47 protein-coding genes, 1 tRNA gene, 1 other RNA gene, 2 pseudogenes and 1 riboswitch (1 of these 52 cut by a window edge) are annotated in these 56,009 nt (G+C 36.4%); of the genes and pseudogenes, 45 read left to right on the forward strand and 6 right to left on the reverse strand.

The features are described 5' to 3' along the window. The 7 genes and pseudogenes from ppaX to ACEN4L_RS03120 all read left to right on the forward strand — a co-directional run. A protein-coding gene (gene ppaX / locus ACEN4L_RS03090; RefSeq protein ID WP_407095885.1) for a pyrophosphatase PpaX crosses the window boundary here: on the forward strand, positions 1–317 show its 3' end. Its footprint begins 358 nt before the window's first position; 317 of the gene's 675 nt are visible here — the last part of the coding sequence; its start codon lies beyond the left edge, outside the window; its stop codon occupies positions 315–317. Continuing rightward, positions 317–1,330, forward strand: a complete 1,014-nt coding sequence (locus ACEN4L_RS03095) for an NAD(P)H-dependent glycerol-3-phosphate dehydrogenase (RefSeq protein WP_407095886.1) — start codon at positions 317–319, stop codon at positions 1,328–1,330. Before ppaX ends, ACEN4L_RS03095 begins: the two co-directional genes overlap by 1 nt. 22 nt (positions 1,331–1,352) lie before the next feature. Further along, positions 1,353–2,324, forward strand: a complete 972-nt coding sequence (gene galU, locus ACEN4L_RS03100) for a UTP--glucose-1-phosphate uridylyltransferase GalU (protein ID WP_407095887.1) — start codon at positions 1,353–1,355, stop codon at positions 2,322–2,324. Positions 2,325–2,556: 232 nt separating this feature from the next. Beyond that, positions 2,557–2,982 carry a tetratricopeptide repeat protein gene (locus ACEN4L_RS03105; protein WP_407095888.1) on the forward strand — a complete coding sequence of 142 codons (426 nt, stop codon included), beginning with the start codon at positions 2,557–2,559 and terminating at the stop codon, positions 2,980–2,982. 107 nt (positions 2,983–3,089) lie between these two features. Further along, positions 3,090–4,058 (forward strand): thioredoxin-disulfide reductase, encoded by a 969-nt coding sequence (trxB, locus tag ACEN4L_RS03110; protein WP_407095889.1) that lies wholly within the window; start codon positions 3,090–3,092, stop codon positions 4,056–4,058. A 231-nt stretch (positions 4,059–4,289) separates the two neighbouring features. Next, positions 4,290–5,420 (forward strand): annotated as a pseudogene (locus ACEN4L_RS03115) (ArgE/DapE family deacylase); the annotation flags it as partial. A 155-nt stretch (positions 5,421–5,575) separates the two neighbouring features. Further along, positions 5,576–7,303, forward strand: coding sequence for a phospho-sugar mutase (locus ACEN4L_RS03120; protein WP_407095890.1), 1,728 nt, complete (start codon positions 5,576–5,578; stop codon positions 7,301–7,303). Between the two features lie 341 nt (positions 7,304–7,644). On the opposite strand, the gene lpdA is transcribed toward ACEN4L_RS03120, so the two are convergent. Beyond that, positions 7,645–9,036, reverse strand: a complete 1,392-nt coding sequence (gene lpdA, locus ACEN4L_RS03125; RefSeq protein WP_407095891.1) for a dihydrolipoyl dehydrogenase — start codon at positions 9,034–9,036, stop codon at positions 7,645–7,647. Positions 9,037–9,235: 199 nt separating this feature from the next. On the opposite strand from lpdA, the gene rapZ reads away from it, so the two are divergent. From rapZ to whiA, 3 genes are read left to right on the forward strand one after another with little or no spacing between them, the layout of a single operon-like run. Further along, positions 9,236–10,123, forward strand: a complete 888-nt coding sequence (gene rapZ, locus ACEN4L_RS03130; RefSeq protein ID WP_407095892.1) for an RNase adapter RapZ — start codon at positions 9,236–9,238, stop codon at positions 10,121–10,123. After that, positions 10,123–11,163 (forward strand): uridine diphosphate-N-acetylglucosamine-binding protein YvcK, encoded by a 1,041-nt coding sequence (gene yvcK, locus ACEN4L_RS03135; RefSeq protein ID WP_407095944.1) that lies wholly within the window; start codon positions 10,123–10,125, stop codon positions 11,161–11,163. Before rapZ ends, yvcK begins: the two co-directional genes overlap by 1 nt. A 29-nt stretch (positions 11,164–11,192) precedes the next feature. Then, the gene (gene whiA, locus ACEN4L_RS03140; protein WP_407095893.1) at positions 11,193–12,143 is read left to right on the forward strand and encodes a DNA-binding protein WhiA; all 951 of its coding nucleotides are present in this window, start codon (positions 11,193–11,195) and stop codon (positions 12,141–12,143) included. A 99-nt stretch (positions 12,144–12,242) separates the two neighbouring features. Here whiA and rpoN read toward each other — a convergent pair whose 3' ends face one another. Then, positions 12,243–13,595, reverse strand: coding sequence for an RNA polymerase factor sigma-54 (gene rpoN / locus ACEN4L_RS03145; protein WP_407095894.1), 1,353 nt, complete (start codon positions 13,593–13,595; stop codon positions 12,243–12,245). Positions 13,596–13,949: 354 nt separating this feature from the next. Between rpoN and ACEN4L_RS03150 the strand changes: the two genes are divergently transcribed. From ACEN4L_RS03150 to ACEN4L_RS03285, 28 genes are all read left to right on the forward strand, one after another. Beyond that, positions 13,950–15,704 carry an ABC transporter ATP-binding protein gene (locus ACEN4L_RS03150; protein ID WP_407095895.1) on the forward strand — a complete coding sequence of 585 codons (1,755 nt, stop codon included), beginning with the start codon at positions 13,950–13,952 and terminating at the stop codon, positions 15,702–15,704. Beyond that, positions 15,658–17,481, forward strand: a complete 1,824-nt coding sequence (locus ACEN4L_RS03155) for an ABC transporter ATP-binding protein (RefSeq protein ID WP_407095896.1) — start codon at positions 15,658–15,660, stop codon at positions 17,479–17,481. Before ACEN4L_RS03150 ends, ACEN4L_RS03155 begins: the two co-directional genes overlap by 47 nt. Positions 17,482–17,655: 174 nt before the next feature. Continuing rightward, positions 17,656–17,727: transfer RNA gene (locus ACEN4L_RS03160), tRNA-Arg, on the forward strand. 270 nt (positions 17,728–17,997) lie between these two features. Continuing rightward, positions 17,998–18,597 carry an ATP-dependent Clp endopeptidase proteolytic subunit ClpP gene (clpP, locus tag ACEN4L_RS03165; protein WP_407095897.1) on the forward strand — a complete coding sequence of 200 codons (600 nt, stop codon included), beginning with the start codon at positions 17,998–18,000 and terminating at the stop codon, positions 18,595–18,597. A gap of 128 nt (positions 18,598–18,725) precedes the next feature. Then, positions 18,726–19,268, forward strand: a complete 543-nt coding sequence (locus ACEN4L_RS03170; RefSeq protein ID WP_407095898.1) for a DsbA family protein — start codon at positions 18,726–18,728, stop codon at positions 19,266–19,268. Between the two features lie 374 nt (positions 19,269–19,642). Next, complete coding sequence (locus ACEN4L_RS03175) at positions 19,643–20,680, forward strand: sugar-binding transcriptional regulator (protein ID WP_407095899.1); 1,038 nt, start codon at positions 19,643–19,645, stop codon at positions 20,678–20,680. Between the two features lie 41 nt (positions 20,681–20,721). Continuing rightward, complete coding sequence (gap, locus tag ACEN4L_RS03180) at positions 20,722–21,723, forward strand: type I glyceraldehyde-3-phosphate dehydrogenase (RefSeq protein ID WP_407095900.1); 1,002 nt, start codon at positions 20,722–20,724, stop codon at positions 21,721–21,723. Between the two features lie 123 nt (positions 21,724–21,846). Then, positions 21,847–23,034, forward strand: coding sequence for a phosphoglycerate kinase (locus ACEN4L_RS03185; RefSeq protein WP_407095901.1), 1,188 nt, complete (start codon positions 21,847–21,849; stop codon positions 23,032–23,034). Positions 23,035–23,086: 52 nt separating this feature from the next. Then, positions 23,087–23,842 carry a triose-phosphate isomerase gene (gene tpiA / locus ACEN4L_RS03190; RefSeq protein ID WP_407095902.1) on the forward strand — a complete coding sequence of 252 codons (756 nt, stop codon included), beginning with the start codon at positions 23,087–23,089 and terminating at the stop codon, positions 23,840–23,842. After that, positions 23,842–25,374, forward strand: coding sequence for a 2,3-bisphosphoglycerate-independent phosphoglycerate mutase (gpmI, locus tag ACEN4L_RS03195; RefSeq protein WP_407095903.1), 1,533 nt, complete (start codon positions 23,842–23,844; stop codon positions 25,372–25,374). Before tpiA ends, gpmI begins: the two co-directional genes overlap by 1 nt. Before the next feature lie 117 nt (positions 25,375–25,491). After that, positions 25,492–26,793 carry a phosphopyruvate hydratase gene (gene eno / locus ACEN4L_RS03200; protein ID WP_407095904.1) on the forward strand — a complete coding sequence of 434 codons (1,302 nt, stop codon included), beginning with the start codon at positions 25,492–25,494 and terminating at the stop codon, positions 26,791–26,793. A 435-nt stretch (positions 26,794–27,228) separates the two neighbouring features. Then, a complete protein-coding gene (gene secG / locus ACEN4L_RS03205; protein ID WP_407095905.1) occupies positions 27,229–27,465 on the forward strand; it encodes a preprotein translocase subunit SecG in 237 nt (78 codons plus the stop codon). 157 nt (positions 27,466–27,622) lie between these two features. After that, positions 27,623–28,366 carry an alpha/beta hydrolase gene (locus tag ACEN4L_RS03210; RefSeq protein WP_407095906.1) on the forward strand — a complete coding sequence of 248 codons (744 nt, stop codon included), beginning with the start codon at positions 27,623–27,625 and terminating at the stop codon, positions 28,364–28,366. Positions 28,367–28,369: 3 nt separating this feature from the next. Next, positions 28,370–30,748, forward strand: coding sequence for a ribonuclease R (rnr, locus tag ACEN4L_RS03215; protein WP_407095907.1), 2,379 nt, complete (start codon positions 28,370–28,372; stop codon positions 30,746–30,748). 19 nt (positions 30,749–30,767) lie between these two features. Further along, positions 30,768–31,226: an SsrA-binding protein SmpB gene (gene smpB, locus ACEN4L_RS03220; RefSeq protein ID WP_407095908.1), complete on the forward strand. Its 459-nt coding sequence runs from the start codon at positions 30,768–30,770 to the stop codon at positions 31,224–31,226. Positions 31,227–31,303: 77 nt separating this feature from the next. Then, positions 31,304–32,050: a MurR/RpiR family transcriptional regulator gene (locus ACEN4L_RS03225; protein WP_407095909.1), complete on the forward strand. Its 747-nt coding sequence runs from the start codon at positions 31,304–31,306 to the stop codon at positions 32,048–32,050. A gap of 145 nt (positions 32,051–32,195) precedes the next feature. Beyond that, the gene (locus ACEN4L_RS03230) at positions 32,196–33,632 is read left to right on the forward strand and encodes a 6-phospho-beta-glucosidase (protein ID WP_407095910.1); all 1,437 of its coding nucleotides are present in this window, start codon (positions 32,196–32,198) and stop codon (positions 33,630–33,632) included. A gap of 58 nt (positions 33,633–33,690) precedes the next feature. Further along, the gene (locus ACEN4L_RS03235; protein ID WP_407095911.1) at positions 33,691–34,686 is read left to right on the forward strand and encodes a LacI family DNA-binding transcriptional regulator; all 996 of its coding nucleotides are present in this window, start codon (positions 33,691–33,693) and stop codon (positions 34,684–34,686) included. 187 nt (positions 34,687–34,873) lie between these two features. Further along, positions 34,874–35,734, forward strand: a complete 861-nt coding sequence (locus ACEN4L_RS03240; RefSeq protein WP_407095945.1) for an ABC transporter permease — start codon at positions 34,874–34,876, stop codon at positions 35,732–35,734. A 14-nt stretch (positions 35,735–35,748) separates the two neighbouring features. Then, the gene (locus ACEN4L_RS03245; protein ID WP_407095912.1) at positions 35,749–36,675 is read left to right on the forward strand and encodes a carbohydrate ABC transporter permease; all 927 of its coding nucleotides are present in this window, start codon (positions 35,749–35,751) and stop codon (positions 36,673–36,675) included. Positions 36,676–36,709: 34 nt separating this feature from the next. Continuing rightward, on the forward strand, positions 36,710–38,353 hold the full coding sequence (locus ACEN4L_RS03250) for a sugar ABC transporter substrate-binding protein (RefSeq protein WP_407095913.1): 1,644 nt from the start codon (positions 36,710–36,712) through the stop codon (positions 38,351–38,353). 86 nt (positions 38,354–38,439) lie between these two features. After that, complete coding sequence (locus ACEN4L_RS03255) at positions 38,440–39,066, forward strand: YesL family protein (RefSeq protein ID WP_407095914.1); 627 nt, start codon at positions 38,440–38,442, stop codon at positions 39,064–39,066. A 29-nt stretch (positions 39,067–39,095) separates the two neighbouring features. Then, positions 39,096–40,040 (forward strand): ROK family protein, encoded by a 945-nt coding sequence (locus ACEN4L_RS03260; protein WP_407095915.1) that lies wholly within the window; start codon positions 39,096–39,098, stop codon positions 40,038–40,040. Between the two features lie 212 nt (positions 40,041–40,252). Further along, entirely contained in the window at positions 40,253–41,518 is a 1,266-nt protein-coding gene (locus ACEN4L_RS03265; protein ID WP_407095916.1) for an extracellular solute-binding protein, read from the forward strand. A 295-nt stretch (positions 41,519–41,813) separates the two neighbouring features. Next, positions 41,814–42,290 (forward strand): glutathione peroxidase, encoded by a 477-nt coding sequence (locus tag ACEN4L_RS03270; RefSeq protein WP_407095917.1) that lies wholly within the window; start codon positions 41,814–41,816, stop codon positions 42,288–42,290. A gap of 120 nt (positions 42,291–42,410) precedes the next feature. Beyond that, complete coding sequence (locus ACEN4L_RS03275; RefSeq protein WP_407095918.1) at positions 42,411–44,378, forward strand: fructose-1,6-bisphosphatase; 1,968 nt, start codon at positions 42,411–42,413, stop codon at positions 44,376–44,378. A gap of 268 nt (positions 44,379–44,646) precedes the next feature. Beyond that, positions 44,647–45,327 (forward strand): histidine phosphatase family protein, encoded by a 681-nt coding sequence (locus ACEN4L_RS03280; protein ID WP_407095919.1) that lies wholly within the window; start codon positions 44,647–44,649, stop codon positions 45,325–45,327. A 42-nt stretch (positions 45,328–45,369) separates the two neighbouring features. Continuing rightward, on the forward strand, positions 45,370–46,179 hold the full coding sequence (locus ACEN4L_RS03285) for a Cof-type HAD-IIB family hydrolase (protein ID WP_407095920.1): 810 nt from the start codon (positions 45,370–45,372) through the stop codon (positions 46,177–46,179). Positions 46,180–46,519: 340 nt separating this feature from the next. Here the strand turns inward: ACEN4L_RS03285 and ssrA are convergent. From ssrA to ACEN4L_RS03300, 3 genes are all read right to left on the reverse strand, one after another. Then, positions 46,520–46,887, reverse strand: a transfer-messenger RNA (tmRNA) gene (ssrA, locus tag ACEN4L_RS03290). 183 nt (positions 46,888–47,070) lie between these two features. Further along, on the reverse strand, positions 47,071–47,268 hold the full coding sequence (locus tag ACEN4L_RS03295; RefSeq protein ID WP_407095929.1) for a hypothetical protein: 198 nt from the start codon (positions 47,266–47,268) through the stop codon (positions 47,071–47,073). Next, entirely contained in the window at positions 47,265–47,624 is a 360-nt protein-coding gene (locus ACEN4L_RS03300; RefSeq protein WP_407095930.1) for a cation transporting ATPase C-terminal domain-containing protein, read from the reverse strand. The genes ACEN4L_RS03295 and ACEN4L_RS03300 overlap by 4 nt, the downstream gene beginning before the upstream one ends. A 417-nt stretch (positions 47,625–48,041) precedes the next feature. Further along, positions 48,042–48,207, reverse strand: a riboswitch (M-box (ykoK) riboswitch). A 295-nt stretch (positions 48,208–48,502) separates the two neighbouring features. Here ACEN4L_RS03300 and ACEN4L_RS03305 point away from each other — a divergent pair. The 7 genes and pseudogenes from ACEN4L_RS03305 (at position 48,503) to ACEN4L_RS03335 (ending at position 55,417) form a co-directional block, all read left to right on the forward strand. Beyond that, positions 48,503–49,981 (forward strand): annotated as a pseudogene (locus ACEN4L_RS03305) (MFS transporter). A gap of 168 nt (positions 49,982–50,149) precedes the next feature. Further along, positions 50,150–50,791, forward strand: a complete 642-nt coding sequence (locus ACEN4L_RS03310; protein ID WP_407095931.1) for an AraC family ligand binding domain-containing protein — start codon at positions 50,150–50,152, stop codon at positions 50,789–50,791. A gap of 15 nt (positions 50,792–50,806) precedes the next feature. Beyond that, the gene (locus tag ACEN4L_RS03315) at positions 50,807–51,022 is read left to right on the forward strand and encodes a helix-turn-helix domain-containing protein (RefSeq protein WP_407095932.1); all 216 of its coding nucleotides are present in this window, start codon (positions 50,807–50,809) and stop codon (positions 51,020–51,022) included. A 22-nt stretch (positions 51,023–51,044) separates the two neighbouring features. After that, positions 51,045–52,853 carry a beta-glucuronidase gene (gene uidA / locus ACEN4L_RS03320; RefSeq protein WP_407095933.1) on the forward strand — a complete coding sequence of 603 codons (1,809 nt, stop codon included), beginning with the start codon at positions 51,045–51,047 and terminating at the stop codon, positions 52,851–52,853. A gap of 335 nt (positions 52,854–53,188) precedes the next feature. After that, positions 53,189–53,755: a polymer-forming cytoskeletal protein gene (locus tag ACEN4L_RS03325; RefSeq protein WP_407095934.1), complete on the forward strand. Its 567-nt coding sequence runs from the start codon at positions 53,189–53,191 to the stop codon at positions 53,753–53,755. A gap of 176 nt (positions 53,756–53,931) precedes the next feature. Continuing rightward, positions 53,932–54,528 carry a type 1 glutamine amidotransferase family protein gene (locus ACEN4L_RS03330; protein WP_407095935.1) on the forward strand — a complete coding sequence of 199 codons (597 nt, stop codon included), beginning with the start codon at positions 53,932–53,934 and terminating at the stop codon, positions 54,526–54,528. 79 nt (positions 54,529–54,607) lie between these two features. Next, complete coding sequence (locus ACEN4L_RS03335) at positions 54,608–55,417, forward strand: aldo/keto reductase family protein (protein WP_407095936.1); 810 nt, start codon at positions 54,608–54,610, stop codon at positions 55,415–55,417. A 63-nt stretch (positions 55,418–55,480) separates the two neighbouring features. On the opposite strand, the gene ACEN4L_RS03340 is transcribed toward ACEN4L_RS03335, so the two are convergent. Then, positions 55,481–55,813, reverse strand: coding sequence for an MGMT family protein (locus ACEN4L_RS03340; RefSeq protein WP_407095937.1), 333 nt, complete (start codon positions 55,811–55,813; stop codon positions 55,481–55,483). Positions 55,814–56,009 lie beyond the last annotated feature (196 nt).

The raw sequence follows: 56,009 nt of genomic DNA on the forward strand, positions 1-56,009 counted from the left end.
ATCTAGAAGGCTTATTTGAAGTAGTGATCGGGGCAGAGGATTATACACATTTCAAACCGAATCCCGAACCTATTTATACGGCTATGGCGCAAATGAATTGCCTGCATCGGACCACAATGATGGTAGGGGATAACGGACACGATATTATGGCAGCTAAAAATGCGGGTATCTTTTCCGTTTTTGTGGGCTGGTCACAAAAGACAGCAGAAGAAATCGCCCCTTTTGAGCCGGATCTAACCGTTCAGTCAATGGAAGAATTAGCAGATTTTATACTAAAAGATGGGGTTTCAACACTGGTAAAGGAAGAGATTAATTAATGAGTAAAAAACAAATCATCACCGTATTGGGAGCTGGTTCTTGGGGAACTGCTTTAGCAATGGTTTTATCAGATAATGGACACGAGACTCGTTTATGGAGCCACAAAAAAGAACAAGCAGATGAAATCAATCAGTACCATACCAATCACCATTATCTACCAGGAAAAAGTCTGCCCGAAAATTTAATAGGGTACTACGACCTAGAGGCAGCTGTAAAGAATGCTGATGGTATAGTCTTTGTGGTCCCAACAAAAGCCATGCGACAAGTTGCTCAAGATGCGGCGCCTTTTTTAAAAGAAAATACGATTATTATTCACGCTAGTAAAGGTCTGGAACAAGAAACACATAAACGGATTTCTGAAATACTGGCTGAAGAAATTCCTGAAGCCAAAAGAAAAGGTATCGTGGCATTGTCTGGACCAAGCCATGCAGAAGAAGTAGCAGTTAAAGATCTAACAACTATTACCGCTGCATCTAATCCAGTGACTGGTGCCGAATATGTGCAAAAGCTATTCATGAATGAGTATTTCCGAGTTTATTCGAACCCCGATATCATAGGAGTAGAACTTGGTGGAGCATTGAAGAACATTATTGCTGTAGGAGCAGGAGCTTTAGTGGGAATCGGTTATGGAGACAATGCTAAAGCAGCTCTCATGACGAGAGGCTTAGCTGAAATTACACGTCTAGGGGTTTCTTTTGGTGCAGATCCGTTAACTTTCTTAGGATTGAGCGGAGTGGGCGATTTGATTGTAACGTGTACCAGTATCCATTCTCGTAACTGGCGTGCTGGAAAGTTATTGGGCGAAGGAAAAGACGTAGACGATATATTGGAAAATATGGGAATGATCGTTGAAGGAGTATCCACGACAAAAGCAGCGTACGAATTAGCTGCACAAAAAAATGTCGAACTGCCGATCACGACAGCCATCTATGAAGTGTTGTATAATAATGCTGATGTAAAAGAAGTTATCAAAGAGTTGATGAACCGTGTTGGAAAAAACGAAACAGATTAAGTAAATGGAGGAGGAAAACAGCATGCAGAAAGTGAGAAAAGCCGTTATCCCAGCTGCTGGGTTAGGGACAAGGTTTTTACCTGCAACAAAAGCAATGGCAAAAGAAATGTTGCCGATTGTAGATAAACCAACGATTCAATTTATTGTTGAAGAAGCGATCAATTCAGGTATTGAAGATATCTTGATTATTACGGGCAAAAGCAAACGTCCTATTGAAGATCATTTCGACTCTAATATTGAGTTGGAAGAAAATTTGCGGGAAAAAGAAAAATTTGAATTGTTGAAAATAGTTGAAGAAACTATCGGGTTAAACTTGTTTTTCGTCCGACAATCTTATCCTAAGGGTTTAGGAGACGCTGTGCTTCATGCTAAAGCCTTTGTTGGAAACGAACCTTTTGTAGTGATGTTAGGTGATGATATCATGGAAGATGAAGTTCCATTAACTAAACAATTGATTGATCAATATGAAAAAACACATGCGTCTAATATAGCTGTGATGAAAGTTCCTCATGAAGATACGTCGAAATATGGAATTATTGATCCAGAAGCACAAATTGAAGAAGGTTTGTACAATGTTAAACGATTTGTGGAGAAACCAGATCCTAAAGATGCACCAAGCGATTTAGCGATTATTGGACGTTACTTATTGACACCAGAGATTTTTGAGCTATTGGAAAATCAAAAACCTGGAGCTGGTAATGAGATCCAATTGACAGATGCAATCGATAATTTAAACAAAACGCAACGCGTTTTTGCTCATGAGTTTAAAGGTGAGCGTTATGACGTTGGAGATAAATTTGGTTTTATGAAAACCAGTATTCAATATGGGCTAAGACATGAACAAATCAAAGATGATTTGCGAGCTTATATTAAAGATTTGGCTACAGAATTAGAGGCTGAAGACAATGAAAAAGCCATTGAAGAAATTGAAGAAGTGGTGAAAGAAAAAGTCGAAGAGAAGAAAGAAGAACTAAAAGAAAACAAAGAAAATTAAATAAGTTTACTGTAAAAGAGATGAGTTTTCCGCTCATCTCTTTTGCGTGAACAAAAGCTGTGTAGCAGATTGAACTTGTGTTGAAAAGCAAGGACATCTATCAAATATAGTGGGATTGTGCTATAATAGATGTTAATATAAAAATGATTCGAGTGTAAAAATACTCTAAATTGACAAGGATAGCGTTCTTTTTTAAGGATGTATAAACGGAGCAACAGAGAGGAGTAGAACGATGTCTAATAAAAATGGTCAAGCAGAAATCATTAAAATAAATCCCAATGCTGATTTTTATTTCAATAGAGCTTGGGAAGCGTTTGATAAAAATAACTTAGAACATTCATTAAAATATTTTCAACGAGCTACTTCTCTTGCGGATAATGATGTAGATAGAGAGTTCGGACAATGCCAAACAGCATTGATTTATCAACATCTTGGACATTTTCAAAAATCCTGTGATCTGATCGATGAATTGATCCAAAAAGGCAGTGAAAATTATCCAGAAGTTCATTATTTTCAAGCCAATAATTATGCTTTTTTAGGAGATTATGGCAAAGCTTTAAAGTGTACGCAAATGTATTTGTATTTGGTGCCTACAGGTGAATATAAAGAAGAGGCTGAAGAATTTCAAAAGGATTTGGAAGAAGAATTGAACATTTAATGACGACACAATCAATTGACTTCTAAAAAGTAAGCAAAATTCTAGTGTTTTCTGGTTATTTTAGTTACAGTAAAAAAAGAGAATTTGATAAATAGGGAGAATGAGCTATGGAATTAACAAAGATTGAAAAGATTTATGATGTCATCATTATTGGAGCTGGTCCAGGAGGGATGACAGCTGCGCTATATGCGTCTCGTTCCAATTTAGATACATTGATATTAGAACGTGGAATTCCTGGTGGACAATTGAACAATACAGCAGAAATTGAAAACTACCCTGGTTTCAATAGTATTTTAGGACCTGATTTGTCCAATAAAATGTTTGAAAGTGCTAAACAATTTGGTGCTGAATATGCTTATGGTGATGTAAAAGAAGTGACGAACGGAAAAGAATACAAAACAATCGTTGCTGGTAAGAAAGAGTACAAAACTCGTGCAATTATCATTGCTACAGGAGCAGAACATCGTAAACTGGGTGTAGACGGCGAAACAGAATACAATGGTCGTGGAGTGTCTTATTGTGCTGTGTGTGATGGAGCATTTTTCCGAAACAAACATTTAGTAGTGGTTGGTGGAGGAGATTCAGCAGTTGAGGAAGGAACGTATTTAACTCAATTCGCAGATAAAGTAACGATTATTCACCGTCGTAATGAATTGCGTGCGCAAAAGATTTTACAAGATCGTGCTTTTAAAAATGATAAAGTTGAGTTTATCTGGGATTCTACCGTAGAAGAAGTCTATGGGGATGATATGAAAGTTACAGGTGTAAAAATAAAAAATGTTCATACCGGAGAAGTGATGGACTTCATGGCAGATGGTACATTTGTCTATGTTGGCTTGATTCCAAACTCTGAAAAGTTCCGTGCATTAGGTATCACGGATGAAGAAGGTTGGATCGAAACAGATGAAAGAATGGAAACAAGAGTTCCAGGTATTTTCGCTGTTGGGGATGTTCGTAAAACGCCATTGCGTCAAGTGGCAACAGCTGTTGGTGATGGAAGTTTGGCAGGTCAACAAGCCTTCAATTATGTGGAAGAATTAAAAGATTCAGTTGAATCTGAAAAAGTAAGAGGCTAATAAAAAAGGATGTCAGCTTGAGAAATCGAGCTGGCATCCTTTTTTATGGATCACTAGAATAATAGTTGCAAAATCCGCTGTATTAGCATTTGGTTCATTAGAGGAGTACAATAATTGTAGAGATTTCTTTAGTAGAAGTTTTTTGATAACGTACAAGAGTAGGACTTAATGATAAGGTCTAACAAACAAAATATTGGAGGGACATAAATGAAATAGTTTACAGAAGAAGAAAAAATCAAGATTCTCTCTGACATTGTAGCAATCAAATCGGTCAACCAAAATGAAATCGAAGTGGCCAATTACTTAAAAGATTTATTTGCTGAACACGGGATTAAAACTAAAATTGTTCCAGTTACTGAGACTCGTGTGAATTTAGTAGCGGAAATAGGAAGCGGAAAACCAGTCATTGGTGTATCTGGACATATGGATGTTGTCTCTCCTGGTGATGAAAGTGAATGGTCTTCAGATCCATTTACTTTGACAGAACGAGACGGAAACTTATATGGACGCGGATCAAATGACATGAAGTCAGGTTTAGTAAATCTTGCTTTAGTGTTGATCGAGCTCAAAGAAAGTGACGAGTTAACAAATGGAACCGTACGTCTTATGGCAACAACAGGTGAAGAAGTTGGCGGAGCAGGTTCTAAGAAATTGTATGAAGAAGGCTATATGAATGATGTAGATTATCTATGGGTAGCTGAACCATCTCAAGATACGATTATTTACTCACATAAAGGGTCATTAAACTTACGCGTCACTTCAATTGGTGAAGCGGCACATAGTTCTATGCCTGACCAAGGTTACAATGCGATTAATGCATTGATGGAATACTTGTTAGATATGGATAACAAGCTTAACAATGATGAACGGACAAATGAAGTGCTGAATAAATTAGTGAGCAGCACAACCATTTTCAATGGTGGGAATCAAGTAAACTCCATTCCGGACAAAGCTGTAGCAGAAATCAACGTACGTACGATTCCTGAATTTAACAATGATGAAGTTATTGAATTATTCAATACAACAGCTGATAAATACAATAAAGAAGGTTCGGAAATTGAAGTTGAAGTCTCTATGTCATTGCCTAGTGTTCTTACTTCAGGACAATCTAAAATGATTGATCTTTCTAAAGAACTTGGGAAAAAATATTTAGATTTAGATCTTTCTATTAAAGCTTCAACTGGTGTTACTGATGGTTCAAACTTATTACGTGGTAAAGATAAAGACTTTCCGTTTATGATGTTCGGCCCTGGTGAAACAAAAATGGCTCATAAAGTAGATGAATATGTTGCTAAAGACGTTTATCTTGCCTTTTTTGATATCTATAAAGAGTTGATTTTAGGATTGACGAACGAAAAATAACTAATCTCTTTGATAAAGAGGAAGAGGAGTCTACTTTTTTGGTAGTCTCCTCTTTTTATTTTTCAATACGAAAAAAGAGGATTTATGACTAAATAATGGTATACTTTTATTATAAGCCTTTACATAAGGAAAAAATCAGAAAGAAGGTTATGTAGATGAGTTGGAAAGAAACTTACACTATTTGGAACGAATTTAAAAATTTAGAGCCTACTTTAAAAGAAAAATTGGAATCTTTAAAAGATGACAATGCTGCTTTAGAAGATGCGTTTTATGCGCCATTAGAATTTGGAACTGCTGGGATGCGCGGTGTCATCGGTGTGGGAATCAACCGTATGAACCAATACACCATTCGTCAAGCTACAGAAGGTTTAGCCTTATTTATCGAACAGAACGGTGAAGAAGCTGTTAGACGCGGAGTAGCCATTGCCTACGACTCTAGACACCAATCACCAGAATTTGCTATGGAAGCTGCTAAAACCTTGGGAGTCCATGGGATTCCAAGTTATGTATTTGAAAGCTTGCGACCAACTCCAGAGCTGTCTTTTGCAGTGCGTCATTTGAATGCATTTGCTGGTATCATGATTACTGCTAGCCACAACCCACCCGAATACAACGGCTACAAAGTGTATGGCGAAGATGGAGGCCAAATGCCACCTAAAGATGCAGATGCATTGACTACCCTTGTCCGCAGTGTAGAAAACAGCTTAGGATTAGAAGTACTTTCACAAGAGGCATTGAAAGAAAAAGGTCTTTTGACAATGATTGGCGAAGATGTAGATAAAGTTTATTTAGATCATGTGAAAGGAGTTACTGTAAACTCAGAAATGATTCAAAAAATCGGCAGCGACATGAAATTGGTCTATACGCCATTACACGGTACTGGAAAAATGTTGGGTGAACGTGCGTTAGCTGATGCTGGGTTTACAGGAATCACTTTAGTGCCTGAGCAAGCAGAAGCTGATCCTGACTTCACGACGGTTAAATCTCCTAATCCAGAGGAACCGGGAGCTTTTGAATATGCCATCAAATTAGGAAAAGAGATTGAAGCAGATGTTTTAGTAGCAACTGATCCCGACGCTGACCGTTTAGGAATTGCGGTAAAAACTGCTGAAGGCGATTATGAAGTATTGACTGGGAACCAGATTGCCAGTTTGATGCTGCATTATTTGCTGACTGCTCAAAAAAATAATGGAACATTGCCTTCAAATGGGGCTGTTTTAAAATCCATTGTTTCCAGCGAACTGCCAACTGTGATTGCAGAAAGTTTTGGCGTAGAAATGGTCGATGTATTGACTGGCTTTAAGTTTATCGCTGAAAAAATCGAGCAATACGAAGCGGATAACAGTCATACATTTTTGTTTGGATTTGAAGAGAGCTATGGCTACCTTGTTAAATCTTTTGTTCGTGATAAAGATGCTATTCAAGCGCTGGTGTTGATTGCTGAAGTAGCTGCTTATTATAAAGAAAAAGGACAAACCCTTTACGATGGGTTGCAAGAATTATATGCGACTTATGGTTACTTCAATGAAAAAACCATTTCTGTAAAAATGGCTGGTATTGAAGGTTCTGAAAAAATCAAAGCTTTGATGTCTAAATTTAGAGAGCAAGCTCCTACTGAGTTTAATGCAATCAAAGTGGCTACTGTCGAAGATTTTAAAACCAGCACCAAAACAATGGAAGATGGATCCAACGAAACAATTGAAATGCCGCCAGCAGATGTATTGAAATACACTATGGAAGATGGTAGTTGGATTGCCATTCGTCCATCAGGGACCGAGCCGAAAATCAAATTTTATATTGGAGCAAAAGCTGATTCTAATGCTCAGGCAGCTGAAAAAGTAGCTGGATTTGAAAAAGCTATCAATGAATTAGTGGAAGATTGATTTATTGATCTATAAACAAACAGGAGTGAGGGTATCTTTATCCTCACTCCTGTTTGTTTATAGATTTTTATGCAATTGTTATTAGGGACAACCCGTAGGAGTAAACACTTTAATAAAAGTACCATGAATAAATATGAGCAATTAGAATTCTAATTCAGATTCAAGCAGTTGATTTGAAATAAAATAGATCTTAAAAAGACTTGAAGTAAAGGAAAGCGGGTTAAAAAGAGCATCACTAGACCTGTTAAAAATAACACTTAACAAGATTAGCGATGCTATCCATTCAAGTTTTAAAAACTGGTATGGTTAAAAAAGGATGACCCAAGTCCTTTCTTTAGAAATTACATATGGATAGGCATACCTAAAGCTAACTCAGATGCATCCATAATAGACTCGGCAAGTGAAGGGTGAGCATGAATCGTCAACGAGATATCATCAGCATTCATGCCGTTTTTAATTGCAAAGCCTACTTCACTGATAATGTCGGGAGCCCCAACACCAACAATCTGTGCTCCCACAAGAGTATGATCGTTATCTTCATCAGTAATTAAACGAACAAAACCTTCTGTTTGGTTCAAAGATAATGCACGGCCATTTCCTGCAAGAGGAAATTTGCTGATTTTTAAGTTTCGATCAGATTTTTTAGCTTCAGTAGCTGACATCCCTACAGTGGCCATCTCAGGTTCTGTATAAACCGCGATAGGAAGAACTTCTTCTTCTAAAGCAGGATTTTGACCTGAAATTACTTCTGCAACAACTTTTCCTTCATAACTTGCTTTGTGAGCAAATGCAGGACCAGGAGCTACGTCTCCGATAGCATAAATTCCGCTAACTGAAGTTTGTAACGTTTCGCTGACTTTGATACGACCGTTTTCGTGCATTTCAACGCTGACACTTTCTAAGTTCAAACCTTTCGTATAAGGTTTTCTTCCAGCAGATACAAGCGCAACACTTGCTGTAACAGATTCTTCTTTACCATTTTTTTCATAAGTGATCGTCACATCATCAGCTGATTCGGTAGTTCTTTTGATGTTTGCGTTTGTAATGATTTCAATACCTTTACTAGCATAATTTTTTTCAACCATTTTAGACATGTCTTCATCAAAGAAATGTACAACGTGAGACTCTTTTTCTAAAATGGTTACTTTTACACCTAAGTTGCTGAAAGCTCCAGCTAATTGTGTTCCAACATAACCGCCACCAATAATCACAAGTGATTCAGGTGCTTTTCTCAGAGCCATTCCTCCAGTTGTATCTACGACTTTATCGCCAAAAGGAACTTCATCTAATGCGATGGCAGTTGTACCTGTAGAAATAACAGCGTTTGTGAATTCAATTTCTTCTGTACCGTCTGCTTTTTCAACAATCAAATGATTGCTGTCTTTAAAACTTGCAGTACCTCTGATGATTTCCACCTTGTTTTTTCTTAATAAAGCTTCTACTCCACCAGTCAAACGTTTTACAACTGTATTTTCTTTCCAGTCTTGTGTTTTTTCTAAATCAATCTGAGCACTTTCTGTTTGTACACCAAATATCTCAGAATTTGTTGCATTGTGAAATGCATGCGCAGCGGTAATGAGTGCTTTTGAAGGAATACACCCTACATTCAAACAAGTTCCACCAATGTATTGTTTTTCAATAATGGTGACTTTTTGCCCCAACTGTGCCGCTCGTATCGCGGATACGTATCCTCCTGGACCGGAGCCAATAATGACAGTTTCCTTTTTGCTCATAATAAATCACTCTTTTCTTATTGTTTTATATTTCACACAACTATTCTCCCATATAGTAATTTACTCTAAATTTGACTAAAAAACAAAGGATAGTTCTTATTTCTTAAAAATAGATGAGGGACGCTATACATGACACGCCCGGAATGTTATAATATAGTGATGGATATTAGGGGACGAAAAAGAGAAAGAGGCGAATAATATGGTTGAAAGTTTGAACATAGTGATCATCACTGGTATGAGCGGAGCGGGGAAAACCGTAGCTATGCAAAGTTTTGAAGATATGGGTTATTTTTGTGTGGACAACATGCCACCCAGTCTACTGCCAAAATTTTGGGAGTTAGTGAAGGAATCAGGCAAACTAAACAAAATTGCACTTGTTATTGATTTAAGATCGAGTGCTTTTTTCGACGAATTAGTTCCAGCTCTAGAAAGTTTAGACAATACTTCTTTTATCACCACAAAAGTGTTGTACTTAGATGCTAATGATACTCAGTTAGTGTCTAGATACAAAGAAACTCGGAGAACTCACCCATTAGCTAATGGCGGACGAGTAATGGATGGTATAAAAAGAGAAAGAGACATGCTTGAAGCTATAAAAGGAAGAGCACAGTTAGTGATTGATACATCCGAGTTGACACCACGTCAACTCAGAACTAAGATCCTAAACGAATTTCACACAGCAGAAACAACAACTTTTCGTGTAGAGATGGTTTCTTTTGGATTCAAGTACGGTTTACCAATTGATGCAGATGTCGTGATGGATGTTCGATTCTTACCGAACCCTCATTATATCAATGATTTGCGTCCACTGACCGGAAAAGATAAAGCAGTATATGATTATGTAATGCAACAACCGGAAACTGAAGTCTTTTACCGTAAATTTACAGATTTACTAGAATATGTATTGCCAGGTTATAAAAAAGAAGGTAAAAGCAGCGTGACGATCGCGATTGGCTGTACAGGCGGAAAACACCGTTCTGTGGCCTTGACAGAACGTATAGCAGCAAAAATACAGTCAGATGGGTACCCAGTTCATATTACACATCGCGATTATGAAAAGACCAAGGAGTCAGTGAATCGATCATGATGAATGAAAAAACAAACAAGAAGAAAAATAGAAAGCCGAAAATAGTCGTTATCGGTGGTGGAACTGGACTTCCGGTTGTACTGGCAGGGCTTAGGGCAAAAAATTCAGACGTAACTGCAATCGTTACAGTGGCAGATGATGGAGGGAGCAGCGGCGACTTGCGCCGACAAGTAAATGCTGTTCCTCCTGGAGACATTCGAAACGTATTAGTGTCTCTTTCAGATATCCCAGTGATGCAAAAAGAAATTTTTCAATACCGTTTTGCTGTGAATGACCAATCGCTAGCTGGACATTCTATCGGGAATCTCATCATTTCAGCTATGGCTGAAATGAAAGGCAATATTTATGAAGCCATTCAAGTATTAGGAAAAATGATGATGATTGATGGGCATGTTTATCCAGCAGCTGAAGAGCCTTTAGAATTGCATGCTGTATTTGAAGATGGAACTCAAGAGAGTGGCGAATCTTCAATTGCAAAGCACCGCAAACTCATTGATCATGTGTATGTGACAAAGCTGGACGGGTCGAGAGAAGTAAAAGCAGCTCGCAAAGTAGTTTCAGCTATCATGGACGCAGATATGGTTGTTTTAGGACCAGGAAGTTTGTACACCAGTATTTTACCGAATCTGATGATTCCTGAGATAGGAAAAGCAGTGGTCGAAACACAAGCAAATGTGGTTTACATTTGCAATATCATGACTCAGCTTGGTGAAACAGAAAATTTTTCGGATGCCAATCATATTGAAGTGTTGCATCGTCATATGAACCAAAAATTTATTGATACAGTTTTAGTCAATATTGGAGAAGTGCCTGAAAATTATATCGATACTGAAAAATATGATGAGTATTTAGTGCAGGTAGATCATAATTTTAATGGTTTGAAAAAAGAAGTACCCATGATTATTTCAAATAACTTTTTAGAACTGAGAGACAATGGAGTGTTTCACGATAAAGATAAAGTTGTGGAAGAACTCTTTAAAATATCCTTTGACATCCAATATTACGGAAAAAAATACGAAACTAATTTAGATACGTTATAAAAAGATAACAGCGAAAGGAGGGGAAGGGTTTGTCATTTGCCTCAGAGGTAAAAAAGGAACTCACGCAGTTGGAAGTTCACAGAGAGCATGCAAAAGCTGAGTTGGCAGCATTGATTCGGATGAATGGGAGCATCAGTTTAGTTGAAAAGAAGTTTATTTTAAATGTTCAATCTGAAAACGCAGCTATTGCGAGACGGATTTATGTTCTGTTGAAAGATCATTTTGAAGTCGAGAGTGAACTATTAGTGAGACGTAAAATGAAACTGAAAAAAAACAATGTTTATATTGTGCGTTTAAAACAAGGGACCAAAAAGGTTTTAGCAGATTTATCGATCATGGATGGGATGTTGTATCAAGGACATGTCAGTAAAGAGATTTCAGAGAACAATCAAAAAACGAAATCTTATTTAAGAGGAGCCTTTTTAGCAGGCGGTTCAGTGAATAATCCCGAAACTAGTCGGTATCATTTAGAGATTTATTCGAATTATGAAGAACACAATGATGATATTTGTTCGATGATGAATAAATTCGGGCTGAATGCTCGGACGATTAGTAGAAGAAACGGTTATATCACGTACTTAAAAGAAGCTGAAAAAATCGCTGATTTCTTGGCACTGATTGGTGCTACGAATGCCATGCTGAAGTTTGAAGATATTCGTATTGTTCGAGATATGCGTAATTCTGTGAATCGTTTAGTCAATTGCGAAAATGCCAATATGAATAAAACGATTGATGCTGCCAGCAAACAAATAGAAAACATTCGTTTCTTGGAAGAAGTGGTAGGCTTGGAAAGTCTTCCGGAAAAGTTAAAAGAGATTGCGATCGTGCGTGTGGAAAATCCAGATGTGACTCTAAAAGAACTGGGTGATTTAGTACCTAGTGGAAAAATCAGCAAATCGGGTATCAACCATCGTTTACGAAAGCTAAATGAAATGGCCGAAAGTTATCGAAGCAAAAGCCAGATAGGTGTAAGCAACTAAAGAAAAGAGCTAGTAGAAGAAATCAGTCCTTCTGCTAGCTTTTTAAATTTTTTCATTTTGTGTAGAGACGGCTGTTTTTTAAACGCCCTGCTCCACGCTCTATGCGTATCTTTTTCTGTTTGTGGAGGATGGTATGGAGAGGGACTCTCGATATTTGGTTACCGTTCTTCTGGAGATGGTAATTCCTTCTTCAGCTAGTGCACTGGAAATCTTTTGATCAGACAAGGGTTTTAATTTATTTTCTTCCGCAATCATGTTTTTGATTTTAGATTTTACTTCTTCAGAAGAAATAGCTTGTTCTGTCAGGTCGTTATTTAGTGAAGATGAAGATTGCTTTAATCCTGTAGTAAAGAAGGACCTCATTTCATAAACGCCGAAATCCGTCTGAAAATATTTGTCATTTATGGAGCGGCTTACTGTTGACTCATGGATATCCAACACTTGAGCGATCTCTTTCAGGGTCATTGGAGTTAAAGGATGAGACTCTTTAAAAAAGAACTCTTTTTGTTTTTCAACTATGGCTGCACCCACGCGCACAATGGTCTCTTCTCTTTGTTGCAGACTACGTTGTATCCACTCGTATTCTGCATATTTTTCATTAATAAACTTCCTAACATCGTTGTCTTCAACCAGCAACATGTCTTGGTAATATTCTTTCTGGAATTTGATGATGGGTAAGCCAGTTTTAGCAGAAACAACAGAGAGTTGGTCATCTAATTGTCTTACGATAACATCGGGACGAATAAATTGATTTTCTTGGTTGCTGTAAGAAGAACCAGGATGTGCGGTTAAGGTTTGAACATAATCGGATATTTCTTGAATAGTCAACAAAGGCACAGTATATTGTTTAGCCAATTTTCCCCATTTATGAGAACTGAATAAATCAAAAGATTCTTCCAATATAAGGTAAGCCATATTTGGAGCTTCATTATCACGTTCGGTTTGCAGCATCAAACATTCTTGTAGAGATCTAGCTCCGACACCAGCTGGCTCGAGTTGCTGCAACAATGTCAGAGCATCAATCAGTTGAATTTCTTCAGCACCAGTTTTTTCTATAGCGTCATCTAGCGAAATAGTCAGATAGCCATTTTCATCTAGGTAGCTCGCCAGCCACAATACAAGTTCTCTTAGATATGTATCTCTCATAGTCAAGTTGATTTGGTCAATGACAGAAGTAAATAAAGAGGTTTGTCTGTCTGCTGCTTGATCAATTGGATTATAGTTCGTAGGAGCTGATGAAGTATTGTAGGAAAGACTATGCTGTCTTTCAGTTGGGGAAGATTGTTTTACTTTGACTTCAATCAAAGGATTCCCCAAAGCTTTTTGCTTTAAGAATAAAACCAACTCTTCTTGATTCATGTTCAGCATTTGAATAGATTGTTGCAATTGTTGAGTCATAGCTAACTTTTGGCTTTGTTTTTGCTGTTGTGTATAAGTTTGTTCAAAACTCATGGTTATCCTCCTTGAAACGGTTTCATCTATTTATTAATGATACCATATTCTGCAAAGAGCATTAATGACTGTAAAAAATTTAATCTTTCTTTGTGACGAATATTTGAAAAGAGAGTCTTTTACAGAAACGGAAGAAGGAGAGAAAGCTGCTTGTTAGAATAAAGATTTTATAACAGACGCTGATTATAAGATATGGTAAAATAACTATGCTATTGTTTTCAGGAAGAAACATGTAAGGGAACGAAACTGCCATGTAATGGAGTTTTTGACGAAAGACATTTTACTCAGCATTGAAAAGTGTCTTTTGCCTTATCTTGTGAAACGTTACAAAATTATTTATTAAGGGGAGATACAGTGTTTGAAATATTAAAAAAATTATCGTGGTTTTTTAAACTGAGGTGGAAAAGTTATACATTTGGCATCATTGCTTTGATGATTTGTGCGCTTTTATCGGCTATCACACCATTGATTATCGGAAACATCATTGATCAAATGATCGCCAATACATTGACTTGGGAAAATCTAGCTATTCAATCTGGACTAATTCTTATTTTTGCGATTACCATGTATGTTTTGCGGTATGGATGGAGGACAGCTCTTTTTGGAAATTCAACTTTGCTGGAATCCATTATGCGTAATCGCTTGTTTTCTCATTTTACTAAGATGGACAGCCAGTTCTTCAATGAATACCGTACTGGAGATTTAATGGCTCATGCGACTAATGACTTAGCAGCTCTTCGCTTTGTTGCTGGTGGAGGAATCTTATCGATTACAGACTCCATTTCCGTAGGGAGTGTCACGTTGTTCAGTATGTTCTTTTTAGTCGACTGGCAATTGACGTTGACCACTATCTTACCGTTCCCTTTATTGATCTTTGCTGCTCGTCACCTTGGGAAAGCTATCAATAAGCGTTACCGAAAATCATTGGAATCTTTTTCTCAAATGAACAACCAAGTACAAGAAAGTGTTGGCGGTATGAAAGTCATCAAGACATTTGGTGAAGAAGAACATCATTACGCTGATTTTATAAAAGATACGGATAATGTGGTAGCGAAAAACAAAGAGGTTTATAAAGTGGATTCTGCGTATACTCCGGTAATCGAAGGTATCACTGGGTTAACCTATGTGTTGACGTTATTTTTTGGAACTTATTTTATTTCTATCGGCAGAATCACTATTGGAGAACTGATCGCTTATTTTAGTTATTTATCTATGATGGCGTGGCCTTTGCTGGCCGTTGGTCGTGTAGCCAACACTTTAGAACGTGGGGACGCTAGCTATAATCGTGTAACAACCTTGCTTTCTTACGCTTCTCATTTGGAAAAAACGAAAGATCCGATCCCATCTCCTGTAACGGGAGACATCGATTTTGATATACAAGAGTTTACCTATCCGGAAGGGAAAAGTCCCGTTTTAAAAGGAACGAAATTTCATTTGGATAGTGGAAATACATTAGGGGTTGTAGGCCATACGGGTGCAGGAAAAAGTACGTTGTTCAAATTACTGATGCGAGACTATGATCAGTATCAAGGTCAAATCACGTACAATCAGGCGGATTTAAAAAAATATCGTTTAGATGCTGTTGCAAACGGAATTGGTTATGTACCTCAAGATACGTTCTTATTTTCAACCACTATTCGAGAAAATATTCGCTTTGTAAATCCTGGTCTGTCTCAAGAAGAGGTGGAGTATTTTGCTCAACTGGCAGATATCCATGAAGATATCACTCAATTTCCAGAAGGATACGATACAAAAGTTGGAGAACGCGGAGTTTCTCTATCTGGTGGACAAAAGCAACGGATAGCTATCGCACGCGCTTTAGCTACAAAGGCTGAATTTTTGATTTTGGACGATGCTTTATCGGCAGTAGATGCACAAACCGAATCACAAATTTTAGCCAATTTACGTGCGATCCGAAAAAATGAATCGACTATTATTGCTACCCACCGAATCAGTTCTATTATGCACGCGGATGAAATCATTGTTTTGGATAAAGGACAAATCGTAGAACGCGGTAAACATGCCGAATTATTACAAAATGAGGGTTGGTACCGCAGAATGTATGAAGAACAACAACTGCAACAAAAAGTGGAAGAAGGAGGGGAATAAACTAGTGGAACAAAAGAAAAATTTTACGATACGAGAACAAATCCATATTTTAGCTGGTTTATTCTCATTTACAAAACCTTTTTGGCTGCCGTTCTTAGCTGCTATCATTGGAATGGTCATTGTTTCCAGTATAAATGCTTACTTGCCTGTAGTGATTCAACGCTACATTGATGAATACTTAGCTGTAGATCAAGTAGCTCTTGATGCGACTATTCGTATTACGCTATTTTACTTTAGTTTTGTAATAGTGAAAATGATTGTGGTATATGCAAAAGATTATTGTTTTAAGATAGCATCCGAGAAAACAGTTGCGAGTATGCGAAACCAAATTTATCATAAAGTGGTTCATTTAGGGATGCGTTATTTTGACCAAATTCCGAATGGTTCAGTAGTTTCGCGAGTCACCAATGATACAGAGACCATTAAAGAATTTTGGAATGTATTCTTGACTTTTTTAGACGGCTTTTTAAATGCCATAACCATTGGTGTAGCGATGTTTAGTCTAAATGCTCGTTTAGCATGGGTATTTATGGCCTTTGTACCGATCGTGATTGTATTGATTTATATTTACCAAAAATACAGTACATTGATCTATGGCCGAATGCGAGAAGCTTTGAGTCGATTGAACGCCAAATTGAGTGAATCCATTATGGGAATGACTATTATTCAGCATTTTAATCAAGAAGAACGAGTAAAAAATGAATTTGATGATGTAAATCAACAATATGTAGCCGCGAGAAACAATATGTTTAAAATGAATGCTTTGTTATTGATGCCGGCCATTAATTTGATTGAAGCTATTGCATTGTTTGTTGTATTGTGGATCTTTGGATTGCGTCATTTGCAAGGTATAGCAGTAGATATTGGGATTGTTTATGCATTTACGTCATATGCTAAATCGTTCTTCCATCCTATTGGAAATATGCTGGATAGTTTAAGTATTTTTCAAGATGGATTAGTTTCAGGAGCACGGGTAGTCAGTTTATTAGATCGTGATGATATGGCCCCCAGTGCAGAAGAGGACGCAACTGGCAGGGTTACCGAAGGGAAAATTGCTATTCAGGGTCTATCCTTTTCTTATGACCAAGAAAAAGAAGTTCTCCAAGATATCTCAATTTCGGCAGAACCTGGTCAAACTATTGCTTTAGTCGGACAAACTGGTTCAGGAAAGAGTTCTATCATTAATGTGCTGATGCGTTTTTATGAATACGCTAAAGGTGATGTGCTGATAGATGGACAATCCATCCGGGATATTCCGATTGAAAAATTACGTGAACAAATGGGATTGGTTTTACAAGATAGTTTTATGTTTTATGGCGATATTGCTGACAATATCCGGCTGCATGGGAATTATTCTGATGAAGAGATCCGTCAAGCCGCTGAGTTTGTAAATGCAGACAGCTTTATTGAAGAACTCGATGGTGGTTACCACGCAAAAGTTATTGAAGGTGGAGCTACATTCTCAACAGGTGAAAAACAATTGATCAGTTTTGCCCGTACCATTTTGCGAAACCCTAAAATATTGATTTTAGATGAAGCTACCGCAAATATCGATACCGAAACAGAAAAGAAAATCCAAAAAGGGTTAGAAAATATGCGTCGCGGCCGTACAACCATTATTATTGCCCATCGCTTATCGACAATTCGAGATGCAGATAAAATCTATGTGTTACGACATGGAGAAATTATTGAAGAAGGAAATCATGAATCATTGATTGATCAACAAGGGGTTTATCATGATATGTACCAACTTCAAACTTTCCAAGAAAATAATTAGACTGTTTAATCTACTTTGAGTCGCTTTCTATTTATAGAGAGCGGCTTTTTCTCTATGGTACTCAGAGTTGAAATTAGAATTAAAGAAACTTGTTTGAGCGAAATATGAGCCTATTTGCAAATTTTGGCTTGTGTTTTAGGCTGATATTAGATAATATTAAGTAGTTGTCATCCTGTCTCCTTAGTGTAATGGATATCACGTAAGATTCCGGTTCTTGAGATGGGGGTTCGATTCCCTCAGGAGACATTAAAAAGAGCGTGGAGCAACACGTCTAGAGAGTACGAATTAATCCGCTCTAATATACATTGATAAAGGGGTCAGGGTTTTATCCTGGCTCCTTTTACCTGTATAATCAAAAACAGATATAAAAAAAGTGAGAAATAAAACAAAAAGACAATAAAAAGTTTGACCTTTATTGACCAAAAGAGTAAAATAAGGGTAGAAACTCATTGAAACTGATTCTTTAGAATGAGTATGATACAATCATTAGGAAACAAATTAGAGGAGGAATACTTCATGAACTTAGTACCTACAGTTATTGAACAATCATCAAGAGGTGAACGCGCCTACGATATTTACTCACGTTTATTAAAAGACCGTATTATCATGTTAAGCGGACAAATTGATGACGATGTAGCTAATTCAGTTATTGCACAATTGCTCTTTTTAGATGCACAAGACCCAGAGAAAGATATCTATATTTACATCAACTCTCCTGGTGGTAGTGTGACAGCCGGCTTTGCTATTTATGACACGATGAACTTTATTAAATCTGATGTTCAAACGATTGCAATGGGAATGGCTGCTTCAATGGGAAGTTTCCTATTAACAGCTGGAGCAAAAGGCAAACGTTTTGCATTGCCGAATGCAGAAATTATGATTCACCAACCATTAGGCGGAGCACAAGGACAAGCAACTGAAATTGAAATTGCTGCTCGCCACATCTTAAAAACACGTGAACGTTTAAATAAAATTTTATCTGACAGAACTGGACAACCCATTGAAGTTATTGAACGTGATACAGATCGTGATAACTATATGTCTGCAGAAGATGCAAAAGCATATGGTCTGATCGATGAAGTAATGGAAAATAACGCAGAACTACCAGGTAAATAGATTAGTGAACAAAGGAGACCTTTTCCATTAAATTGGAGAGTGGTCTCCTTTTCCATTGTAAAAAGAATGTTTTTCATTTGCGCGGATTCCAAGTATACTATTAAGTATCACTAATAGGAGGTAATATGATGGATATTAGCAAGATCAAAGCAGATAAAGTCAATACAACTTATGGATTTAAAATTGGTAAAGAAAGTGCACCAGTTAAAGTGATCGAATTTATTAATTTGCGTTGCCCGTACTGCAAAAAATGGTATGTTGATTCTAAAGATGTATTGACTGACTATGTGCACGAAGGAAAAGTCCAACGCATCATTAAATTATTTGATAAAGAAAAACCCAGTTTGAAAAAAGGGAATGTCGTTCATCATTATCTGGACTACAAAAATCCGGAAGATGCATTGATTGAAATAGATTACTTTCTTGCTCATCAAGATGAATGGGGAAATCTAGCCGATTTAGATCAAGTGGCAGAATATGTGGTTGAAAAACGCGGATTGACTCACCAACCTAATGAAATTGAAATCAATGGCATCATTCAGGAAGCTGACGATGCTAATGTAGTATTTGTTCCATCCGTATTCATTGGAGACCATGTCTTCGATGAGCATATCACTCCTGTGGAATTAAAAGAGTTGATTGATTTAGAATACGCCAAAAAGAACTCTTGAAACTCAGCCGTAAATAAGTAACACATTTGTCAAAAAGGACTGAGAAACGGTTCTTTTTACACTCCTGGACATAAAGAATGAAGTGGTAAAAACCGCTTCTTTATGTCTAAGGTTTTTCAAAAGGACTACCCATATCGAATTAACTCAGTAATGAGAGATTCTTGAATTAATAGGTTGCATGTTGTCCCAAGAATTGGTAGAATACAACTGTAAGAGATAAAACAGACGAGGGAAGTTCTGTAAAATGTAGAATGAAGAGCATGATTTAAAATCAAATGTCTTTATGCATTTTAATCTCTTTGTTTTTTTTGATATAGAGGGTCGCTAAACGGCTGACGTGGACGAAAAACGACCCGCTTAGAAAGAGGTGGCTCATGGAAGAGGTTTTGTCTGTTATAGAAAAAGTAGCTCCTGACGTAATAGACACTCTAAAAGAGAGACACCGAATTTTGAGGAATATCTATTTGTTAGGACCAATCGGAAGACGAGTGCTCGCTGACAAAATAAGTATATCTGAAAGAAGTTTACGTACGGAAGTGGAAGTGTTGAAAAAACAACGTCTTTTACTTTCTACAAAATCAGGAATGTTGCTTACTCCTTATGGAGAAGAAACGTATCGATCACTAGATCACTTAATGGGACAAAAATTAGGCATGCGCGATAAGGAAAAAAATCTAGCGATTTACTTCCAAATTGAGCAATGCGTTATTGTGTCAGGTGACCTTGACAGTCAGTCAAAGGTTATTGCTGATTTGAGTAGAGCGACTTTTGAAACATTGGATTTTCTATTACCAGAAGGCAAAAATATTATTGCCGTGATGGGTGGAACAACAATGGCGGCAGTAGCCAACCGCATTGATGAAAGTCTTTCTAAAAATCGAGAATTGTTTTTTGTGCCTGCGAGAGGCGGGCTGGGAGAGTCTGTAGATATACAAGCAAACTCAATCAGTGCAAGACTTGCTGAAGTCACAGGAGGCAAAAATCAAGCTCTGTATGTACCAGAACAAGTCGGCAAAGAAACGTATGAGTTTTTATTGCAAGAACCCAGCGTGAAGAAGACGTTAGATTTGATAAAACTGGCAAATTGTGTAATCTATAGTATAGGAGACGCAGGACATATGGCAAAGCGACGAGGACTTGATGATGAGACACTCGCGCTTCTTAAAGAAAAAGCAGCAGTTGCTGAATCTTTCGGAGAATTTTACAATGCTGAAGGTGAAGTGGTGTATAAAATCCCACGCATCGGTATGCAATCCAGCAAGTTAACGACCGTACCTAGTGCGATTATTGTGGCGGCTGGAGAATCGAAAGCTGAAGCGATCAAAGCTTATATGAAAAACGCACCCTCGCAAACTTGGCTAATCACTGATGAAGGTGCTGCAAACCAGATTTTAAAAGGGATTACCCTTTAAAATAAATAAATTTTCGATTTTCTAAAGGAGGAAATCTTGTTATGTCAGTAAAAGTAGGTATTAATGGTTTCGGACGTATTGGTCGTCTAGCATTCCGTCGTATTCAAGAATTAGAAGGTATTGAAGTAGTTGCGGTAAACGACTTAACAGATCCAAAAATGTTAGCTCACTTATTAAAATATGATACAACTCAAGGACGTTTCAATGGAGACGTTGAAGTTAAAGATGGCGCGTTTACAGTAAATGGTAAAGACGTTAAAGTATTAAGCAACCGTAACCCAGAAGAACTTCCATGGGGCGAACTTGGAGTAGAAATCGTATTAGAATGTACTGGTTTCTTCACTACTCAAGAAAAAGCTGAATTACACATCAAAGCAGGAGCTAAAAAAGTTGTTATCTCTGCACCAGCAACTGGTGACATGAAAACAATCGTTTACAATGTAAACCACGAAACTCTTGACGGTTCTGAAACAGTTATTTCAGGTGCTTCTTGTACTACTAACTGTTTAGCTCCTATGGCTCAAGTACTAAATGACAAATTTGGTATTGAATTAGGATTAATGACAACTATCCACGCTTACACAGGTGACCAAAATACATTAGATGCTCCACATCCAAAAGGCGACTTCCGTCGTGCTCGTGCTGCAGCAGCTAACATTATCCCTAATACAACTGGTGCTGCTAAAGCAATTGGTGAAGTATTACCAGAATTAAAAGGTAAATTAGATGGAGCTGCACAACGTGTTCCAGTTGCAGCAGGTTCATTAACTGAATTACAAACTGTATTGAAAAAATCAGTTACTGCTGAAGAAGTAGACGCAGCAATGAAAGCAGCAGCTAACGAATCTTACGGATATACTGAAGATGCAATTGTTTCTTCTGATATCTTAGGAATGTCATTTGGTTCATTATACGATGCAACTCAAACGAAAGTTATCACTGTTGGTGACAAACAAATCGTTAAAACTGTTGCTTGGTATGACAATGAAATGTCATACACTTCACAATTGATTCGTACTTTAGAATACTTTGCAAAACTGTAATTTAACGAATAGCAATTTCTTGTTAGGAGTATAAATTTACAATGATAAGCGGGGAAGCGACGCGCTTCTCCGCTTTTTTAATTGTTAAAGCATTTAGTAAGGGATACTAAGGAGGATTTTAACATGGCAAAAAAAGCTGTTACAGATTTAGATTTAAAAGATAAAGTTGTTTTAGAACGTGCTGATTTTAACGTTCCTATGAAAGATGGTAAAATCACGAATGACAACCGTATCCAAGCTGCTCTTCCAACAATCAACTACATTTTGGAACAAGGCGGAAAATTGGTTCTTTTCTCTCATTTAGGAAAAATCAAAACTGAAGAAGACAAAGCAGACAAAACTTTAAAACCTGTTGCAGAACGATTGAGTGAACTTCTTGGGAAAGAAGTGAAATTCGTTCCTGAAACACGTGGAAAAGAATTAGAAGATGCCATTGCTGCACTAAAATCAGGCGAAGTTTTGATGTTTGAAAACACTCGTTTTGAAGATTTAGACGGTAAAAAAGAAAGCAAAAACGATCCTGAACTTGGAAAATATTGGGCAAGCTTAGGCGATGTATTCGTAAACGATGCATTCGGAACAGCTCACCGCGCTCATGCTTCTAACGTAGGAATCGCAACTCACTTAGAAACAGCAGCTGGTTATTTGATGGACAACGAAATCAAATTTATCGGTGGCGCTGTAGACGCACCAAAACGTCCATTCGTAGCTATCTTAGGTGGAGCGAAAGTAAGCGATAAAATCGGTGTTATCGAAAACTTATTAGATAAAGCGGATAAAGTCTTGATTGGTGGAGGTATGGCTTATACTTTCTACGCAGCACAAGGAATTGAAATTGGTAAATCATTAGTCGAAGAAGACAAAATTGAATTGGCCAAAGAATTACTTGCAAAAGCTGGCGATAAGTTAGTATTGCCTATCGACAATGTTACAGCTGCAGAATTCAGCAATGATGTAGCAACTGAAGTTCATGAAGGACCAGTTCCTGAAGGACAAATGGGATTAGACATTGGACCTAAAACAATTGAACTATTCAAAGAAGCATTAGAAGGCGCTCAAACGGTTGTATGGAATGGACCAATGGGAGTATTCGAAATGTCGAACTTTGCTAATGGGACGATTGGTGTATGTAAAGCATTAGCTGAATTAGAAGATGCTATTACAATCATCGGTGGTGGAGATTCTGCCGCAGCAGCTCAACAATTAGGCTACGCAGATGAATTTACACACATTTCAACTGGTGGCGGAGCTTCATTAGAGTATTTAGAAGGAAAAGAATTGCCAGGATTGGCAGCTATTTCGGATAAATAAGATTCGTCTTTAAGCTGATTGAGATCCAAAATTTATGAAAGAAGGTTTTAGAATGCGTAAACCAATTATTGCAGGAAACTGGAAAATGAACAAAACTGCTGCAGAAGCACGTGAATTTGTTGAAGAAGTAAAAGGAAAAATTCCTTCTGCTGATGTAGTAGATTCAGTAGTAGGAGCTCCTACATTATTCTTACACGATTTAGTAAAAGCTGCAGAAGGAACTGATTTGAAGATTGCTGCTCAAAACTGCTACTTTGAAGAAGAAGGAGCATTCACTGGTGAAGTGAGCCCTAAAGCTTTAAGTGATATCGGTGTTAGCTACGTTATTATCGGACACTCTGAACGTCGTGAGTACTTCCACGAAACAGATGAAGATATCAACAAAAAAGCACACGCTATTTTCAAAAATGGTATGACACCTATCTTCTGTTGTGGAGAAACTCTTGAGCAATATGAAGCAGGAGAAACAAACGATTTAGTTGCTAACCAAGTAAAAGCTGGACTAAAAGGCTTAACTGAAGGTCAAGTAAGTGAAATCGTGATTGCTTATGAACCAATCTGGGCAATCGGAACTGGTAAAACAGCTACATCTGAACAAGCAAATGCCACTATTTCTGTTATTCGTGAAACAGTAGCAAAAGAATTTTCTCGTGAAGCAGCTGACGCTGTACGTATTCAATATGGTGGTAGTGTTAAGCCTGCAAACATTGCAGAATTAATGGACCAACCTGATGTTGATGGAGCATTAGTCGGTGGAGCAAGTTTAGAAACAGATTCTTTCTTAGCGTTATTGGAGGCTAATAAATAATGAGTAAATCACCAGTAGCTATCATTATTCTAGATGGTTTCGGTTGTCGTACAGAGACTATGGGTAATGCAGTAGCTCAAGCAAATAAACCAAACTTTGATCGCTATATGGAAACTTATCCTCATGCCACTTTAAAAGCATCTGGTTTGGATGTTGGATTACCAGAAGGACAAATGGGAAACTCTGAAGTTGGTCATACCAACATTGGAGCTGGACGTATTGTGTATCAAAGTTTGACGCGTATCGATAAAGCTATAGAAGATGGCGATTTTCAAACGAATCCAGTATTGAACAGTACAATGAATCAAGCGATTGAAATGAACTCAAGTCTTCATTTATTTGGTTTATTATCAGATGGTGGAGTTCACAGTCACATCAATCATTTGATCGCTTTGTTGAAAACCGCTAAAGAAAAAGGCGTTCCAAATGTGTACGTACATGCTTTCTTAGATGGTCGCGATGTAGCTCCTGACTCTGGTTTAGGCTATGTGGAACAATTGGAAAAAGCAATGAAAGAGATTGGTATCGGAGAAATCGCTACTGTTTCTGGACGCTTTTATGCAATGGACCGTGACAAACGTTGGGAACGTGTAGAAAAAGCCTACAACGCTATTTTCCATGGCAAAGGAAACTTTGCTGATTCTGCTGTAGATGCAGTGAAAAACAGCTATGAATTAGGTAAAATGGATGAATTTGTAATGCCTACAGTTATCCAAAAAAATGGAAAACCTGTAGCAACAGTTGAAGATAACGATGCAATTCTATTCTTTAACTTCCGTCCAGACCGTGCGATCCAATTGTCAAATGCGGTAACAGACGAAGAATGGGATCATTTTGATCGTGGAAATCGTCCGAGCAACGTTCTTTTAGTAACGATGACTCTTTACAATGCCAGCATCAAAGCTGAAGTTGCCTTCCCGCCAATCGCATTGAAAAATGTTTTGGGAGAAGTATTATCTAGTCATGGATTACAACAATTGCGTATTGCCGAAACTGAAAAATATCCTCACGTTACTTTCTTTATGAATGGTGGACGTAATGAGGAATTTGAAGGAGAAAGCCGAATCTTGATTCCTTCTCCTAAAGTAGAAACGTACGATTTAAAACCTGAAATGAGTGCATATGAAGTAACCGATGCATTGGTTGCAGATATTGAAGCAGATAAACAAGATGCAATCATCTTGAACTTTGCTAATCCAGACATGGTTGGTCATTCTGGAATGTTAGAACCAACTATCAAGGCTATTGAAGCAGTTGATGAGAATTTGGGACGTGTCGTTGACGCTATTATTGAAAAAGGCGGTTATGCTGTTATTTTCGCTGATCACGGAAATGCAGATACAATGATCACACCAACTGGGGAACCACATACAGCACATACAACAGTGCCAGTACCAGTAATCGTCACTAAAAAGGGTGCAGAATTACGCAAGGACGGCCGTCTTGCAGATGTTGCTCCTACTATGTTAGATTTACTGAATATTGAAAAACCAGCAGAAATGACTGGAGAATCTTTAATCGTTAAAGATTAAAGAAAACCTGCGTAATCGTGGGATACTAGTTGCAAACCACATTAAAATTAACTAAACTGAACTTGAACGAGAAAGTTGTTCATGGTTCTATTTGATAACTCAAAGGAGAGAAAAAAAATGCCATTTATTACAGATATTTTAGCAAGAGAAGTTTTAGACTCACGCGGTAACCCTACAATTGAAGTTGAAGTTTACACAGAAAGCGGTGCTTTTGGTCGCGGAATGGTACCTTCAGGAGCTTCAACAGGAGAACACGAAGCACATGAATTACGTGATGGAGACAAAGACCGTTATTTAGGTAAAGGTGTTCAAAAAGCTGTAGATAACGTAAACAACATTATCTCAGAAGCAATCATCGGTTTCGATGTTCGTGATCAAATGGCTATCGATAAAGCTATGATCGACTTAGACGGAACTCCAAACAAAGCTAAATTAGGAGCTAACGCTATTTTAGGTGTTTCTATTGCTGTTGCTCGTGCAGCTGCTGACTACCTAGATGTTCCTTTATACCAATATTTAGGTGGATTCAATACTAAAGTATTGCCAACACCAATGATGAACATCATTAATGGTGGATCTCACTCTGATGCTCCAATCGCATTCCAAGAGTTCATGATCTTACCAGTTGGAGCTCCAACTTTCAAAGAAGCTTTACGTTGGGGAGCAGAAATCTTCCACGCATTGAAATCAATCTTAAGCGGACGTGGTTTAGAAACTTCAGTTGGAGATGAAGGTGGATTCGCACCTCGTTTCGAAGGAACTGAAGACGGAGTAGAAACTATCCTTGAAGCTATCAAAAAAGTAGGTCTAGAACCAGGTAAAGACGTTTACCTTGGATTTGACTGTGCTTCTTCTGAATTCTACGAAGACGGTGTTTACAACTACGCTAAATTTGAAGGCGAAAACGGTGCTAAACGTACTGCTGCTGAACAAGTTGACTACTTGGAAGAATTAGTAAATAAATACCCAATCATTTCTATTGAAGACGGTATGGATGAAAACGACTGGGAAGGTTGGAAACTATTGACTGAACGCTTAGGCGATAAAGTTCAATTAGTTGGTGATGACCTATTCGTTACAAACACTGAAATCTTAGCTAAAGGTATTTCACAAGATATCGGTAACTCAATTCTAATCAAAGTTAACCAAATCGGTTCTTTAACTGAAACATTTGATGCAATTGAAATGGCTAAAAAAGCTGGTTACACTGCTGTAATCTCTCACCGTTCTGGTGAAACTGAAGATTCAACAATTGCTGATATCTCAGTAGCTACAAACGCTGGTCAAATCAAAACTGGTTCATTAAGCCGTACTGACCGTATCGCTAAATACAACCAATTGTTACGTATTGAAGACCAATTAGGCGAATTAGCTGAATACCAAGGTTTACAAGCTTTCTACAACCTAAAAAACAAATAATTTAACCGTGTTTTCTGTTTAAGTTAGTTAGACTTTTGAGAAAATTTTATAGTCATCTCATTCTACAATTGGTAGAGTGAGATGGCTTTTTTTGTTCTTAAGAGAGGAGCAAAAGAACACAGACCGATTTGGCTCTGCGTTCTTTTACTTTTATTGTAGTGCACGACCGACTATTATATTTAGGCGGATGCACCTGAAGGGAAAGAGTATCCTTCGAATTGGACAGTAGAATTAGGCGAAACGGTTTGGACAAAAGAAGACAATGGCGAGCAGTGAATGCGCAGCAGCGGAAGTTATTTTAGTGATAAAGGCAATTAAGCTGATGACAGAAGTGTGACCGTACAGCTATAAAAAACTCGAAACTCTGCTAGTAATTTTGAACGAGTTATGTTAAAGTGAATGATAGAAGAAAAGCTAGACGGGAGGGCAATGAAGTTGTACAATACACTTTTAATTGCTGAATTAATCGTATCTGTGTTACTGATTATTATTGTTGCCATGCAGCCAAGCAAAACAAACAGTGCTTCCAGTGCCTTAAGTGGAGGAGCAGAACAATTATTTGGAAAACAAAAATCACGTGGATTTGAAGCTGTGTTAAAACGGATCACAATAGTTCTAGGAACGTTGTTTATCGTGTTAGCTCTTGCTTTAGCATACTTATCCGCAAATTAAATACTTAAAAAGCTGCCTATATGTTAAGGCAGCTTTTTTTATATTCGTACTATCAACATCACCAATCAATCGCAGCAAACCTTTTTAGTGTATTGATAGGAATATGGTGCAATTTCAAGTAAAATAAAAGTATCAGAAAGAAAGCAGGAGACATTACATGAGAGATAGATCGTTTTATTTTAAAGGTGGAGAAAAGGCTGTACTGTTGTTTCATGCATACAGCAGTACGCCAAATGACGTTCGTATGTTAGGGCGCGCTTTAGAGAAAGAACATTATACGGTTTACAGTCCCACATTCAGTGGTCATGGGACGGATGATCTAGAAACGGTATTAGATCATTCACCCCAAGAGTGGGTAAAGGATGCTAAAAAAGCCTTGCAATTTTTAAGAGATGAAGGACATCAAGAAGTTGTGGCATTCGGTTTGTCGTTAGGCGGCATTATAGCCACTAAATTGATGCTGGAGGAAGATTTACTGGCTAGTGGTACATTTAGTTCACCTGCTATCCATAATGAAACCTCGAACGTTAGAAAAGAGTTTTTGAACTTAATGAAGATTTTAAAGCAAAAAAAAGGGAAATCAACAGAAGCCATCCAAGAACGACTTCCTGAATTAGAAGATAAGCTGGACAAACAATTGGCGGGTATTCGTGATATGGTAGATGAAATGGCTTCTCATTACGGAAATGTGGAGAAAAATATCTTTATCGGTCAAGCGGGAAAAGACGAATTGATCGATAGCAACATTGCGTATGAATTGAGAGATGCATTTACTAATGCTGATGTTGATTTTTACTGGTACGAAAATAGTCCGCATGCAGTAACAGTAGGGCCAGAACGTAAGGAATTAGAACAAGACGTACTTAACTTCCTAACTGCATTGCAGTGGAACGGGGGATAATCAATGACAAGTAAAGAAGTCTTAAAACAAGCAATTTTAGTTTATATGAATGAGCACAAAGCGGTGTCGTTTGAAATCAAAGATTTAAGTGAAGGTTTAAATAAAGGCAGTGCGAAAGATTTTAAAGAACTGGTCACTACAGTGGCTGAAATGGAACGAGAAGGGCAGCTTTTTCTTACTCGCAGCGGGAAATTGAAATTACCTAAACAAGATCCGGTATTGTCAGGAGTTTTTAGAGCGAGTGATAGAGGATTTGGGTTTGTATCGATCGAAGATGAAGAAGTGGATATCTATATTCCGCCTAATCGAACCAATTTTGCCTTAGATGGAGATAAAGTCAGTGTCGATATCGTTAATCCTGCAGAACCTTGGAATGACAAAGGGCCTGAAGGGAAAATCACGGCTATTTTAGAGCGCAACTTGACTCAGTTAGTAGGCGAATTCTGGGCTTATAGTGATGAAGGTATTGAAGAAACTGGATTATATGGTTACGTTGATCCTAGAGATAAAAAGCTCAACAGTTATCGAGTATTTATCAAAGCGGAAGGGGTAAAACCAGTAGATGGGTCAGTCGTCATTGTAGAAATTACCCACTATCCGGATCATGAATACACTCAAAGCATGCAGGGACTAGTTAAAAAAGTCATTGGGCATAAAAATGATCCTGGTGTGGATATTTTATCGATTGTTTACGACAACGGGATTCCAACAGAGTTTTCTCCAGCTGCACTGAAACAAGCGGATGCAGTACCGGATAAGATCTCTGATAAAGACATTGAAGGCAGGAAAGATTTACGGAATGAAGTCGTCATCACCATTGACGGCGCTGATGCCAAGGACTTGGATGACGCTGTAACGGTACGTCGCTTAGAAAATGGAAATTATCATTTAGGAGTCCATATTGCGGATGTTTCCTACTATGTAACAGAAGATTCACCATTAGATGGGGATGCTTTTGAACGTGCAACAAGTGTTTACTTAACGGATCGTGTTATCCCTATGTTGCCGCAACGTTTATCAAATGGAATCTGTTCATTGCATCCAAATGTGGATAGATTGACTATGAGCTGTGAAATGGAAATTGATTCTCATGGGGAAATCGTCAGTCACGAGATTTTCCAAAGTGTGATCCGTTCTTACCGCCGAATGACGTATTCAGACGTGAACGCTATTTTGATGGATAAAGATCCTGAAGTACGCGAAAAAAATGCTGATTTATTGGATATGTTTGAATTGATGGACGAATTACATCACATTCTTGAAAATCGACGTGTGCATAGAGGAGCTATTGATTTTGATTCTTCCGAAGCACAAATTGTAGTCGATGAATCGGGGCATCCATTAGATGTTGTGGTTCGTGAACGCGGTGTGGGCGAGCGATTGATCGAATCATTCATGCTGGCTGCAAATGAGACCGTTTCTGCACATTATTCTAAAATGGATCTTCCGCTAATTTATCGTGTACATGAACAACCAGACAGCGATCGCATGCAAAAATTCATGGAGTTTGTAACAGCATTCGGAATCAGTATGAGGGGTTCAAGTTCAAACGTCACACCAATAGCGTTGCAAAACGTGCTAAAAGAAGTAAAAGACAAGCCTGAAGAAGCCGTTATTTCGACTATGATGTTACGGAGTATGAAACAAGCTAAGTATGATGTGGAGCCTTTAGGACATTATGGTTTAGCGGCTGAATATTATTCTCACTTTACATCGCCTATTCGACGTTACCCTGATTTGATTTTACACCGTCTGATTCGTGCCTATGAAGAAAATGGTACCGGAACAGCTGAAAAGAAAAAATGGGAAGGTATGCTGACGGAAATCGCTGAGCAAAGTTCGAAAATGGAACGACGAGCTGTAGATGCTGAACGTGAAACCGACTCGATGAAAAAAGCGGAATTTATGGCAGATAAAGTTGGAGAAATTTACGAAGGTGTCATTGGATCAGTGGTTAAATTTGGTCTGTTTGTAGAACTTCCTAATACGATCGAGGGCTTGGTCCACATTTCAACTATGCGTGATGACTATTTTAACTTTATCCCAGAACAATTGATGCTGATCGGAGAGCGTACAGGGGTTGTTTACCGTATTGGTCAAAAAGTTAAAATCAAAGTGACCAAAGCAGATCCTGAATTACGCGAAATCGATTTTGAATTGATCTCAGATCCTGAACTGGAAGTAAAAGCAGATCCGAGTCAAACTCAAAAAGGAAAACACAAAAAGCGTGATACGAAACGCCCTTCTAAAGAACAGCATAGAAGAGGCAAAAAAATAGCGACTGAAAAAGGGAAAAAATCTTCAAGAGACAAAACGAAAAAGAATCAACCTTTCTATAAAGATGTTGCGAAAAAGAAAGGAAAGAAAAAAGGTAAAAAATGAGTGAAGGAGGCAAAGGATTATGCCAAAAGGCAGCGGAAAAGTTCTTGCCCAAAATAGAAAAGCAAGACATGATTATGCCATTGTAGATACCATTGAGGCTGGAATTGTTCTGAAAGGGACAGAGATTAAATCGATACGAGCCGCCCGCATCAACTTAAAAGATGGGTATGCTACTATTCGAAATGGCGAGATTTATCTTCAAAATGTGCACATTAGTCCATACGAACAAGGAAATGTATTCAATCATGATCCGGTTCGTACGCGCAAATTGTTGATGCACAAAAAACAAATCGCTCGTTTGATTGGTGAAACCAAATCTAGTGGTTATACATTGATTCCGTTAAAAGTGTACATCAAGGATGGGTATGCCAAAGTATTGATCGGTCTCGCTAAAGGGAAGAAAAAATACGATAAACGTGAAGACCTGAAGCGAAAAGATCAAAAACGAGAAATAGACAGAGCTATGAAAGCTCGTTAAAAACTGATTTCTACTTCTTTGAATAATAGTTATAAAGGTATAGGTACATTCTGATTATCTAAAATGGAGGTATAAAGTTGTCCTTTTTTGGAAAAATAGATTTTACTGATTTAACTGAAGTTCAAAAATATATTTACCACTATATTTCTAGTAACATTGATAAAATTTCATATGTGCATGTTAGAGATATAGCTAGAGAGTCGCATACTTCTTCTTCATCTGTGATGCGTTTTATACGCAAATTAGGTTATGAAAGCTTTACAGAATTTAAAACGTCTTTTAAAACAGATTTTTTAAAAGATGAAGAAAATGAAACCAGCTTTGCAGATGGTCTTAATATACTTGCACAAGAAAAATTTGCAAGCAATATTGAGAAGAAAATCCAACTTGTTGCTCAAAGAATGATCGAGGCAGAAAATATAGTTTTCTTTGGTATCGGTTCTTCTGGATTTATTTGCGAGTATGCTGCAAGAAGATTAGCTATTGCTGGATTAAATAGTGTTGTCTTGACAGATCCAACGTATCCAATTTTTTCTAAGCTTCGTAATACTTCTCAAAACATGTTAGTTTCTTTATCAATTACTGGAGAAACAGCAGAAATTGTAGAGTTGGTAAATGGTTTTAAAAATAATGATGATTTTACAACAGTCTGCATTACTAGTGATGAGCAGAGTACATTAGCGAATATGTCTCATTATACCTTAGGGTATCATGCTAATGTAAAGAGAGTAAATAAATATGAAGACTTAACGAGCCAAATACCATGTATGTATATTATTGAATATTTATCTGAAGAAATTATAAGATTGAACCTATCAGAATAAAAAAACCAGGTTGGTACATATTGTACCAATCTGGTTTTTTTCTCCATATTCGAGAAAAAAACATCATAAGAGCTAAATGCCATTTTAAAGAAAGCGTTTTTATAATATACTGACGTCAGTACTTAAATAGATAGGAGAAAGAATTATGGGCGTATTACCGGAAAGTTTTTTATGGGGCGGCGCAGCAGCTGCACATCAAATAGAAGGAGGTTGGGATGAAGGAGGAAAAGGATTAAGCATTGCTGATGTAATGACTGCTGGAGCGAATGGAGTAGCAAGGGAAATTACTGATGGTTTATTACCAAATAAATATTATCCTAATCATAAAGCTATAGACTTTTATAAAAAATATAAAGAAGATATAAAATTATTTAAGGAATTAGGATTAAAATGTTTCCGAACTTCTATAGCATGGTCCAGAATATTTCCAAATGGAGATGAGAAAGAGCCCAATGAAGATGGTTTGTTATTTTATGATAATCTATTTGATGAATTGCTTTCAAATGGAATAGAACCAATTGTTACGTTATCTCATTTTGAGATACCTTTTAATTTGTATAAAGAATATGGAGGATTTCAGAATAAAGAGTTAATAACTTTCTTTGTTCATTTTGCTGAAATAGTAATGAATCGATACAAGGAAAAAGTAAAGTATTGGATGACATTTAATGAAATTAACAATCAAGCTGACGGTCAACATGATGTACATGTGTGGACCAATTCTGCAATACGTTTTGAAGAAGGAGAAAATAAAGAAGAAATAATTTTTCAAGCGGGTTTAAATGAATTAATTGCTAGTGCTAAGGTAGTTAAAAGAGGACATCAAATCAATCCTGAATTTCAAATTGGTTGTATGATGGCTTATGTACCTGTATATCCTTTTACAAGTAATCCATCAGATATGATGGCCTCCTTAAAAGTTATGAACAGAAGATTCTTTTATAGTGATATTCATGCAAGAGGGAAAATACCTAATTATACACTAAAATACTGGGCACGAAACAATTATCACATTCATTATTCAGAAGAAGAAATCGCAGCATTGAAAGAAGGAACTGTAGATTTTATTGGTTTTAGTTATTACATGTCTAATACAGTCACAACGAAAGATGATGTTGACGGAAATCAAATAAACGACTTCAAAAATGCTAAAATGGTTTCAAATCCTTATGTTGAAAAAAATGACTGGGGTTGGGAAATTGATCCAATAGGATTGCGCTATACTTTGAATCTAATTTATGAAAGATATAGTCTACCAATGTTTATTGTTGAAAACGGGCTGGGAGCATACGACTCAGTCGAAGAAGATGGGTCCATACGTGATGAATATAGAGTTAATTATTTACGTCAGCATATTGAACAAATGAAATTAGCAGTCAATGAAGATGGGGTAGAACTGATTGGATACACTCCATGGGGGATTATAGACATTGTTAGTTTTGGATCAGGAGAAATGGAAAAAAGGTATGGCGTTATTTATGTAGATAAAGATAATAAAGGGAATGGGACTTTAAAAAGAAGTAAAAAGAATTCTTTTTATTGGTATAAAAAAGTAATAGAAACAAATGGAGAAAACATGTAGAGTCGTTATTAATTAAACATTGAAGTGAAAATAAAAACGTTTTTATTTGAGGAAAAATATGAATAAAATTACTATAAAAGACCTTGCTAAAGAAGCAGGGGTATCAATATCAACTGTATCAAAAGCATTGAATGGAGTTGATGTAGTAAAAGCTGATACAAGAGATCGAATATTAGAAATATCAAGACGACATAATTATGTTCCAAATTTAATGGGGAAACAGCTGAAAACTGGAAAAACAAAAATGATTGGGTTTTATACTGACAGTATAACTGGTCCTTACTTTAATACATTAGTGGAATCAATCGCGCGTTCAGCAGAAAAAGAAGGTTATGGTATAAATGTTTTTATTTCTAATAATAAACAAGTCGTCCTGAATAGTATAATGGGAAATATAGTAGATGGGATAATTGGTTTTCAAGATATTATTACTAAAGAAGATTTAAAAGCAATGAAGCGTGAAAAAATTAAAGCTGTATTTATAGATCGTAATACAGCCGATGAAACAATCGGAAGTGTAGTTTTTGATTCCTATCAAAAAGGTTATGAAGCAACTGAATTCCTAATACAATCGGGTCATGCAAAGATTGGCTTTATAACAGGATATGAAGGAGTTTATGATAGTGACGAACGGTTTAACGGATATAAAAGTGCGTTGAATGATTATAGCATTATGTATGATAAAAAATATGTTTTAGCTGGATTATTCGAGGAGAATGCATCATATAATTCAATGACATTATTTTTAAAAAATAATGTTAACGATGTACCCACTACTTTTATTGCAGGGAATGATTTAAGTGCTATTGGTGCAATTAAATCATTAAACTCCTTAGGATATAGTATACCGGAGGACTTTAGTATAGTTGGATTTGATAACATTGAGTTATTAGAGTACTTTGTACCCAAATTAACTACAGTATGTAATCCAATTAGCCAGCAAGGAGAAAGGGCTGTAGAACATTTGTTGGAACTCATTAATGGCGAAAAAAAAGGTGAAATTATTGAACTTTCGGGTGAATTAATTATAAGAAATTCGACATCTATTCTTTGAAAAACATCTTTAGAACATTTTATATCTGAGTATTGTTATGTGTAATCGCTTTTAATTAACCGTAAATGAAAACGTTTTATCGGGAGGTTTTAGATTGGAAATTAGGAGAAATGTACCAAAAGTATCGTTAAAATGGCGGTTCGTAAATTTCTGGAAAACATTCGGTAAGCAATGGCAACTCCAAAGTATGGCTATACCTGGAATTGTTTATATGTTGATATTTAATTTTATTCCAATTGTTGGATTAACTATGGCGTTCCAAAATTATACTGTTATTGACAGTTTGGATACAGCTGAGTGGGTTGGTTGGGAGAATTTTGAACTCATTCTAAATGATCAATATTTTTGGCAAGCAGTAGTGAATACATTAGGTATCAGTTCATTAAAATTAGCATTTGGTTTTATTTTGCCTATCATTTTAGCTGTTATGATTTACGAATTAAGAGATGGCATCTTTAAAAAAGTAGTTCAAACAATTTCTTACATGCCTCACTTCCTCTCATGGATTATATTAGGCGGTATGGTTATTGGTTGGATGTCTTCAAATGGAATGTTTAATCAACTATTAGGACTCATTGGGATTGAAACCCAGCAAACTCACATGTTGGATGCAGACAAGTATTGGTTAATTTCTGCTTTGTCAGATGTATGGAAAGAAGCTGGATGGGGGACGATTTTATACTTAGCAACCATGGCTAAAATTGATCCTACTTATTATGAAGCTGCAAAAATAGATGGAGCCAGTCGATTAAGACAAATATGGCATATTACAATTCCTATGATTCGGCCAATCATTGCCCTAAACTTTATTTTAACTATAAGTGGATTATTTAACTCTAATCTTGACCAAACACTTGTATTAATGAATGCACAAAATCAACCAAAAGCAGAAGTCATAAATTCGTATGTCTATCGAGTTGGATTAAGCCAAGGGGACTTTTCATATGCAACAGCAGTTGGTTTAGGAGTAGCTGTTATTTCCGTCATACTCTTAATTATAACAAATATTGTAACTAAGAAATTGAATGATAATAAATCTGTATTGTAAAGGAGGTAAAAAAAGTGGAATTTACACAGGCAAAAAAAACTACTTCTCTAAGTAAAAAAAGAAGTAACGTTGTTAAAGATAAAGACAGTAAAACATTTAACATTATTAATATTGTATTGCTTTTGGTTTTTACAATCATTATTGTTGTTCCTGTTTGGAATGTAGTCATTTCTTCCTTTGCATCTGGTCAAGCGCTTGCAGAAGGAGATTTTATACTATGGCCATCTGAACTGTCGTTAGATAATTATATCCATGTGTTTAGTGATTCGACAATTTGGAGAGCATTATTTATATCTATTGCTAAAACACTCATCGGTGTACTTGGACATACGGCATTTTGTGCAGTTTTTGCATATTCAATGAGCAAACAAAATTTAAAAGGCCGTGGGTTATATGCAACTATGGGAATCATCACAATGTTCTTTTCAGGTGGAATGATCCCAATGTATCTTTTGATTAAATCTTTGGGATTGTTAAACTCATTTTGGGTTTATATTATACCTGCATTGTTTAGTTATTATGACGTAATTATATTGATGAACTTTTTTAGAGATATTCCAATATCTTTAGAAGAGTCAGCAAAAATCGATGGAGCAAGTGATTGGAAGATTTTTAAAGATATTTTCGTACCATTAACTAAGCCTGCATTGGCTACTATTGCTTTATTTCATGGTGTTGCTCAATGGAATGATTTTATGACGACAAAATTATATGTAACTGATGAAACTCTTTATCCGTTACAAATGAAATTGTATGAAATCATTACACAATCTCAAGCAGCTTCGAGTCAAGGGTTGAATGCTGCCATAGCAATTAGTACTACATCAAAAGGGGTACAATTAGCAACTATCGTGGTAACAGCTTTGCCAATTATTATGGTTTACCCGATAATTCAAAAACACTTTATTTCAGGCATGATGTTAGGGGCAGTTAAAGAATAATAGTGGATAATTTAAACTAATGGGGGAAAAGAATATGGAAAACAAAAAAATAAAAAAAATCTTTTCAAGAGCAGCCTTACTTTCAGTTTTTGTATTAGCTGCATGTGGTAATAATGAAGAAGCACAAGGAACAGAGAATTTAGAGGAATTGCCTTCTATAGAGGATCGATATACGCCTGACTCTGAAACTCCAGCTTGGGAATTAGATACAAAAGAAGATAATAAGCTTACTTGGTATATTAATGCAGACTGGTGGAACAAAGAATATGGGGAAGACGTAATCACTAAAAAAGTAAAAGAGGATTTGAATTTAGACATCGAATTTATCACAGGAGATGATACAAACTTAAACACCTATTTTGCAAGTGGGGAATTGCCTGACATTATTACCATTTTTGATTCAAATTCTGATATTGCCCGTAAAGCAGATGATTGGGCACTTCCTTTACAAGATTTAGCAGATACTTATGATCCATACTTCTATGAAGTAGCTCGTGAAGATACAATGAACTGGTATCAATTGGAAGATGAAAAGACATATGGATATCCAGATTATTCCAACACCGCAGAAGATTTTGAGAGCGGAAACATTTATGCGAGAGATGCCTTTATTATTAGAGAAGATGTTTATAAAGCAATTGGAGAGCCTGATATGACAACTCCTGAAAACTTTAAGAAAGCTATGAACAGCATTAAAGAAAAATTTCCAGATTTAATTCCATTTGGCTTTAATGATTTTGCACAAGATGGAACTTCAAATGGTTCTATGGATGGTATTGTGCAGGATATGCTAGGTGTTCCATATACTGATGCAGACGGTAACTTCTATGACAGAAATTTAGATGAAGATTATATTGAATGGGTTAAAGCTTTTAGGCAAGTGCGTGAGGATGGTAATATTAGTGATGACTCATTTACTGATGATGGGGACTCATTTAAAGAAAGAATTCAAACAGGTCAATACGCTACTGTTATGATTGGTAGCTTTGTAAACCAAGGAATACCATTACAAACTTTTGCTTCAAGCAATCCTGATGCTCAATATATAGCAGTAGATTCAATAAAAAGCATGAAAGGTAATGAACCAACATTATCGCAAGCTGGAATTTCTGGATGGATGATAAACTATATTACAAAACAAGCAGAGGACCCTGCAAAAGCAATTCAATTATTTACTTATTTGCTTAGCGATTATGGACAAATGTTAACAAACTTCGGTATCGAAGGTGAAACGTATGAAACTGTTGAAGATGGTAAAGTTAAATTTACAGAAGAAACACGTAACGTACAATTAAATGAACCAGAAAAATGGCAAACAGAATATCGTATTGGTGAATTCATCCAATTTGGTCATGATAGATACAAGGCTTTAAGTGATGAATCATATGTAGATGCTGTTAAACAAATGCAAGAATGGGGACAAGGAAAATTACAAACACAATTTATTACTGAAAACATTAATCCAGATAGTGGAACACAAGAAGCTCGTTCGTTGAGTGCTATCCAAACAAATTGGAGTACTACGCTTGTAGGTATGCTTAGAGCAGAAAGTGATGATGAAGTTGATCAATTATTGAATGATTATATTACTTTCCAAGAAGAAAATAATATTGATGCAATTAATGAAGCTAGAAATGAGAAAATTCAAGAAAACAAAGAAAAGTTAGGAATAGAATAAATAGTAGATAAGAAGTGGAATATTATGAGGGCAGTTAACAGCTGCCTTTATACTTTCAGTTTTAATACAGAGAGAGAGTAGATTGGATGAAAAATTTATTTAGTACAGAGGGAAAAATATACTATGGAATGACTAAAATATATCAGCTTGTTATTTTAAATATTATCTTTCTAGTATTATGCGTGCCCATTATTACAATGGGTGCTGCAATAACTGCATTATATGGTACAACATTTAAAATGATTAAAGATGAAGAGAAGAACGTGTCTCAGACATTCTTTATAATATTTAAGAAAGAATTTCAGTCTGGAACCAAAATTTGGCTTATATATTTAGGGTTGTTAGCATTGTTTATTTTTAGTTATTCTTTTTTAAGAACATTATTCTCTCAAAATATAATTTTTTTCTATTTCTTTATGCTACTTATTTCTTTAGGTATTTTAACTACAATTTATGTATTTCCGGTACTATCAATTTTTGATAATCGGATAATGAATACGTTTAAAAATTCTTTCTTCTTAGCAATCAAACATGCACCACAATCGATACTACTGTTTTTGATAGCATTATTTTTATTAGTTATTGTACCAATTTATTTTGAAAAATTATTCTTTTTATGGTTGACTGTAGGATATTCATTAACGGTATATATAAGTGCTCATATCTTTCGGTTTATTTTCGAGAAATATATCATAATAGATGAAGAAGTATAATTAATAGTTAAAGAAGGTGAGTTTGAGATATGTTTATAGGATTTGATATTGGTGGTACAAATGTTAAGTATGGGTTGGTAAATAGTAAAGGAGAAATTTTAGAGAAATCGTTGTTTCCCACTCAGCATAACCGATGCGCATTGCTAGAAGATATTACCCAAATCATAAAAGAATATCAAATTAGATTTGAAATAAAAGGAATCGGAGTTAGTGCTCCGGGTATTATACAAGATAATGGTTTCATGGTTACTGGAGGCGCAATTAAAGAGTTATATGGTACAAATTTAAAAGAAGAAATAGAGAATCTGACTGGAATTTATACATTTGTAGAAAATGATGCTAATGCAGCTGCAATAGCAGAAAAATGGATTGGAAATGCAATAGGAGTAGATAATTATCTTTGTATAGTACTAGGTACAGGAGTTGGTGGAGGAATTGTAATCAATGGGGATATTTATCGTGGTAAACATGGAATGGCTGGAGAATTTGGCTACATGATGATTCATGATATAAATGCAGATGAGGATGTTGAAGACTCTTCGTTGAATCGAAATGCTGCAGTAGTAGGAGGCCTTTATCATCAATATTCAATAGAACTAGCAAAAAAAACCTTTCCTAGAGAACCAGTTACAAATGCAACTGAAATTATGGAAAGAGCAAAAAATGGTGAGATTGAGGCTCAAACTGTAATGAAACGATTTTATCAAGATATCTCAATTGGAGTAGTAAATTTGATTGCTGCTTATGATCCAGAATTAGTTCTAATTGGTGGAGGAATTAGTGCTAATATTGAATTTATAGAAAATCTAAAAAAGGAAATTAGTGAATTAGTAGACCGCCATCAAAGTATGAGATTTCTAAAAGAGAAAACAATTGCACAAGTATTACCTACGAAATTAAAAAATGATGCAGGTTTAATTGGTGCAGTATACCAAGTTCAACAAAAACTAAATAGTATGCTGGTAGTTAAATAATTAATGATATATAGATGCTACAAATAACCCTTACTATAATATGAAAAATTATAGTAAGGGTTATTTTGCAGTCAAAAGATTACTGCACTTATTAGAGCCGTGACAGTCTACTTAAAAAGATTAAATAAAAAGTTAAATCGTTTTACTTTGAAAGCGGTATTAATTTGGGTATTGTTTAATATAAGAAGCTAAAAGAAAGGACTGATTGGGTTATGGAGATAAAAGGGAAGAAAGTTTTAGCTGGATTAATTTTAGCCGGAGCTTTAGGGGCAGCTGGTTGTGGAAATAATGATTCTGGGGAATCTGATCAAGGAAATACGGGAGATTCAGGAGAAAATGTTCTGACAGTATCGATAGAAGAAATCTATTCAGATTATTTTGAGTCCATAAAAGGTGATTTTGAAGAAGAACATGGCGTAACGGTGGAGTTTGTTTTTCGTGAACAATTAGAGCAAGCAGAAGCATTGCCTTTAGATGGTCCGGCTGGAATTGGACCAGATGTGATGATGATTCCTTATGATCGAATCGGACAATTGGCTCAACAAGGTCACTTGGCTACTGTAACTGTGCCAGATGATGGGCGTTTTAATGAAACGGATATTCAACAAGTCACCGTAGACGACCAGATTTATGGCATGCCGTACTTATTGGAAACTTTAGTTCTTTATTACAATAAAGACTTGGTAGAAACAGAACCTGCTACATTTGAAGATTTAGAAGCACTAATGCAAAATGAAGAATACAACTTTGAAATAGAAGAGGGAAAGAATACCGGATTCTTAGCTAACTGGCTTGATTTCTATTATTCATATGGCTTATTTGCAGGTTACGGTGGGTATATATTTGGCGATGAAGGTACTGATCCGTCAGATATTGGTTTGAACAATGAAGGTTCAATAGAAGCACTAAATTATCTTACTGAATGGTATGCACAATGGCCACAAGGGATGCAAGACGAAGGAACAGTCGGAGACTTTATAGATTCTTCATTTATTGAAGGAAATACGGCTGCGGTCATTAATGGGCCTTGGGGAGCTGCTAATTATGAAGCAGGCGGAGTGAACTTTGGAGTGACGACCATTCCTACATTGCCAAATGAAGATCCTTATCAACCATTTGCTGGCGGTAGAGGTTGGGTCATCAGCAATTACTCTGAAGATATAGAATTAGCGCAAGCTTGGTTGGAATACATTACAACACATGAAAACCAACTCACTTTTTATGAAATGGTTCAACAAATACCAGCTAATGTAGAAACAAGAAAAGTCTTACTTGAAGAAGGAACGGAAGTAGAAGCAGCGGTGGTTGAGCAATATGAAAATGCTAATCCGATGCCAAATATTCCACAAACAGCAGAAGTATGGGACAATGCGAAGAATATGATTTTTGATACAGTATCTGGTAGTAAATCAGCTGAAGATTCAGCTAATGATACGGTGGAAGTGATTCAACAATTGATTGAACAAAAATACGAATAAACAATGACAACTCTCGCGTTTATCCTTTTAAGGGATGAATGCGAGAGTTTTTTTATTTTAAAACCTCATATGAAGTAGAGGGGCTTTCGTTAAGCCCCCTAGAAAATGTGAGATAAATTATTTCTAACTAATAATTTTATCAAGATTACCATTATAAGCAGAATACATTCTATGCCAAACTGCTCTCATTTATAGACAACTAGAGACAATATTGTGTTTTTTAACGAATGTGTGATAGAGTAGTGAAAAGAAAATTTGTGCAGAGTTGATTTGTGCACTAAAGGAGAAAAAAATTATGTCTGTGTATCCATTTAATGTGAAGACAATAGATCAAAAAGAACTGTCTCTTTCTGAATACAAAGGAAAAGTCTTACTGATTGTGAATACGGCTAGTGAATGTGGTCTGGCTCCTCAACTTGAAGGGCTGCAAGAGTTGCATCAAAACTATCAAGACCAGGGATTTAGCGTACTTGGTTTTCCTTCGAATCAATTCATGAACCAAGAACCATTAGAAGGAGAGGAAATTGCTGCCTTTTGTACTACGCAATATGGAGTGAAATTTCCCTTATTTGACAAAATAATGGTGAATGGCGAGAAAGCCCATCCTTTGTATCATTACTTAGTAAATGAAACAAAAGGAAAGAAAATAAAATGGAATTATACTAAATTTTTAATTGGTAGAGATGGAGAAATTATTGAACGATTCGGCTCTTTAACAGCTCCTGAAAAGATTGAGGATTCCATTGTGGAAGCTTTATCAACACCTGTATAATGTATTCAAAATAAAAGCCCAAAAAAAACTACAGTCGTAGTTTTTTTGTTTTTTCAGCAACAAAAATTTGGAACCATGCTATACTAATTGGTATAGGTTAAAAAGAAAGGGGCAGTTGAGATGGAAATGAAAAACAAATATTTAACCATGTTAGCAAAAGAACACCCGACAATAGGGTCAACGACTTCTGAAATCATCAATCTAGAAGCCATTATGAACTTACCTAAAGCGACAGAACACTATGTAAGTGACATTCATGGGGAATACGATGCATTTCAACATGTCCTAAGAAATGGTTCAGGTAATATCAAAGAAAAAATTGGAGAGATTTTTACAGATCGATTAACTCAAAAAGCAATGAACACATTAGCGACAGTTGTCTATTACCCAGAAGAAAAAACAGAAGATATTATGCAGACGTTTGAAACGGAAGAAGAAACTCATGAGTGGTATCGAATCACTATATCCCGATTGATTGAGCTGTGTCGATTTGTAGGCTCAAAATATACACAATCAAAAGTGCGCAAATCCTTGCCTGAGGAATTTTCTTATATCACAGAGGAACTCCTTTTTAAAGATGGAACCTTTTCGAATAAAGATGGTTATTACAGTGAAATCATCGACAGCATTATCTCTCTAGATAGGGGAAAAGAGTACATTGCAGCGTTGGCTTATTTGATTCAGCGTTTGGTGGTAGACCACTTGCACGTGGTAGGAGATATTTATGATAGAGGCCCTTATCCAGATAAAATTATTGAGGCATTGATTAACCATCATTCCGTGGATGTTCAATGGGGAAATCACGATATTTTATGGATTGGTGCGGCTTCTGGCTCAGAAGTCTGCTTAGCAAATGTAATTCGGATATCGGCGCGCTACAATAATTTAGATATTCTAGAAGATAGATACGGAATATCGTTGCGGTATTTGTCTAACTTTGCTGAAGGTAACTATACAGGGGATGCGGATAGCTGTTTTGCACCGAAAGTGAACCCTGACGACAATACCTTAAAAGAAGAGATCATTCAAAATACAAAAATCCATCAAGCCATTGCTGTTATTCAGTTTAAATTAGAAGCGGCGATTATTGAAAGACATCCAGAGTTTCAACTAGAACACCGTCTGCTGTTAAACAAAATCGATTATGAAAATGGTACTATCACGATTAAAGGAAAAGAATACCCGTTATTGAGCAACAACTTTCCTACCATCGATCCGGAAAATCCGTTCAAATTATCGGATGATGAAAAGTGGATTGTCGAAAAACTAAAAGAAGGTTTTAAAAATAGTGGGAAATTGCAAAAGCACATATCCTACTTAATCAATAAGGGAAGCATGTATCTAACGTATAATGATAATCTGTTATTCCACGGGTGTATTCCGTTAAATGAAGATGGAAGCTTTATGGGAATGGAAATTAGAGGCAAGTACGTTTATGGAAAATCCTTATTGGATAAATTTGAAGATGCTGTCAAAAAAGGGTTTTTGTATCAAAATCGAACCGACAACACTAAGTACTTAGACTTAGTTTGGTACTTGTGGACAGGACCGGTCTCTTCTTTATTTGGAAAAAATCAAATGACGACTTTCGAGCGGTATTATGTAGAAGACAAAGAATGCCATGAGGAAAAGAAAAATGCCTACTATCGCATGCGAAATGAAGTTGAGGCGTGTGAAAAAATTTTAGCGGAGTTTGGATTAGATCCATCTAAAGGACACATCATTAATGGGCACACACCGGTAAAAGAAAAAAGAGGAGAAGATCCGATCAAAGCAGATGGCAGAATGTTGGTCATTGATGGTGGGTTTTCAAAAGCTTATCAAGGAACGACAGGTTTAGCTGGATATACGTTGCTGTATAATTCGTTTGGAATGATGCTGGTTTCTCATCAACCCTTCACGTCTCCTCAGGAAGCGATCGAGAATGAGATAGACATTGTTTCTACCCGACGAGTGGTAGATAAAGAATTGGAACGAAAGAAAGTGAAAGAAACGGATATCGGTAAAAAACTGCAAGATCAAGTAACTGATCTGAAAGCGTTGCTCGATGCTTACCGTAACGGGGATATCCCAGAGAACATAAAATAAATGATGTCCATTTATGGAGTCAGTAACCAAGATAACTGTTTCTTACTTAACTGGTAGGAAACAGTTATTTTGGTTTGTGAAGCTGGCAAAACAATAGCCAACCAGCTTTATGTGACAATTGAGGTAAAATCAAAAATAAAACAAAGAGAGTTTTTAATGTATTGTATTTATTTAACGAATAAAAAAACTCTTTTTCATTAATTTATAACGGCTTTCTGTTACAATAAAAATAGAAGATTCTGAAATCAGTGCACTGGAGGAAATGAAAATGAGTAAAGGTTGTACATTTTATTTTGTTCGTCATGGACAAACGTATTTTAATCATTACCGAAAGATACAAGGGTGGAGTAACACACCATTGACAGAAGAAGGTACGGAAGATGTGTATCGTAGCGCTAGAGGATTAGCGGATGTAGAATTTGATGCAGTGTACACAAGTGACTTAAGCCGTACGGTTCAAACAGCAAGTATTATTTTAGAAGAAAATAAACAGGCTGAAAATTTAAAAATTGAAATGATGCCGGAATTCAGAGAAGTCTTTTTTGGTTTCTTTGAAGGTGAAAATGTAGACGTCGCTTGGGAAACGATCAACCAAGAACTGAATTATCCTTCCATTCCTGAAATGTTTGCACAGGCAAGCATTCCCGAACGAATGAATGCGACTAAAAAAGCTGATCCGTATCACGATGCAGAAGATTTTTTAACCTTCTGGACCAGAATTGAAGAAGGGTTGATGAAACTGATCAGTAAACATCGTGATACTGGAGACAAAGTATTGGTAGTGGCTCATGGAAATACCATCCGCTACTTACTGAATAATTTAGTAGCAGAGCTAGAAAATCCGCAACCTCTTTTAAACGCAAGTGTCTCTATTGCTTCTTATCAAAATGGTGCTTACCATTTGGAAAAATACAATGAAGTCAGACACTTTAAAGATTTGAAAGAATAAGCTGAGCAAATCAGTTATACACATTCAGTTGAGTACAACTGGATGAACAACAAATATGGAGGTACAGCATTGACTACACCTAAAGGACTTGTATTTTTTGATTTAGATGGAACGTTATTGAATGCTAAATCAGAGTTGGATCAAGAAATCAGTGAAGCATTAGAAAGTATGAAGCGAAAAAATATTATTCCATTTGTAGCGACTGGCCGCAGTCCGATTGAGATTGAACATGTATTGGAAAATAGCCCGATAGATTCTTTTATTACACTGAATGGCCAATATATTGTTTATGAAGGAAAGGAAATATACCGAAGTGCTATTCCGAAAAAATTGATGAATGAATTGAAATCTGCTACCGATAAGTATGACTTTCCTTTATCTATGTACACACATGATAAAATCCGCACGACGAAGGATACTCAAACAATGATCACCGCTTATAAAAATATCCATACGAAACCACCTGAAGTGGATGCTGCTTTTCATTTGAAGGAAGAAGTATTGATGGCGCTGATTATTAATGATGATCCTAGTTACGATGAGGATTTTCGTTCTAAATTTCCTCAATTGTCTTTTTACCGCAATACACCGTATAGCGTAGACACTATTATTAAAAACAATTCCAAAGCAACTGGGATCAAAGAATTAGAAAAATTACTAGGCCTTGAAAATGTTCCAACGTATGCTTTTGGAGATGGTCCAAACGATAGAGAAATGATTGCCTATGCTGATTATGGTATCGCCATGCAAAATGGAGTGGATGAAGTAAAAGAAGTAGCTGATTACGTTACCTCATTTAGCAATGTAGAAGGCGGCATTATAGAAGGTTTGAAAAAATACAATTTAATTTAGCAGTTGTATTTATTTCGATAAGCAAATCCCATTCGCACTTTTGTGAATGGGATTTGTTGCATGGTGGGGGATAGTCCACTATTTTGCCTTATGGTGATTCAAACTGCAATGATCATCATTCAGTGTCTCTGGATGATGATCAAACTAAGCTTATCATCATAGCAATTTACTCCATCAGCTTTTATACACAAAATGGCTGAAACATTTAGTCCTCTGTTCATAAATAACCCTTTAAAGGAGCGTTTAGAATAGGGGAGAACCACTTGACCACAACAGCTTTTGTTTAGAAAACAAAAAAAGCAGTAAATACTGACAAATCAGTATTTGCTGCTTTTTTATTGTATGGAGACGAGGGGAGTCGAACCCCTGTCCAAACATAACGACACCTAGACGTCTACGTTTATAGTTATACTACTTAAAAGTTCGCTTAGTATTAGCCGCACAACAGGCATCGTACTTTGCTAGTCTGATAATCTCTTCTAAATCTTGCAGACGGAAAGATTTAGTGTATCCCACTGATTATAGGACCCTTACTCGAGTACATGGGCGATACCGAGAGGATCTACACTAAGCTGTTATTACGCAGCTAAAGCGTAAGAGTTATTATTGTTTTTAGCAGTTATATTTAACTGTAACGTTTTTACGTAGCCGTAACCTACGAAACGCGATCCAAGCTCGACCTATGCCTGTCGAATCCGTAACGCCCCCGAAATAAAAGGGAGTACAGACTTAGTACCTAAAGTACTATAATAGTCATCTATCTAACTCTGCAACTATCATACCACATCTACTAATCAAAAGAAAGTATGTTCGCTCCGGAAATAAAAAAAAGAAAGCTTAAGCTGCCTTTTAAGCAGACTATAAAACTTTCTTTTCTGTCATGCAAGTCCATTATAACCATTGCTTGTTGATTTTGATATAAATGTCTTTAACGTTTTGAGTTGTAACGATATAAGCTGTAACAATTAAAATCATCCATTTCCAGTAAATTACTGGCAAAGCCACAAAGTCAAAAAACGTACCTAGCGGGCTACCAGGAATCCAGATAGCTGCTGCAATAACAGCTAGTGTTGAAGGAATCACACTCATACTAGCTCTGCTTTGAATAAATGGAATTTTTTCGTTTGAATAATATGCACAACGACTGTCTGAGTAATCAATCCGATAACAAACCATCCTGAATGGAATAAAGGTGCATCTTGCACAGAGTTTACTTGGAAAACAAACCACATCAACAAGAAAGTCAAAATATCAAAAATGGAACTGATTGGTCCAATGCTGAAAGTAAATTTCAGCAAATCAGCAGTTTTCCAAGTAGCTGGTTCCATGAGATTTTCAGAATCCATTTTGTCCCAAGGAATGGCTAATTGTGCAACGTCATAAATCAGATTTTGAACGAGCAATTGGATAGAGAGCCCTTCTATTTGAGTGTGTAATTGTGCCAAAAAAGTTTTTTCTGTCAGATAACCGATTTCTTTTAGTTGGTTATTTTTTGATTTTTTTTCGGTATAAATAGAATTTTTTTGTTTACTATTATGTTTTCCTCCTTGACTTAAAGGAAAATAAGCGTGCTACATCATCAGCCGAATAAAATGGGTTATGGTAGCATGACTTATTTCTCTTTTAGTTTTCCAATCACTAGCAGAGCTTTGTTCCATACTCTTTCACCTCATTTTTATCGTTTATTTTGAAACGAATCTGTAGGACTTCTATATGATGGTTTACCTTCGTAGTACAGAATGCAAAACAACAAAAAAGCATACACCCCATCTGACGACAGAGTATATGCTTGAATATCCAATCCAAATAAAGGGTAAACATTCCATATCTAGATAATATTTTTTTGCATGTTAAAAAAACATTATGCCTTCTCCATCGTTGAGTTTTAGCACTATATGGCGTAGATTGTTCAACAGCTACGTTAAGAATGACCTTGCGTCGATCATTCCTGTTGACCCATTGGTGTCTCTCGACGTTTTTGTGCAGCAGCGTTTTTCCATATAGGAGCCTCGTCTAACAGAAGCTTTATTCATTTCGTTTGCCATGCTAGTTCAAAAAAATTTATAAGTCAAGTTTGATGGAAGAAAAATAATCATTTAAAAAAGCCTAATCAGTCAATCTTTAAGTAATACTTACGGATTCACAGTCAATGTAAAAAGTTTCATTTGCCGATATACTAGTATCATATTTATTAAATTGGTATCATATAACGATACTTGTGTTGCTTTAATATCATTAAGAATAAGAAAGGAGAAAAGACGGTTTAGTTAGAAAAAATGAAAGCGGTATCTGTTGTGACATATGAAGAATGGGAGTGAATAAAATGGAAAAAGTAATTGATGTACATCCAGATAATCTGGCTACTAGAAAGCCTGCTAAATATCGGACAGCTAAAGTTTGGCAAATTGGAGCTTTTGCACTAAATAATACAGCAACAAACGCATTTATGTTTTTAATGACTTTTGTATCCTATTATGCAACAGGAGTTGTTGGATTAGGAACTGTCTTAGTTTCAACGCTCATTACAGCTAGTCGTCTCTGGGATGGTGTTACTGATCCAATTATCGGTCTTTGGATTGATAAAACTGATGGTAAGTTAGGGAAATTCAGACCGTTTATGATTTCTGGTTATGTTGTTATGACCATTACCACGTTATTATTGTTTTTTACCAATCATTTAATTCCAGAAAACTTACGTTTGGCTTAATTTATAGTGTTGTATTTGATTTATATTGTTGGGTACACTTTCCAGACAGCTTGTACAAAATCTGGCCAGTCGGTATTAACCAATGATCCAAATCAACGGCCATTATTCTCTACATTTGATTTGTCTTATACGTCTTTATTCTTTGCTGGTGCTGCTGTTTATGTATCAAATTATCTAGAACCAAAACATGGTGGTTTTAATGAAGCTTTCTTTGCTGAATTTGTTATCACAGTAGTGTTAATGGTAGGAGTGTTAACTTTACTGGCAGTTGCTGGTATTTGGAAGCATGATAGAACAGAAAATTTTGGTACAGGTGGAAAACAAGAAAAAATTGGTTTAAAAGACATGTTTGGGATTTTAAAAGGGAACCGACCTTTACAAATGTTGATTGTTGCTGCGGCAACTGATAAGTTAGCCTTAACAGTTGCAAATAATGCTATTGTAATGGTCTTGTTATTTGGTGTCGTAATCGGGGATTATGGATTGTATGGTCAAGTATCAGCTTACACAATGATTCCTTCTTTGATTATTATCCAAATCGGTACAAGATATGCTCGTAAATTAGGTTCTAAGCAGGCTTTAGTAACTGCAACATGGGCATGTATCATTATTTACTCTGCGCTATTTGCTCTATTGTTACTAGGAGATCCTTCTCAAATCAGCTTTGATAACATGGGATTCATGACAATCGCTTTCTTAGTATTGTTTATTCTAGGTAATGGTGTGAAAACAGTATCAGGTGGGATTGTTATTCCAATGATTCCAGATATTACAGATTATGAAACCTATAAAACAAGCCGTTATGCACCTGGTGTAATGGGAACGATCTTCTCATTTGTGGATAAAATGATTTCTTCTTTTGGACAAACCATTATTGGTATTACTTTAGCCTGGGTCGGCTTTACTGAAGTATTCCCCACAACGGAAACTCCCTATACAGAAAATATTTTCTGGGTAACGATGTTGTTGTTCATTGGTTTATTGATTCTTGCTTGGATTGCTTCATTAATCGCTATGAGATTTTATGAATTAGATAGCAAACGAATGGCTGAAATTCAAGAAGTATTAGAAGAAAGAAGAATTGCTGGCAAATAAAGAAACAGAATAAAGCTTTTAATAAAGGATGGTAAGTACCAATGTGAAAATGGAACTTATCGTCTTTTTTGTTACAATGAATTCAAATAAGTTTCTGAGTCAATTTTGACAGCTTATTGTTTGTTATAAAGAAGGACAGATTGAATAGGAAATTAGAGGATGATCTAAATGATAATTCCAGAAAAAATAAATGCTTTGGTACATGTAAAAGGCCAATACTATAGTCTTAACTATCATTCCCATCAGCAATATGAACTGTATTTTTTCCATCAGGGAAAATGCAGATACCTGATCAATAATCAAATTTATGATTTGCAACGAGGAGATATCATTGCTTTAGATGGCACGGAACTTCATAAACCACATGTGCTTGAAGAGAGCGAATTATATGAACGCAGTATGATTCACTTTTCTGCCGCTTGGATAGAGAGTAGTCTGAAAGAATTAAATGCTCTTTATTTATTAGACGTGTTCAGAGATTTTCCACACCAAATTTTTCGCATTGAAGATCAAGAGTGCTACAATAACATCATCGAATTGGGTAAAAAATTAGCTGATTTATCTAAAGAAGAATTTACAGTTACGCAGGAAGCAGAGATAAAACTCGTCTTAAGCATGTTTTTGTTGAAAGTCTATCAAGCAAAGCGCAAACCAATCGTGTGGATGAAAGAAATAAAAAGCGAAAAAGATAAGTATGCTGAAAAAATCGCGACTTATTTGCAACAGCATTTTACTGAAAAAATCACTATTGAGAAACTGTCAAAAAAATTAAATATCAGCAAATCATATATTTCCCACGTCTTCAAATAATCTACTGGTTATTCTGTGATGGAATTTTTAATGGATTACCGTTTAGTTCAAGCCAAATTTCAAATAGAAGTTTCCGGAGCTAAAAAGACTTTAAAAGAAATAGCTTACGATTGCGGATTTGAAAGTGATGCGCACTTTAATCGTTTCTTTAAGAAAAAGATAGGTATGACACCCAATAGATATCGAAAAGAAGTTGAAGCTAATATGACCGCTGGTTCAAATCACGATTAAAAAAGAAAAGGAATTTTTATTTATGTTATATCCAATTGCTACTGAAAGTCGTACATTGACTGATTTAAATGATGTCTGGAAATTTTATCTAGATGATGAAACAAAAGAAATAGACGTAACGAAGCCATTAGTGACCGATGCTGTAATGGCAGTACCGGGCTCATTTAATGACCAAGGAGTTCTTTCAGAGATTCGCAGACATGTTGGAACAGTTTGGTACGAAAAAGAGTTTACGATTGCAAAGCCTTTACTGTCTGAAAGAATTGTCTTGCGTTTTGGGTCAGCAACTCATAAAGCGGCCGTTTATGTAAACGGCCAAAAAGTGGTAGAGCATACTGGAGGATTTACACCTTTTGAAGCCACTATCAATGACGCACTAGTAAATGGAAAAAACAGGGTAACCGTATCTGTCAACAACATTTTAGATTACACGACACTGCCTGTTGGAAATTACAGCGAAACCACTGACGAAAACGGAAATGTGATTCGCAAATCAAGTGAGAATTTTGATTTCTTCAACTATGCCGGTCTACATCGTCCAGTAAAAGTCTATACGACTCCACATAATTATATAGATGATATCATCATTTCTCATCAAGTAGATGGGAATGCTGCAAAAGTCTTTACTGTAGTGCGAACTGCTGGTCAATTTGATGAGGTAAAAGTTACTCTTATAGATGAGGAAGGAGAAGTCGTTGCCAGCAGCAAGGGTGTAGAGTCGGAATTGACAGTCGAAGATGCTCATTTATGGGAACCAATGAATGCATACCATTACATTGCTCGAGTGGAAGGATTTATTGCTGGAGAATTGATAGATGTCTATGAAGAGCCTTTTGGTATCCGGACTGTTGAAGTTGGGGACAATCAATTCTTGATCAATGGAAAACCGTTTTATTTCAAAGGTTTTGGAAAACATGAAGACACTTATCTCAATGGACGCGGCTTGAATGAGACGGCTAATGTACTGGATTTGAATTTGACGAAATGGATCGGAGCCAACTCATTCCGTACATCTCACTACCCTTATTCAGAAGAGATGATGCGTTTAGCAGATAAAGAAGGAATTGTAATTATTGATGAAACTACAGCTGTCGGGTTATTTTCAGCATTTGATTTTATGTTGTTTGGTGAAGGAAAAACTGCTAATACATGGGATACGATGGATACAACTCAAGCTCACGAACAAGTTATTCGTGAACTAATCGACCGCGATAAAAACTTAGCTTGTGTTGTTTTATGGTCCATTGCCAATGAACCTGCTCTTCATGAAGAAGGAGCTCGCGAATATTTTGAACCGCTAATCAATTTGACGAAAGAATTAGATCCTCAAAGTCGTCCGATAACGATTGTCAATATCATGATGTCGACTCCAGACAAAGATTTGGTAGCCGATTTATTGGATGTCATTGCATTGAATCGTTACTACGGTTGGTATGTACAAACTGGAGATTTAAAAGCCGGTGAAAAAGCTTTGCGTGCTGAATTAGACTTGTGGAAGGATATGTATCCTGGAAAACCTGTGATGTTCACTGAATATGGGGCAGATACTGTTCCTGGTTACCATGCTATTGATGACATTCCATTTACAGAAGAATATCAAGTACGTTATTACGATACGTACCACAAAGTTTTCAATGAGTATGAACAGGTGATTGGAGAACAATTGTGGAATTTCGCTGACTTTGAAACAAAAGTGGGCATCAACCGCGTTCAAGGGAATAAAAAAGGAATCTTCACACGCGCAAGAGAACCCAAAATGATTGCACATGTTTTAAAACAACGCTGGACAGCTATTCCAGATTTTAATTACAAAAATAAGAAACACCTATAAAGTACTCAGCACAGAAACTTACCTGTTTTCTGTGCTTTTTTTTGTAGAGTAAACGGTGCACTTGTGTAAAAGTGACTTTGTAACTCTTTAATAGTTAAAACCATCAATTAGGGAATATAGTCTAATTATTGGCGGTTCTATTCTGTTTATCTGTGATGTATAGATGAAATAATGCAAAAAAATCAAAAAATACGCTTTCACAAAACAAATATGTTGATTTTTTCACAAAAATTTTGTATGCTATCTATGAAGTTATTAAGGGAGCAAGTATGGATACATAAAGCTGTTTTAATAACTTTGAAAACGGATAGCAAAATATGGAGGTAAGAAGTATTATGAGTAAATCAATTAAAAAAAGAAACTTGTTTTTTGGAGTTTGTGCATCAGTGATCCTATTGGCAGCTGGATGTGGAAGTGATGATACTGCTACAGAAAGTGAATCAACAGCTTCTTCCGCTGCAGAAAGCACAGAAGTAGTAACAAGCGCATCTATCAGCAACGATCCTGCAGATGTATTAGCAGGACTTAGCGAAAACGGTACATGGATTTATGCGATTACAGAAGATGTTACTGTAGATGAAGATATTATGGTAGCTGGAAATTTCCATGATGGCGGGGAAGACAGTGGAGATGTATACCGTAAATTAGCTTTATATGCACAAGATGACGACCGCAATGTTACAGATGAATTTACTTTAACTGCTCCATCAATGACTGTTGAATCTCCAAACTTCAGAATCCAAAATGGTACATTTGCTGGAGATGTGATCGTTAAAGAAGAAGGGTTCGAACTTGCTGGATCAACTGTTGAAGGAAACGTGACATTTGATTCTCAAGAATTAATGGACTCTGCTAAATTAGATGAAGGTACAGTAACTGGAGAAATCACAGTAGCTGAATAACACCTCACAAAACATGAAAAAATTGGAACTCTCTTGTCTTTACTCCTAGAAGACAAGAGAGTTCTTTTTTGACGTTCCAAAACAATCTGTTTGTTGTGTACAATTAGTAGTGCCAAGCTATTGCTTTTGGTAAAATAAACTTAACAAAGTGCAAGACAACAGAGGGTGGGGATCTTATGACTTCAAAAGAAGTATTATTGTTATTAACAGATCAATGGGCAGACTGGGAGGCTGCTTATGCCATAGCAGAAGTAAATTCTGCAGCAAATTATTCGGTGAAGACTATTTCTTTTGATAAAGAATCCAAAACGTCTATTGGCGGGTTACGTACCGAGATTGATTATGATATTAAGGAGTATACGAATTTCAGTCGTTTGGCGTTAGTGATCCTGCCTGGTGGGTTTTCTTGGGCAGACAATCGATATGATGAAATAGCCGAATTTATCAAACAAGTTCGAGACCGACAAATTCCTATTGCTGCTATTTGCGGGGCAACCATTTTTCTAGGAAAACATGGCTTTCTGGATCATATAAAACACACTGGAGACAATTTTGAATTTTTTGAAAAACAAAGCGGGTACCGTGGGGAAACTCATTTTTTGGATGAACAAGTAGTCCGAGATGATGATGTCATCACAGCAAATGAAACAGCAGCGGTCGATTTTGCTTATGAAATCTACAAACTATTAAAAATCGATGATTTAGAAGAAATTGACGCATGGTACGATAATTTCAAGAATGGGTTTGTGAGAAAAAGGTCCAATGAAAAATAAATCAGCAAAGATTTAGGAAGGGAAACTATTTAATGGTATTCTAGATACTGTAAGTTAACATACAGTAGGGGGAAATTTCATGGAGACCATCACATTAGCAAATGGGTTAAAGATACCACTAGTTGGTACTGGGACGAACACGTATGGAAAAGAAGGCAATCAGTACAATGGGGAGTTGAATGGGGACTTCAGCGCTTTGGAACAAGCTATTCAATCAGGATATCGATTGATCGATACAGCTATTTCTTATCGAAATGAAGCTGGTGTTGGAGAAACTATTTCTGACAGCGGAGTGCTGAGGGAAGAGTTTTATATTACGACTAAAATTCCGGCAGATGAAGCTTATATCGGTACAAAAGAAGCGGTAGAACAAACAGTAATAAATAGTTTGAAGAACCTTCAAACAGATTACATTGACTTGTATCTGATTCATCATCCCATTGAAGATGAAGATAAATTAAAACACACTTGGGAAGTGCTGGAATCATTTGTAGACAACGGAAAAATCAAATCTATCGGTGTATCGAATTTTGATATTGATTTGTTGAAAAAGGTGCAGCAATTTGCACGTATCCAACCAGCTGTAAACCAGATTCAATCCAACCCGCATACTTGGAATAATGAAGTCATCGAGTATATGCAAAAAAATGACATTGTCGCAGAAGCTTGGGGACCGTTAAGTAGAGTAACAGATGAACAGATTGCTAAACTCAATAAAATTGCTGAAAACTACGGCAAAAACTGGGGACAAGTCTTGCTGCGTTACCAAATCCAAAGAGGTGTAGTCGTGATTCCTAAATCACACAATAATGAGCGACAAACTTCCAACTTGGAATTATTTGATTTTGAATTGACTGATGAACACATGATTAGTATTGAATCGCTGTAAAATGAAAGAGTTGTCCGCTTAAGAGAAAACTGCTTAAGCGGATAGCTCTTTTTTAATACCTGATTAATATTCTTCAGGTATCCATTCAGTAATTGGCTGGTGACGATAACGAGTGAGGTCGACTTTTCCCGACCGCGTCAGCATGATACCTTCAGACAACAGACGATCTTTTTGAGTAAAAGATCCCACCTCATCTTTTATAGCAATCTCTCCTTTGGCATTAATGATCCGATGCCATGGCAAATCATGTTTTTGACTCATTGAATGTAAGATGCGGACTACTTGACGCGCTCCGCGTGGATTACCAGCAAGAGCAGCAATTTGACCATAAGTCATTACTTTTCCAGTTGGAATAGAGCGGATGATCCGAACTACACGTTCTGTAAATGTTGTCATATGTATGGGTCCTTTCTAATTTAGAGGTTATTGACTATAACAGCAAGCGCCGCTGTTCATAGTTTGTTTGTAAGCGCAAAATGAAACGGTATATAGATATAACAAATAACCCTTGCTACAATAGTTTTGTATTACAGTAAGGGTTATTTGCAGCTTTCTTGAACTTCTTTACTCCATGGTAATAGATTTTGAAGTA

Origin of the sequence: Desemzia sp. FAM 23988 (assembly GCF_045528365.1) — a bacterium.
In the GTDB taxonomy this organism is placed as follows: domain Bacteria; phylum Bacillota; class Bacilli; order Lactobacillales; family Carnobacteriaceae; genus Desemzia.

Excerpts from the sequence above, each read along its gene's own strand:
- ACEN4L_RS03280 (WP_407095919.1), top strand. The coding sequence starts at position 44,647 with ATGAGTAAAGGTTGTACATTTTATTTTGTTCGTCATGGACAAACGTAT.
- ACEN4L_RS03185 (WP_407095901.1), top strand. The coding sequence starts at position 21,847 with ATGGCAAAAAAAGCTGTTACAGATTTAGATTTAAAAGATAAAGTTGTT.
- ACEN4L_RS03250 (WP_407095913.1), top strand. The coding sequence starts at position 36,710 with ATGGAAAACAAAAAAATAAAAAAAATCTTTTCAAGAGCAGCCTTACTT.
- ACEN4L_RS03210 (WP_407095906.1), top strand. The coding sequence starts at position 27,623 with ATGAGAGATAGATCGTTTTATTTTAAAGGTGGAGAAAAGGCTGTACTG.
- tpiA (WP_407095902.1), top strand. The coding sequence starts at position 23,087 with ATGCGTAAACCAATTATTGCAGGAAACTGGAAAATGAACAAAACTGCT.
- rnr (WP_407095907.1), top strand. The coding sequence starts at position 28,370 with ATGACAAGTAAAGAAGTCTTAAAACAAGCAATTTTAGTTTATATGAAT.
- ACEN4L_RS03335 (WP_407095936.1), top strand. The coding sequence starts at position 54,608 with ATGGAGACCATCACATTAGCAAATGGGTTAAAGATACCACTAGTTGGT.
- ACEN4L_RS03240 (WP_407095945.1), top strand. The coding sequence starts at position 34,874 with ATGGCTATACCTGGAATTGTTTATATGTTGATATTTAATTTTATTCCA.
- ACEN4L_RS03175 (WP_407095899.1), top strand. The coding sequence starts at position 19,643 with ATGGAAGAGGTTTTGTCTGTTATAGAAAAAGTAGCTCCTGACGTAATA.
- ACEN4L_RS03330 (WP_407095935.1), top strand. The coding sequence starts at position 53,932 with ATGACTTCAAAAGAAGTATTATTGTTATTAACAGATCAATGGGCAGAC.
- ACEN4L_RS03270 (WP_407095917.1), top strand. The coding sequence starts at position 41,814 with ATGTCTGTGTATCCATTTAATGTGAAGACAATAGATCAAAAAGAACTG.
- gap (WP_407095900.1), top strand. The coding sequence starts at position 20,722 with ATGTCAGTAAAAGTAGGTATTAATGGTTTCGGACGTATTGGTCGTCTA.
- lpdA (WP_407095891.1), bottom strand. The coding sequence starts at position 9,036 with ATGAGCAAAAAGGAAACTGTCATTATTGGCTCCGGTCCAGGAGGATAC.
- ACEN4L_RS03155 (WP_407095896.1), top strand. The coding sequence starts at position 15,658 with ATGAAGAACAACAACTGCAACAAAAAGTGGAAGAAGGAGGGGAATAAA.
- ACEN4L_RS03260 (WP_407095915.1), top strand. The coding sequence starts at position 39,096 with ATGTTTATAGGATTTGATATTGGTGGTACAAATGTTAAGTATGGGTTG.
- eno (WP_407095904.1), top strand. The coding sequence starts at position 25,492 with ATGCCATTTATTACAGATATTTTAGCAAGAGAAGTTTTAGACTCACGC.
- ACEN4L_RS03265 (WP_407095916.1), top strand. The coding sequence starts at position 40,253 with ATGGAGATAAAAGGGAAGAAAGTTTTAGCTGGATTAATTTTAGCCGGA.
- ACEN4L_RS03325 (WP_407095934.1), top strand. The coding sequence starts at position 53,189 with ATGAGTAAATCAATTAAAAAAAGAAACTTGTTTTTTGGAGTTTGTGCA.
- gpmI (WP_407095903.1), top strand. The coding sequence starts at position 23,842 with ATGAGTAAATCACCAGTAGCTATCATTATTCTAGATGGTTTCGGTTGT.
- rapZ (WP_407095892.1), top strand. The coding sequence starts at position 9,236 with ATGGTTGAAAGTTTGAACATAGTGATCATCACTGGTATGAGCGGAGCG.
- ACEN4L_RS03285 (WP_407095920.1), top strand. The coding sequence starts at position 45,370 with ATGAACAACAAATATGGAGGTACAGCATTGACTACACCTAAAGGACTT.
- ACEN4L_RS03105 (WP_407095888.1), top strand. The coding sequence starts at position 2,557 with ATGTCTAATAAAAATGGTCAAGCAGAAATCATTAAAATAAATCCCAAT.
- smpB (WP_407095908.1), top strand. The coding sequence starts at position 30,768 with ATGCCAAAAGGCAGCGGAAAAGTTCTTGCCCAAAATAGAAAAGCAAGA.
- ACEN4L_RS03295 (WP_407095929.1), bottom strand. The coding sequence starts at position 47,268 with ATGAGTGTGATTCCTTCAACACTAGCTGTTATTGCAGCAGCTATCTGG.
- ACEN4L_RS03255 (WP_407095914.1), top strand. The coding sequence starts at position 38,440 with ATGAAAAATTTATTTAGTACAGAGGGAAAAATATACTATGGAATGACT.
- ACEN4L_RS03275 (WP_407095918.1), top strand. The coding sequence starts at position 42,411 with ATGGAAATGAAAAACAAATATTTAACCATGTTAGCAAAAGAACACCCG.
- ACEN4L_RS03170 (WP_407095898.1), top strand. The coding sequence starts at position 18,726 with ATGGATATTAGCAAGATCAAAGCAGATAAAGTCAATACAACTTATGGA.
- ACEN4L_RS03120 (WP_407095890.1), top strand. The coding sequence starts at position 5,576 with ATGAGTTGGAAAGAAACTTACACTATTTGGAACGAATTTAAAAATTTA.
- yvcK (WP_407095944.1), top strand. The coding sequence starts at position 10,123 with ATGAATGAAAAAACAAACAAGAAGAAAAATAGAAAGCCGAAAATAGTC.
- galU (WP_407095887.1), top strand. The coding sequence starts at position 1,353 with ATGCAGAAAGTGAGAAAAGCCGTTATCCCAGCTGCTGGGTTAGGGACA.
- ACEN4L_RS03230 (WP_407095910.1), top strand. The coding sequence starts at position 32,196 with ATGGGCGTATTACCGGAAAGTTTTTTATGGGGCGGCGCAGCAGCTGCA.
- trxB (WP_407095889.1), top strand. The coding sequence starts at position 3,090 with ATGGAATTAACAAAGATTGAAAAGATTTATGATGTCATCATTATTGGA.
- clpP (WP_407095897.1), top strand. The coding sequence starts at position 17,998 with ATGAACTTAGTACCTACAGTTATTGAACAATCATCAAGAGGTGAACGC.
- ACEN4L_RS03310 (WP_407095931.1), top strand. The coding sequence starts at position 50,150 with ATGATAATTCCAGAAAAAATAAATGCTTTGGTACATGTAAAAGGCCAA.
- ACEN4L_RS03095 (WP_407095886.1), top strand. The coding sequence starts at position 317 with ATGAGTAAAAAACAAATCATCACCGTATTGGGAGCTGGTTCTTGGGGA.
- ACEN4L_RS03235 (WP_407095911.1), top strand. The coding sequence starts at position 33,691 with ATGAATAAAATTACTATAAAAGACCTTGCTAAAGAAGCAGGGGTATCA.
- ACEN4L_RS03340 (WP_407095937.1), bottom strand. The coding sequence starts at position 55,813 with ATGACAACATTTACAGAACGTGTAGTTCGGATCATCCGCTCTATTCCA.
- uidA (WP_407095933.1), top strand. The coding sequence starts at position 51,045 with ATGTTATATCCAATTGCTACTGAAAGTCGTACATTGACTGATTTAAAT.
- rpoN (WP_407095894.1), bottom strand. The coding sequence starts at position 13,595 with ATGAGTTTTGAACAAACTTATACACAACAGCAAAAACAAAGCCAAAAG.